We start from the raw sequence: 57671 nt of genomic DNA on the forward strand, positions 1-57671 counted from the left end.
CCTCGACAGCGCATCCCACTCGACATCAGACAACTCGTAGCGACGACCCACGCGCTACATCATCCGACATCAAGATCCTTTGAAGACACGGCCTAGGCCGGAGCCCGACCGGCGTCGATCATGGAGTTGTGGTGCCCTACAAAAGCCGCTAGTCAGCCAATATCCCCCACCACTACTCCATGATCGACGCAGACGGGGGTGGGGCGCGGGGGTGGGGGGTTAGTCGCAGGCTGTGCCGTCGCCGTCGCGGTCCAGGTCGTAGATATCGGAGCCGATCACCCTGATCGGGCCACTGACGTAGGCGGGGCCGTTGCCGCTGCCGCCCGCGCAGTCGACGTCACTGGCGATCGGGACGCAGCCGCTGTAGTTCGGGTCGCACGTCGAGGACTGCGGCTTCCTGGTGCCGACGGCGGCGACCTGGGTCACCGGCTGCTTCGTCACCGTGGACTTGACGAGCTTCCTGGACGTCCGTACCCCGTTCGTGGTGGTCACCTCGTACGTCAGGGTTCGTACTCCGTTGACGCCCCTGGTCCGGACGACCCGCTTCCCCTCGGCCAGCGACGAGTCCTTGACTGTCCGCTCCCCGTACCGGACGGTGGCCTGCACCGTCTCGGTCGTCACCTTGACGACCGGCGGCGGCGCGGCAGCCGACGGGGTCGGCGAGGCTGGCGTCGAGGACCCGGCCGCGTCGGGCGTGGCAGGTGAAGTGGCGACCGGGGTGGAAGTGACCTCGGTCGGCTCGGCGGGCGCTGCCACGATGGGCTGCTCCGCCTGCTCGGCGGCCGTGCCGGTAGTGGTCGGCTCCGGCTCGCCGGCCAGCGCGCCGATGATGGCGGTGCCGGTGCAGCAGAGCAGCAGGATCGACAGGGTCACCGAGCCGAGGATCACGGCGGTCCGCCGGGCCGGACTGGCCCGCCGGAACCAACTCGGGCGGGGCACCTGCCCAACCGAGGGCGGGTACGGCGGGCCCGGATTCTGTGGTGGTTGCATCGTCACGGCGATGAGTGTCGTCGCAAACACCGTGCGCAATATCCTCCGTCGTGCTCGTCACCTGCGCCGATCGCTTCGCAGCGGTGATCTGTTGGCGCTTCCTCGGGCAACGGACGACACCCGCGGCCACCCTCCAGGCCGGCCGACCAGGGCCGATCATGCGGCTGCTTTTACCAACAAGAGCCGCAAATCGGCACACCACGCGCCTGAACGCTGGCGCTCGTCGAGAGAGGACAGGTGAGGTGTCGAGATGCCGTCAGCGAGGCGGGTTCAGCGCCCGGCCCGCGTCGAACCGACTCGTGGCGCGGACCGACGGGCCCGTCGACCGCGCAGCGAGCTGAGCCCGACCAGCAACAGCGCGATCCCGAACATCGCGGTACCGACGACGTTCACCTGCGGTGGGATGCCCCGCTGGGCGGCGCCCCAGACATACATCGGGAACGTGACAGTGGTGCCGGCGTTGAAGTTCGTCACGATGAAGTCGTCGAAGCTGAGCGAGAAGGCGAGCAGCGCGGCGGCCACGATGCCGGGCAGCAGCAACGGCAGGGTGACCCTCCGGAAGGTCTGCCACTCGTTGGCGTAGAGATCCATGGCGGCCTCCTCCAGCCGCCGGTCCATCCCGGCCAGCCGCGCCTGCACGGTGACCACCACGAACGACACGCAGAACGTCACGTGCGCGATCACGATGGTCCAGAAGCCCTGCGGCACCCCGGCGGACACGAAGAGCGCCAACAGCGACGTGCCCATCACCAGCTCCGGGGTGGCCATCGCCAGGAAGATCAGCATGTTGATGCCGGTCCGACCGCGCAGGCGGTACCGGACCAGCGCGAACGCCAGCAGGGTGCCGAGCACGGTCGCGACCACCGTGGCGACGAACCCGATCTGCGCACTCCGCAGCACCGCCGCACACATGTCCGACGTGGCGCACGGCCGCCGCCAGTTGTCAGATGTGAACTCGTTGAAGTCGTACGACAGCCGACTCGACGGGCGGTTGACCGAGAGCGCCGCCACCACCAGGTTCGGCAGCGCGAGGTAGCCGAGCACCAGCAGCGCCACGATCAGCACCCAGTGGTCGGTCAGCCGGCGCCAGCGTCTCACCACCGCACCCCCTCGGGGCCGGCCCACCGCAGGTAGCCGAAGACCACCGCGAGGATCGCCGCCATCAGCAGGAACGACAGCGCGGCGCCCTGCGGGTAGTCCAACCGGACCAGGAACGCCGAGTCGACCACGTTTCCGATCATGTACTCGTTCGGGGTGCCGAGCAGCTCCGCGTTGATGTAGTCGCCGCTGGCCGGGATGAAGAACAGCAGCGTGCCGGCGACCAGGCCGGGCCTCGACAGCGGCAGGGTCACCCGGCGGAACACCTGCGCGCCGCTCGCGTACAGGTCGCCGGCCGCCTCCAGCAACCTGCGATCCAGCCGCTCCAGGCTCGCGTAGAGCGGCAGCACCAGGAACGGCATGAAGTTGTACGTCAGGCCGAGCACCACCGCGAACGGCGTGGCCAACAGTCGGCCCTCCGGTGCGAGCAGGTGCACGTCACGCAGCAGACCGACGAGCGGCCCGCTGTCCGACAGGATGGTCTTCCAGGCGAGCGTCCGGACCAGGAAGCTTGTGAACATCGGGGCGACCACACACACCAGCAGCACGTTCTTCCACCGCCCGGCCTTCTGCGCTATCGCGTACGCCAGCGGGTAGCCCAGCAGCAGCGCCAGCACCAGGGCCACCCCGGCGTAGCCGAACGAGCGCAGAAGCTGCGGCCAGTACGCCCGCACCACGTCCGGGTAGTTGCCGAACGCCCAGGTCATCGCGTACCCGGTGGTGAGCGAACCGTCGGGGTCGTACAGGCTGGCCGCCGCGAGCTGCACCAGCGGCACCCCGAAGAACACCAGCAGCCAGGCCACCCCGGGCAACACCAGGAGGTACGGCCGGAGTCGCCGCCGCGTCACCCGGGTCACGACGACGCGGCCAGCAGGAACGCGTGCCGGGGATCCCAGTGCGCCACTGCCGTCTCGCCGACCGCCACCCGCGTCGACGCCCCACTGTTGGCAGCGAACACCGACAACTCGGCGCCCCAGCCGGTCCGCAGCAGGTACTGCGTGCTGACCCCCACGTAGGCGGCGTCGGTGACCACCCCGGCGACGTGTTGATGGCCCACGGGCACCTGGGCGGCGGAGCCGACCAGCTGCAGTTTCTCCGGGCGTACCCCCAGGTGGACCGGGCCGTGGTCGGCCCGTGAGCGGCCGGCGGGCACCGAGAAGCGCGCGCCGTGCGCGGTCACCGCGACGTCGCCGCCGCTGACGCCGGTGGCCTCGCCGCTGAGCAGATTGGACTGACCGAGGAAGTTCGCGACGAACGCGGTGGCGGGGAACTCGTAGAGGTCGGCGGGCGCGCCGAGTTGCTCGATCCGGCCGCCGTTCAGCACCGCGACCGTGTCGGCCATGGTCATGGCCTCCTCCTGGTCGTGGGTGACGTGCACGAAGGTGATGCCGACCTCGGTCTGTGCGCGCTTCAGCTCGATCTGCATCTGCCGCCGCAGCTTCAGGTCCAGCGCGCCGAGCGGCTCGTCCAGGAGCAGCACCTGCGGCCGGTTGACGAGCGCGCGGACCAGTGCGACCCGTTGCTGCTGGCCGCCGGAGAGTTCGGCGGGCCGGCGGGTGCCGTAGCCGTCGAGCTGCACCAGCGACAGCATGCGGTTGACCTCGTCGTCCACCGAGCGGATGCCGCGCCGACGCAGCCCGAAGGCCACGTTCTCGAAGACGTCGAGGTGCGGGAAGAGCGCGTAGCTCTGGAAGACGGTGTTCACCGGTCGCTGGTGTGGGCGCAGCCCGGTGATGTCCCGGTCGCCGAGCAGCACCCGGCCGCTTGTCGGTTCCTCCAGACCGGCGATCATCCGCAGGGTGGTGGTCTTGCCGCTGCCCGACGCGCCGAGCAGAGCGAAGAACGAGCCCTGCCCGATGGTCAGGCTGAGGTCGTCGACCGCGGGGACCGCGCCGAACCGCTTGGTGAGGCCGGCAAGCCGCAGGTCGCCGGCGGGTGTCTCGCTAGCCACTCTCGTCACGCCCCGATGACCTGCTGGAACTTGCCCTCGTACTCCCGCTCCTGCTGCTCGTTCAGGGCCATGAACGTGGTGGCCTTCGACAGCAGCGCGTCGTCGGGGAAGATCAGCGGGTTGGCCGCCAGCTGGGGGTCGATCTTTTCCATCTCGGCCTGGGCGCCCCGCACCGGGCAGATGTAGTTGACGTGCGCGGCGACTTTCGCGGCGACCGCCGGCTCGTAGTAGTAGTTGACGAGCTGCTCGGCGTTCGCCCGGTGGGTGGCCCTGTTCGGCACCAGCATGTCGTCGCTGTAGAGCAGCACCCCGGAGTCGGGCGCGACGAAGCGCACCTTGGCGTCCTCACCGGACAGTTGGATGACGTCGCCGGACCAGCCGATGCACGCGGCTATGTCGCCCTTGGCCAGGTCGGGCGCGTAGTCGTTGCCGGTGAACCTGCGGATCCGCCCGGAGTCGACTGCCCTCCTGAGTTTGGCGAGTGCGTCGTCGAACTGGGCGGACGTGAAGTTGGCGGGGTCGTGTCCGTTGGAGCCGAGCAGCAGACCCATTGTGTCGCGCATCTCGCTGAGCGCTGTCACCCGGCCCTTCAGGTCGGGGCGGGTGAGCAGCTCGTCGACGGTCCGCAGCTCCCGTGTGACGTTGCCGTTGTACGCCAACCCGGCGAGGCCGCACTGCCACGGAACCGACATCCGGTTCTCGGTGTCGTAGGAGCGGTTGAGCAGCGACGGCAACAGGTTCGCCCGCACGTTGGGGATCTTCGCCGGGTCGAGCTGCTGGACCCAACCGAGGCGGATCATCCGGGCCGCCATCCAGTCGCTCAGCACGATGATGTCCCGGTCGGTGCTCTGGCAGGCCGCGAGCTGGCCCTGCACCTTGGCGAAGAACTCGTTGTTGTCGTTGATGTCCTCGGTGTAGCTGACCTGGATGCCGGTCCTGCTGACGAACTCGTCAAGGCTCGGTCGCCGGGACTCGTCCCGCTCGTCCACGTCCAGGTACTGCGGCCAGTTGGAGAAGGCGAGCTTCTTCTCGGTGCCGGACAGGTCGGCGCTGACGCAGCCGGCCTCGGTCTGCTGGGCGCCCTTGGTGCCGCACGCGGCGAGGCCGCCCATGGTGAGCAGTGCCGCCGAGCCGAGAGAGCCGGTGAGCAGTGCACGTCGGGAGAGGGGGCGCAGGGGCGCGCGCATGACGATTCCTCAGGGTCGGTGCCGTGGACGCCTGACACGATGACAAACCGGCGGCGCCAGAAGAGCATCGGGGCCGACGCGTCACGTCCCGTGCAGCCGTCCGTCACGCTCAGCGTGATCCACGCGACGTCGGAAGGCTTGATCCACTCGCCTTCCGGGAAACCGGGCCATCCTCGCGCCGTGACACCACGTTTTCCGTGGACCCGAGGGGATCAGCGGCCGGGGGTCAGCGCCTTCGGCTCAGCGGCCGGATCGGCGCACACCGTCGACGAAGGACGCCCAGGCGGCCGGGGCGAAGGCCAGGGTGCCACCGTCGCGGTCCTTGCTGTCGCGCACCAGCACCCGACCGGGCAGGTTGTCGGCCACCTCGACGCAGTCGCCCCCGTTGTTGCTGCTGCGGGTCGCGGTGCGCCAGCGGGCTTCGGTCATGTCCATGTCGTGGCCACTTCCCTGATCAGCTCGATCGACCGGCGTTGGGGTAGCGCCTCACCGGTGACGCTCTCCCACCTGCGTCCCAGGCTAGCGATGTCGACGGGATCGGTCACGATCTGACCGCGGAGCTGGTTGTCGAGATACGCCAATTCCGTCCCGTCGGGCAGGCGACCCAGCACGAAGGGGCCAGCCAGGCCGGTGTGCCACGGACCGTCGGCCGGGATGACCCGGATCTTGGGGTGGACGCGAACCTTCTCTGCCAGCGATTCGACCGTCTCCCCCGCCTCGGCCATCGCCACCCGCAACGCCTCATTCGCCACCGGAGCCTCCCGCCCGCCAGGCGCACACCGCGACCTCGCTCGGTGCACGCTGCGGCGGATGGTAACCACGCTGCGTAGCGATGTCTGCGGTCTACCGGCGTGTGGCGGTCAGACATGTCGGCGCGCTTCTGGAACGCCCACCAAACGCCCCGAAGGTGTCCCACCAACGTCCCCAGCCAGGTCGGCACACTCCTGCGACTGATCCACTACACGTCGCCGCCGCCCGTGGCGCCTGATCCACTCCACGTCGCCGATCAGGCGTATCAACCGGACCCCACACCGCCACATCGCCGACCAGGTGTGGATCATCCCGCGCCCACCTCGCCCATACCTGTTGATCAAGAAGTCGGCGCCTTCTTGACGCAAGCCTCTTGATCAACGCCGAAAGGGGGCGGGGACCGAAGGGGCGCGCGGTCAGTGGTTGGGGGGGATGACGCGGAGGTGACCTCGGCGGCCGGTGGAGTGGGACTGGTCGCTGTGGGACCGGTCCTTCGGGTCCTCCGGCGGGCGGGGGGCCGGGCGGGCGGCTTCGCGGACCGCCTCGGCGAGCGCGACCAGGTCGTCGGTGGTGGGCGGCGGCGGCTCGAACTCGCCCTCGTGCCGGACCACGTCCCAGCCCCGCGGTGCGGTCAGGCTGCGGGCGTGCGGCTCACACAGGTCGTACGTGTGCGGCTCGGCGAACGCCGCCAGCGGCCCCACCACCGCTGTCGACTCGTTGTAGACATAGGTCAATGTGGCGACCGCTTGCCGGGGGCAGCCGTTACGGGAGCAGCGCCGTGGTGACCTCACGTGCGGCAGGGTATCTCCATTACCGGGTCCGGCGCATCGCTTCGCGTTGCGACACGCCCGTCGTGGTGATCACAGTTCGCCGTTCCGGACGCGCCGCGCCACGGGAATGGCGGTGCCGCTGGCCAGCCCGGCGCGGGCGCTACCCTTTGCCTCATGACGAGCCCGGAACACCGCCGCCCCGGCCCCGGCCGGCGGGTGCACCGTGACCGGCACGGTCGCGGCCTGCGCGGGCGGTTGGTGCCGGCCACCGTGCCACTGGCGCGGACCAAGGCCGAGGTCTTCGACGACCTGGTCCTGGACACCGTGGAGACGCTTGAGCGTCGGTTCGCCAAAGAGTTGGCCGGTGTCGAGTTCGCGGTCGAGGACGTCCCGCCGGATCTGAACGTCTACGACTCCGACGTGCTGGAGGATGGCGAGGTCCCGCTGGCCCGGCTCCTGCCCGGCCGGCCGGGCCGACAGGAGGTGCCGCCCCGGATCGTGCTGTACCGGCGGCCCCTGGAGTTCCGGGCGATGGACCGCGAGGACCTCGCCGACCTCGTCCATGACGTGATCATCGAACAGGTGGCGAACCTGCTCGGGGTCGACCCCGACGAGCTGGCCTGACCCGGGCACCGCACGGCTGAGTCGGGCGGCCCCCACCGCCCCGACCTCGCACCGCTCAGGCGGCCCGCCGCTTCAACTTGCGCCGCTCCCGCTCGGAGAGCCCACCCCAGATGCCGAATCGCTCGTCGTGACCGAGAGCGTATTCGAGGCATTCGGTCTTGACCTCGCACCGCGAGCAGATCCTCTTCGCCTCGCGGGTTGAGCCGCCCTTCTCGGGGAAGAACGCTTCGGGGTCGGTCTGCGAGCACAACGCCCGCTCCTGCCACTCCGGCGCGTTTCCGAGCAGGTCGGCCACCTCAAGCTGGCCGTCCATCAAATGCCTCCTTGTCGCGCACCGGCGTCATCGCCGCTGCAACCCCCCACGCGAAAGGCGTGCTTGTCCGTCCGGTCCCGTTTTGTTGCGTTCCGTGCGAACAACCCCATTCAAATTACACGCGTGTAATGCGTGCGCCGTCAAGCCAAACTTGATAATGGAGTCGCCCTCCCGACACCCCTGGACGACCACTCGGGCCGTCCAGCCTCGCAACCTGCCCTATCGATTCAGACCCCGGCCGAGTAACGCCCTCTCCGGCGAGTTGCCCGACTTTTCTGCCGTGGCGCCTCCCCGACGAGTCGCCACCGGCCCGGCGTCAGGCACCCGCACCGCAAAGCTGATCTTGGTGGGGGACAGGTTAACGCGGTACGGCGCAGACCGCCCGTCGAGCCGGGAACAGCACGTGCGCCCCGCCCACAATGTGGACGGGGCGCGGCGTGAAACCGGTGCGAAAGAGGTCAGCTGGCGGCCCCGAATCCGCTGGTGGGCCAGACGAATTCGGCTATCCCTCCACCATGGACAGAAACCGTTCCGACCGACGTACTCTCGTCCCACCAGACGGTATAAATCCCGCCGGGAAGATCCGGATAGACCGCACTGTGGCAGGAGCCGTCCCGCACCCGACGCTCCCGCACGGCGGAGTGCACCCGCCGATCGTCGTCGCGGCTGATCTCGATCTCCCGGCCGTGCAACTCCCGGCCGGTGTAGACGATCAGGGCACCTGTGTCGCCGCCCAGATCGAGGACGACGCTCCCCGTCTCCGACGGCCCGTACGTGTGCTCGTGCATCCCCTCCCCCGCCCGGTCAGGACGCCGCCGGCGGGTTGTTGAACCCGTCGTACGGCGTACCCAGATAGGGGAAGTTCGCGAGGAACGGCGCTGTCACGTCGGCGGCGCTCAGGCCGGGAGTGACAGCGGCAGCCGCCGCGTCGGGACGGAACGTCTTGTCCACCAGCGGCACGGTCACCCCGGCGATCGCCCGCAGCGCGATACTCACCACGTCGTCACCGACCCGCCGCCCGTTCGGGAAACCGGCAAGGTCACCACCGAGCACCCCGAACCGGTCCGGCTGCCGGGTCGGCGGGATCGCGGTGTTCAGCCGCAGCATGTCGGCCTGCACGTCACCTGTGGCGTTCGTGAAACCGTCGATCAGACCGGCGGGTACGCCGGTGAGCAGGATCGCCACCAGGTCCGCGCGGGCCTTCTTCGACCTGGTGAGTCGGTCCAGGTTCGGAAAGACGTCCGGGTAGAGCGCCGGCAGCAGGGCCGCCAACTCCGGCTGCTCGACGAACCTGGCGAACCGCTTGTCCTCGGTGGGCGGCAGCGAGTTCCACAGGTCCTTCTTGGACATCGGCACGATGACCTCGTTGAACAACGGATTGCCCAGCCGGGAGACCTGCGTGAACGGCCCGGTGCTGGTGTCCGCGGCACCCTGGTCGCCGAGCACCCGCACCTGCCGGCGCGACGCCGACGTCCACACCCCGATCACCGACGCGGGGTCACCGGCGCCGTAGCGGTTGGCGCGGCGGCGCACCTGCTTCAGCGGCACCTGCACAGCGATGCTGTGCACGTTCATCCGGTCCGTCGCGTTCACCGGCTCACCCTCGGCCTTGAAGATCTTCTTTCCGGCGACGTGCAGCTGCTGGAACGGCCGCAACGTGCCGAGGTCGAAGATCGCCCCCAGGTCGACGAAGAAGCCGTCCGCACGCTGCCCGGCGAAGACCCGTTCCCCGGTGGAGAGCGAGTAGGTGGCCTGCCGCACCAGCTCGGCGTACTTCGGGGTGGACAGCGGGCCGACGTTGCACGGCGGGCACTGCAACTTGTGCGCCAACCGGTGCTCCCGGCCGTCGGTCACCCGGGTCAGGCTGTAGAACTGCCGCCGGTTCCAGGTCTCGCTGTCAAGCGAGTCGATCCTGCCGGTGTTGTAGAGAAAGCTGTTCGGATTCGTGATCTCGGTGGTGAATTCGAACCGGTAGGTGACGTCCGGGCGGCCGTCGCCGTCGTTGTCGATATGGATCTCGTAGCGCACGTCGTCGCCGAACTCGAAGAAGTTCGGCCCCCCGGACGGCAGCTGCAACGGCACGTAGTTGGCGATCAACGTCACGGTGTCGGGCTTGTCGGGGCTGACGAACGCGTACAGGTCGGAGCTGTCGGCGACCGGATCCTTGGCTATCTCCGGGGCCTCGCGGTGGGAAGACATGGCGGACCAACCTCACTGGGCGGGGACAGGATGGCGGTGCGAAATGCCGGTTCAGCGCCGGGCGGCGCGCCGCAGCCGGTCCGCCAGGCCGCGGTCGCGTACCTCGATCCGCGTGTCGCCGACGAAGACGTCCATCCGTCCGGATCTGGCATCGCGCAGGTGCACGACTATCGGTTCGTCGGCACGTCCGGCCGCGCCGGGGGCGTTCTGCGCGGCCGACAGGCCCGGCACTGTGAGCGCGGCGGCGCCCAGGGTGGCGCTGGCCGCGGCGGTCAGTGTCTGCCGGCGGGTCAGTCGCGGCCACTGCCGCTTCCGCTGATCACTGGTCATGGGCAACCTTTCCGGCGGCGCGAACGCGCCCGCAGGGACGGACGGGTCCGGCACCGTCCATCGACGCCGCCGAGGCCCTGGGGGTACCGGCGGTGGTCGTGGCCGCGACCGCCGCCGGCATCGCGTGGTACGGCCGGCGGCGGGGAAAGGTTCGACCTCAGGGCCGGGCGTGACCGTACGCAGTCGACCGCTTGCGCGCCGGCCGCCCGGCCGCCGTCGCGATGGCCCGCAACTGCTCCTCGGTACGCGCCGACCCGTTGCCGGAACCGGCCATCCGGGAGATGGTCTCCTCCATCAGCGTGCCACCCAGGTCGTTGCAGCCACCCTGGAGCATCGCCACGGTGCCCTCGTCGCCGAGCTTCACCCAGGAGCACTGGATGTTGTCGATCCGGCCGTGCAGCAGCAGCCGGGACATCGCGTGCACGACCCGGTTCTCCCGCCAGGTCGGCCCGGGCCGGGCGATGCCGGCCAGGTAGATCGGGGCGTTGGTGTGCACGAACGGCAGCGCCACGAACTCGGTGAACCCGCCGGTCCGGTCCTGCACGCCGGCCAGCACCCGGAAGTGCGCAAGCCACTGCCCGGGGTGGTCGACGTGGCCGTACATCATCGTGGAGCTGGACCGGATGCCCAGCTCGTGTGCCGTGCTGACGACGTCGACCCAGGCGGCGGCCGGCAGTTTGCCCTTGGTCAGCACCCAGCGCACGTCGTCGTCGAGGATCTCGGCGGCGGTGCCGGGGATGGTGTCCAGCCCGGCCTCGCGCAGCTGCGTCAACCACTCGCGGACCGGCACGCCCGCCTTCGCGGCGGCGGTGACGATCTCCATGGGTGAGAACGCGTGCACGTGCATCTCGGGCACCCGGGCCTTGATCGCGCGCACGATGTCGGCGTACCCGGTGACCGGCATCTTCGGGTCGATGCCGCCCTGGAGGCACACCTCGCTGGCACCGGCCGCCCAGGCCTCCTCGGCCCGGTCGGCGACCTGGTCGACGGAGAGCCGGTACGCGTCGGCGTCCCGCTCCCGCTGGGCGAACGCGCAGAACCGGCAACCCACGTAGCAGACGTTGCTGAAGTTGATGTTGCGGTTGACCACGTAGGTGACGTCGTCGCCGACCACGTCGCGGCGTACGTCGTCGGCGAGCCGGCACAGCTCGTCCAGCGCCGGCCCGTCCGCCCCGAACAACGCAAGCGCCGCGTCGGTGTGCCGCGGGTCGAGCAGCGCCGCCGGGTCGTCGGCCGCCAGCCGCAACCCGGCCGCCACGTCCCGGTCCGCGCCACTGCCGGCCGGCACCGGGGGTACGCCCGCACGCCGCGCCGCCGCCTCGGGAGTGACCTTGCCGGCGACCTCGGACCAGTCGCCGTAGACGCTGTCGAAGTCACCGCGCCGGTCGTCGGTGCGGCCGGTGGTGTCGATGGTGGAGTGCAGGTCGGTACGCCCGCCGAACACCTCCTCCGGCTCCTGCCAGGGACGCCCCTGTGGGAGGGCCGACTCGACGGCCAGGCCGGTGGCCGGGTCGGCGAGGGCGCTGACGTGCGGCAGCAGCCTCGGGTCGAGCCACGGGTCACCCGCGCGCACGTACTCGGGGTAGATCGTCAACCGCTCCCGCAGCGTGAACCCGGCCAGCTCGGTGTGCCGGGCCAACTCGTCGATCTGCGGCCACGGACGTTCCGGGTTGACGTGGTCGGGGGTGAGCGGCGAGACGCCACCCCAGTCGTCGATGCCGGCGCGCAGCAACAGGTCGTACTCGCCGGCGATCAGGTTCGGCGGGGCCTGGATCCGGGCCTTCGGGCCGAGCAGCAGCCGGGCCACCGCCACGGTGGCGGCCAGGTCGTGCAGCTCCGCGTCGGGCATGCCGCGCATCGCCGTGTCCGGCTTGGCGCGGAAGTTCTGCACGATCACCTCCTGGAGGTGGCCGTACTCCCGGTGGGCGCGGCGGATCGCGAACAGCGCGTCCACCCGCTCGGCCGGCGTCTCCCCGATGCCGATCAGGATGCCGGTGGTGAACGGCACCCCCACCCGCCCCGCGTCGTCGAGCACCCGCAGCCGGACCGCGGGCTCCTTGTCCGGTGAGCCGTAGTGCGGGCCGCCTGGCTCGGACCACAGCCGGGTCGCTGTGGTCTCCAGCATCATCCCCATGCTCGGGGCCACCGGCTTGAGCCGTTGCAGCTCCGACCAGGACAGCACGCCAGGGTTGAGGTGCGGCAGCAGCCCGGTCTCCTCAAGCACGGCCACCGCGCAGGCCCGCAGGTAGTCCAGTGTGGAGTCGTAGCCGCGCTCGTCGAGCCAACTCCGGGCCGCCGGCCAGCGCTCCTCGGGACGGTCACCGAGCGTGAAGAGGGCCTCCTTGCAGCCCTGCTCGGCACCGGCCCGCGCGATGGCCAGCACCTCGTCGCGGTCCAGGAACGGCGCCGGCAGCCGGTGCGGCACCGTGGCGAAGGTGCAGTAGTGGCAGCGGTCCCGGCACAGCCGGGTCAACGGGATGAAAACCTTCTTCGAGTACGTGACCACGCCCGGCCGCCCGGCGTCCCGCAGCCCGGCATCGCGGATCCCACCGGCCACCTGGAGCAGCTCGTCGAGCGCGTCACCGCGAGCGGACAGCAGCGCGGCTGCCTCGTCGACATCAAGTGCCCGCCCGGTAGCGGCCCGGCCCAGCGCCCGCCGCACACTAGCGTCACTCGGGCCAGTTTGGGTGCGATCAACCATCCGCTCAGCCTATGCGCAGCGCGAGCCCACCTGACCAGACCCGGGGCCGCACAGTGAAAAATGGCCCACCTGGCTCGCACCGAAGCTGGTGCCCGCCCCGGCGACCTCGCGCCCGGCGCCCCGCTCGTGCGGCCGCACGGTGATCACATCATGATGAGTAGTTGCCAGGTGCGCTGGGGAACTACTCATCATGATGTGATCATGGAGTCACCTCGCCGGGCCGACTCAGCGGGGCTGGTCGGGGTGTTCGCCGGGCTTGATGTGCTGGGTGCGGTCGTCGTCTGGGTCGGCGGGGCGAGGGATCGCCTGCGTCGGATCGGCAGCGGCCCGGTCGGCGGGGCGAGGGATCGCCTGCGTCGGATCGGCAGCGGCCCGGTCGACGGGGCGGGGAATCGCCTGCGTCGGATCGGCCGAAGACGGCTGCCCGAACGGTGGCGCGGCCGGGGACGGCGGCGCGGAGTTCACCGGCGGCGCGGACTGCGGGAACGGCGGCGCGGACTGCGGGGCGGACTGGAACGGCGGCGCGGACTGCGGGTGCGGTGGGGCCGACTGCGGGGCCTGGAACGGCGGCGACGGCTGGGCGTACTGGCCGGCGAACTGATCGGGCTGGCCGGGAGCGGCCCACCCGCCCTGCGGCTGACCACCGGGCTGCCCCGGGGTCGGCCAGCCACCCTGCTGTTGCGGCCAGCCTGGCTGCGGCTGACCGTAGACACCGGGCTGAGGCTTGGGTCGTGGCACGTAGTAGTGCGCACGCCAGATGGTGTAGACGACCCAGGCGGCCACCGCGAAGATGACCATCCAGGCGAACCGGGTGAGCACACCGAGGAGCGCGTCGAGCACCTCGCCGTCGGCCAACCTGCCGACCGTCCAGATCAGCAGGGTGAGCGTGCCGAACAGCGCGCTGACCCCGTACTCACCGACGGCCACCTGCGTGATCAGCTTGGCCTTCGGCAGCACCGGCGAGATGTGCGTGGCCAGCAGCACGGCCAGCAGCGGCAGGACCACCGCCGTCACCCCGACGAACGTGTCGAAGGCGGCACCGGCCCGACCGGTGACGGAGTCGTCCGGGCCGATCAGCCGGAGCAGTCCCACGAAGAGAAACACGGCGTTGGCGCCGAGCAACGCGAGCGCGGCGAGTTCGCGTAGTGGCTTGGTCAGCTGGCGGGCCTGCGCCGCGTCGGCGGACGCGGGCTCGGCGGGGCTGGTCACGAGCTCCCCCTCGGGGCTGAACGGACAGGGCGCACGTGAGCCTAGTCTCCAGGGCCACAGGCGGACCGCAGGCGTCACGTGCGCGAGGATGGTCGTCATGCACATCGTGGTTCTGGCCGGCGGCATCGGCGGCGCCCGGTTCCTGCTCGGCGTCCGGGCGTACGCCCGCGAAGTCGGCGCGGAGGTGACCGCCGTGGTCAACGTCGGCGACGACCTGTGGTTGCACGGGTTGAAGATCTGTCCCGACCTGGACAGCGTGATGTACACGCTCGGCGGGGGCGCGGACCCGGAGCGGGGCTGGGGTCGGGTCGGTGAGAGCTGGACGGTCAAGGGCGAGCTGGCCGCGTACGGGGCGCAGCCGGACTGGTTCGGCCTCGGCGACAAGGACATCGCCACCCACCTGGTGCGCACCACCATGCTCAACGGCGGTTACCCGTTGAGCGCGGTCACCGAGGCGCTGTCCACCCGCTGGCAGCCGGGGGTGCGTTTGCTGCCGGCGACCGACGACCGCCTGGAGACCCATGCGGTGGTGGAGGACGAGCAGGGGCAGCGGGCGATCCACTTCCAGGAGTGGTGGGTCCGGCACCGGGCCGACATCCCCACCCACCGCTTCGTCTTCGTCGGTGCGGAGACGGCGAAGCCGGCACCCGGGGTGCTGGACGCGATCGGCTCGGCCGACCTGGTGCTCGTCGCCCCCAGCAACCCGGTGGTGAGCGTCGCGCCGGTGCTGGCCGTACCGGGGCTGAGGGAGGCGGTGGCGGACGGCCCGGCGCCGGTGGTGGGCGTCGCGCCGATCATCGGCGGCGCTCCGGTGCGGGGGATGGCCGACCGCTGTCTCGCCGTGCTGGATGTCGAGTGCAGCGCCGCCGGGGTGGGCCGTCTCTACGGGGGCCGGTCGGATGGTGGCCTGCTGGACGGCTGGTTGGTGGCCGACGAGGACGCTGGCACTGTGGTGCCGGGAGTGACCGTCCGCGCGATGCCGCTGCGGATGACCGACGAGGCGGCGACGGTGGCCATGGTCCGCGCCGCAGTGGAGTTGACGTGAGGCTGGAGATCCTGCCGGTGCTGGGCATCGGCCACGTGACCGAGGGTGACGACCTGGCGGCGATGATCGCCACCGCGGCGCCGTGGCTGCGGAACGGGGACGTGCTCGTGGTGACCAGCAAGATCGTCTCCAAGTCGGAGGGGCGACTTGTCGACGTGCCGGCGGACGGGCCCGAGCGGCTGGCCGCACGGGACGAGGTCCTGGCCGGTGAGACGGCACGGGTGGTCGCCAGCCGGGGGCCGACCCGGATCGTGCAGACCCACCACGGCTTCGTGATGGCCTCCGCCGGTATCGACGCGTCGAACGTGGACAAGACCCAGCTGGTGTTGCTGCCGGTCGACCCGGACGCCTCGGCACGGGCGCTCCGCGACGCGCTGCGCGAACGCTACGAGCTGGACGTGGCCGTGATCGTCAGCGACACCATGGGCCGGCCCTGGCGCAACGGGCTCACCGACGTGGCGCTGGGCGTGGCCGGCATGCCGGCGATCCGCGACCACCGGGGCGAGGTCGACCCGTACGGCAACGAGCTTCAGCTGACCCAGATGGCGGTGGTGGACGAGCTGGCCGCCGCCGGTGAGCTGATCAAGGGCAAGTGTGATCAGGTCCCCGTCGCGGTCGTGCGGGGTTACCTGTCCGCCACCACCCCGGACGACGCCGGTGGCGCGCGGGCGCTGATCCGCGACGGGGCACAGGACCTCTTCGCGCTCGGCACCGCCGAAGCCCGAGCCGCGGGGCTGGCCGACGCCGCCACCCTGGCCGACGGTCCCGGTCCCACGCCGGCCGACCTGACCGCGGTGCGACGGGCGATCGACGCGGTTGCCGAGGTGGTCACCCCCGGCACGGTCTTCACCCTGGTCGACGAGGCCGAGGTACGCGCCGGACTGGTCGCCGAGATGCCCGGCTGGCCGGAGGGGGCAACCCTGCTGCTCGGCTCGCCCCCGACCCCGGTCGACCCGATCGGCCTGGTTCGCTTCGGTGCCGACCTGCACCGACTGCGCGTCGCCCTGGCCGCCCAGGGCGTCGGGTCGACGCTGTTGCCACCGCCGCCCGGCAGCCCGGCCAGCGCCGCGCTCGCGCTCTGAGAGACGGCCGGGCCGTCCGTCCAACCGGCCCGGCCAGCGCCGCGCTTACCGCGGTGAGACACGGCCGAGCGATCCGTCCCACCGGCCGGGCGAGCACGGCGAGAGACGGCCAGGCGATCCGCCCAACCGGCCGGGGCCAGCGCCGCGCTCGCGTGGTGGGAGACGGCCGGGCGATCCGTCCCAGCGGCCCGGCGGACGCCGCGCTCACGCGGTAGGAGACGGCCGGCCCGGTCAGCGCCAACGCTCGCGCGGTGGCCGGGTCAGGCGTCCAGCATGGCCCGGCCGAGCGGGGTCAACGTGTGCAGCACGCTGTTGCGGTCCCGGTGGCTGACCAGCAGACCGGCGTTGCGCAGCACCGTGGCGTGTTGGCTCGCCGCCGCCGGTGAGATGTTGAGCCGGCGGGCGACCTCGCCGGTGGTGCAGCCCTCGTCGCTGGCCTGCAACACCGCCGCCCTGGTGCGGCCGAGCAGCGCGGCAAGTGAGTCGCGTCCGGCAGCGGACCGGGCTGCGCCGGTGCCGTCGGCCGACGCCAGCCCGCCCAGCCGGTCCACCCGGTAGACAAGCACCGGCGGCAGGGCCGGGTCCAGCAGGGCGACAGGCGTGTCCGCACAGAAGAACGACGGGACCAGCAGCAGCCCTCGACCGTCCAGGTGCAGCTCCCGGCTGTGTGGGTAGTTGCGGACCTCAAGCACCCCACCGCCCCAGCGCATGGCCGGCCGGAGGCTGGTGAGCAACCCCTCGACACCACCGTCGAGCAGCGCCCTGGCCCGGTGCGCCCGGTCCGCCGCGACCGCCGACTGAATCCGGCTCCAGTACGGGTTGATCGCCAACGACCGGTACTGGACCATCGAATCGGCGAGGTGGTGCAGCACCGCCACCTCTCCCCGGGCCAGCGCGGCGGCCGAGGGCGGCAACTGGTTCTCGGCCGCGAGCACGCTCAGGTCTCGCTGCAGCATTCCGGTCGGGGTGCTGCGGAGCGCCTCCAGCCCGGCCTCGAAGCCGTCGACGCTTGCGTACGGGGTGAGGAAGTCCGGGAAGTAGCCGCGCGGCGGGCTCAACGCGAAGAGCAACCGGAGTTGTTCGGAGCCGACGTCCTGGCGCAGCCCTTGGGACACGGTGCGCCGCCAGTTCGCCGTCAACGGATCGCGGTTGCGGCTTCGCAGTGCGTGCAGGCTGAGGACCAACTCCCAGACCGGGTCCGCCGCCGGCGCCACCCGGGTCCGGAGGATGTCCTCCCCGGAAAAGTGGATCTTCAGCATGGAGTGCTCCAGTGTCGCCGGCAGGGGGATGCCGGGCGACCGTTCGACTCTACCTGGACGGCACTAATCTCCATCTTTAAGCCTGGGCTGAAAAAGCTCGACGGCGCCGGAGGGGTTCGAGATGCTTCCAGTGCCCGAACACCGTGCCGGTGCGTCCTCGACGCTCCGGGACCAGGGCACCGGGTCTGGGGAGGCCCCGGTGATCGGGCGGCACCACGAGGGTCTGCGGCCCTTGCTCCGCAGAGGTGCCGTCCGGTCATCCAGCCTCACCCCGTCACCCACTCGACTCAACCAACCCAGAGTGCGACCCGGTGATCCTCGTCCGTGACGTAGAACGGTCGCCCGTCCAGCTCGGCCAGTCCCTCCACGTGGTGAAACGGTGCCAGGTCCCGCACCGGCTCCCCGACGAGCCGACACACCTCGGCCGACCCGTCGGCCGGGAGTCGGAAGCGGACGTGCCGGGACGTGACCTCACCGCCGCGCGGATGGTCGTCCAACAGCACCGACCCCTTGCCCAGCGCGTCGATCGAGCCGATCACGGCCGCGTACCCGCCGTCCGGGGTCGGGGTGATCGCCCGGAAGCCGGTCAGCTTCCCCGGCGGGGTCACCCCGGTCACCACGTACGCGCGCAACACCTCGGGCCACGCCGGCTCCGCCGCGAACATGCCCGGCACACCGGCGACCTCCACCAGGATCGGCTCACCGGCAGCCGTGACCGGGAACCGCAGCCCGAGCAGCACCGTCCCGGCCGGAGTGAAGGCCGCCGCCTCCACGTTCAACGGCAGGTCGTCCGGGGCCAGCCGGCTCACCCAGCGCTTCTCCCGGGCGGTCCCCCGCGCCAGCGTCTCCACGATGAACCGGGCCCGCACCCGTGCTCCGGGTGACAGCAGGGTCAACGGCGACCCGGCGAGGGCATCGTTCACCGCCCGGTGCAGCCGGAACGAATTGCGCACCACCTGCACCGGCACCGGCCCGGCCGCCGCGTCGTCCTCCCGGAAACGGGCCACGAAGGCACGCCGGGGCCGCAGCGGACCAGCCTTCGAACCGAAGTGGGAGCCGAAGACGTACACCCAGCCGTCGTGCTGGGCGAGCGCCTCGCCATCCTCGGTCCGCCCGTTCTGCACACCGGCGTCCGCCAGCACGTGCCGGGCCGTCCACTCGCCGTCATCCCGCTCCAGCAGCAATGCCAGGCAGCGCTCCACCGGCCCCTCGTCCAGCACCGTCCAGAAGCCCCGCCGGGCCCCGTACGCACGCAGCAACGCCGCCGAGCGCACCGGCAGCAGATCGCTCGCCTCGTTGCCGGCCACCACGAATTCGACGAGTCGCAGGGTCACCGAGTCAGCGTACGGAGGGGCCGCTCGTACAGTGACGGGGTGCCCGACACCCCGATCACCGCCCAGCCGACCGACCCCCAGGTGTACGCGCCGCTGCACGCCGACGCGACCGCGCTGCTCGAAGGCTGGCAGCCGACCAGCCCGGCCGCCGCCACCGCGCGGGACCGGACCCTCGCCCTGCTCGGGGCTGGGCCGATCGCGATGAGCCGGCAGCACCGCCCCGGGCACATCACCGCGAGCGCGCTGGTGCTGGACGCCACCGCCACGCGGGTGCTGCTCTGCCTGCACGTGAAGTTCGGTAGGTGGGTGCAGCTCGGCGGGCACTGTGAGCCGGTCGACCAGACCCTGGTGGCCGCCGCGCTGCGCGAGGCCACCGAGGAGTCCGGGATCGCCGGCCTGCGCATCGACCCGGTGCCGATCGACGTCGACGTGCACGAGGTGCTCTGTCAGGGCGGCTCCCGCCACCACGACGTCCGGTTCGCGGTGGTCGCCCCGCCCGGCGCGGTGGAGCAGATCAGCGACGAGGCCGAGGAGTTGGGCTGGTTTCCGCCGGACCAACTACCCGAGCCGCTGGCCGGCGGGACCGTACAACTGATCGCGCCCGCCCTGGCAGCTTTCAGACGTAGCCCTCTTCGCCGCGCGCCTTGAGCTCGTCGACCAGGGCCTTGACGCCCTGGGCCTGGTCACGCGGGCAGACCAGCACCGCGTCCGGGGTGTCCACCACGATCAGGTCGCGCAGCCCGAGCACCGCCACCAACCGGCCGGACTGCGGCACCACCACCAGGTTGGCGCTGTCCCGCAGGAGCACCCCGGGCTTGGCGTCGGTGCCGAGTACCACGTTGCCCGCGTCGTCGGCCGGCAGCACCTCACCCAGGGTGTGGAAGTCGCCGACGTCGTTCCAACCGAAGTCGCCCGGTACCGTCGCGACCCGTCCCGCGGTGGCCGCGCCCTCCATCACCGCGTAGTCGACGGAGATCTTCGGCAGGGTCGGCCAGATCGCGCCGAGCACCTCGTCCTGCTCGGGGGTGCCCCAGGCGGCGGCGATCGCGGTGACACCAGCGTGCAACGCCGGCTGCTGGCGGGCCAGTTCGGCGAGGAAGACATCCACCCGCCACACGAACATGCTCGCGTTCCACAGGTGCCGGCCGGAACGGACGTACGCCTCGGCGACCTCCGCGCCCGGCTTCTCCTTGAACTCGGCCACCGGCCGCCACGGAACGCCGTCGGTCTCCTCGCCGGTCTCCAGGTAGCCGTAGCCGGTCTCCGGGCGGGTCGGGGTGATCCCGACCGTCATCAGCATCCCCTGCTCGGCCCCCCGGACCGCCTCCTGGACCGTGCGTACCCAACTGCCCGGGTCGCCGATCAGGTGGTCGGCAGCGAAGCTGCCCATCACCGCCTCCGGGTCGCGCACCGCGATCACCGCGGCGGCCAGCGCGATCGCCGCGCACGAATCCCGCGGGGAGGGCTCGACCAGGATGTTCTCCTCCGGCAGACCGGTCAGCTGCCGAGCCACCGCCGCGACGTGCGCGGCGCCGGTGACCACCAGGGTCCGCTCCGGTGTGGTCAGCGGCGCGAGCCGCTCCACCGTCGCCTGGAGCAGCGAGGAACTGGTGCCGGTCAACGGATGGAGGAACTTGGGGTGGCCGGCGCGGGACAACGGCCACAACCTCGTGCCGCTGCCACCTGCCGGAATAACCGCATAAAGCATCCGCACATCATGCCCGACGCAGCCGCCGGCAGTGGCACGGGTCACCACCAGGGCCCCCGGGGATCAGGAACGGGCGCGACTCCAGGCGGCGATGTGCACCTCGGCGCTGGACTCCCAGGTGAACTCCTTGGCCCGGTCGAAGCCCGCCTTCGCCAGCGACAACCGCCGCTGCTCGTCGTCGAGCAGCGCGGCCAGGTCGGTGCCGATCTGCTCCGGGTCCTCGGAGGTGTACGCGACAGCGTCCCCACCCACCTCGGGCAGCGATAGCCGGGGCGTGGTCAGCACCGGGGCGGCGCACGCCATGGCCTCCAGGATCGGCAGCCCGAACCCCTCGCCGTAGGACGGATAGGCGGCCACGAGTGCCCCACCGAGGAAACCGGGCAGGTCGGCGTAGCGCAGGTAGCCCGGGCGCAGCAGGCGTAGGTGCGACGGGACCTCGGCCACCGCCCGGTCGATGTCGTCGTCGTGCCCCTGCCCACCGGCGATCACCAGGGCCGGTGGCTCGGCCCGGTCGGACACCGCACGCGCCCAACCACGGATCAGGTTCGGCACGTTCTTCCGCGGCTCCTTGGCGCCGAGGAAGGCCACGTAGCTGCTGTTGCCCAGCCCCAGCCGGGCGCGGACCCGAGCCTTCTCCTCCTCGGTCGGGGCGTGGAAGGCCGCCTGGTCGACGCCGTGGTAGGCCACGTCGATCCGGGTGGGGTCGGCGTCGAGCAGCCGGATCAGCTCGTCGCGGGTGGCCTTGCTGGGCACGATCACCCGGTTGGCACGCCGCATCGAGGTCTTGATGGCACTGCGGAAGAACGTGCGGCGGGACTTGTCGTAGTGCTCCGGCTCGGTGAAGAACGTCGCGTCGTGCACGGTGACCGTGACCGGGCAACCGGCCCGCAGCGGGCAGGTGTAGAACGGCGAGTGCAGCACGTCGGCGCTCACCTGCTGGGCGAGCAGCGGCAGGCCGGTCTGCTCCCAGGCGAGCCGGGCCGGGCGGTGCGCCACGGCCGCCGGCGCTGGGATGATCTCCGCGCCGGGCAGCATCCGGGTGTAACGCTCCAGGTCGGTGCGGAGGCTGACCACCGCCAACTCCACCCCCGACCCGCACACCTTGCCGAGGGCACCGAGCAGGCCGTCGACGTATCGACCGACGCCACCACGGTCGGCGGGGACACTCGTGGCGTCGATGAGCACGCGGGGCGGGCGACCGGCGGTCACGTGGCGACTCCTTGCACTGGCGGGTCTGTGGGGAAGAACACTCCGGGGGTCAAGCCTACGCCGGAGCGCGGGGCCGACGCTGACTGCGACCCGACGGTACGCCGACTTGTCATCGTCATCGAGTACGGGCGGGAGAGGCGTATCGTTCGCCCCGATGGCCGACAACATTGCCCGGGTGTTCGCCGACGCGATCGCGACCGACCCGACCCGACCGCTGCTCACCTGGTACGACGACTCCACCGGCGACCGCACCGAACTCTCCGGCGCGACAGTGGCGAACTGGGTGGCGAAGACCGCCAACCTTCTCGTCGACGAGGTCGGCCTCGCCCCGGGCACCCCGGCCGGCGTGCTGCTCCCCCCGCACTGGCAGACCGCCGCCGTCCTGCTGGGCTGCTGGTCGGCCAAGGTGACCGTCATCGACACACCGGGCGAGGTCGACGTGCTCTTCGCCGCCGCCGACCGGCTCGACGAGGCACAGTCCTGGTCCGCCGACGAGCGGTACGCCCTGGGCCTCGCCCCGCTCGCCGCCCCGCTGCGGCAGGTGCCGCCCGGCTTCGTCGACTACGTGGTCGAGGTACGCGGGCACGGCGACCACTTCACCCCGCAGCCCGGCCCTGGCCAGGCGGACGCGCATCTGCTGGCCCGCGCCGAGGCGCGCGCCGCGGAGCTGGGCATCGAGCAAGGCGCAAGGGTCCTCGTCGACGCCGACCGCTACCCCGACCCGGTCGACTGGCTGCTGGCGCCGCTGACCCGGGCCGCGACTGTGGTCCTGTGCGCCAACCCGGACCCGACCCGCCTGGCCACCCGGCTGACCAGCGAAAAAGTCACCCACCCCCTCCCCTAACCCCACCCCTAATCCCGGCCCTCCCGCCCCCGCCCGCGTCGATCATGGAGTCATGGTGGGCGAATGGCGGCGAAATGCGCCTTTTATGGGGCACCACCACTCCATGATCGACGCCAGGGAGGGTGGGGGGCGGGGGGTTGGGGTTGGGGTTAGGGGCGGGGGCGGGACTGGGCCAGGGCGGCGAACGCGTTGAGCGAATCCGGGTTCACCAGCGCGCCCTTGGCCGCTGCCTGGTCGACCGGGGTGCCGGTGAGGATCTTCTTGACCGGCACCTCGAGCTTCTTCGCCGAGAGGGTGCGGGGCACGGCGCGTACCTGGTGGATCTCGTCGGGCACGTGCCGGGGTGAGAGCGCGGTGCGCAGCTCGCGGCAGATCTTCTTGCGCAGCCCGTCGTCAAGAGTCAGGCCGTCGGCCAGGACCACGAAGAGCAGCAGTTCACCCGCGCCGCCCTCGTCGTCCTCCAGGTGCACCACCACCGAGTCGACGACCTCGTCGAGGCCCTCGACCACCGAGTAGAACTCTGCGGTGCCGAGCCGGACCCCGCCACGGTTGAGGGTGGCGTCGGAGCGCCCGGTGATCACGCAGCCGCCCCGGGAGTTGATGGTGATCCAGTCACCGTGCCGCCAGACGCCCGGGTAGACGGAGAAGTACGCCTCGGCGTAACGGGTGCCGTCCGGGTCGTTCCAGAAGCCCACCGGCATGCTCGGCATCGGCTCGGTGATCACCAGCTCGCCCAGCTCGCCGAGCACCGGGGTGCCGTCTGCCGAGCGGGCCTCCACCTTGGCGCCCAACGCGCGGCAGGCGATCTCGCCGGCGTACACCGGCAGCAGCGGCACCCCGCCGACGAAGCCCGTGCACACGTCGGTGCCGCCCGAGAGCGACTGGAGCTGCACCTGGTCGCTGACGGTCTCGTACACCCATCCGAAGCCCTCGGCGGGCAGCGGCGCACCTGTGGAACCGACGCCGCGCAGCGCAGACAGGTCGGCGACCTCGCGGGGCACCACGCCGGCCTTGCGGCAGGCCAGCAGGAACGGGGCGGAGGTGCCGAAGTACGTGGTGCCGGTCTCGGCCGCCAGCCGCCACAGCGCGCCGAGGTCGGGCTCGGCCGGCCGGCCGGGCTCCGCCCGGACCCCCGGGTTTCCGTCGAAGAGCACGATGGCCGCGCCCACCGCCGGCCCGGAGACCAGGAAGTTCCACATCATCCAGCCGGTGGTGGTGAACCAGAAGAACCGGTCGGCCGGGCCGAGGTCGTGGTGCAGGGCGAGCATCTTCAGGTGTTCCAGCAGGATGCCGCCGTGGCCGTGCACGATCGGCTTCGGCAGGCCTGTGGTGCCCGAGGAGTAGAGCACGTACAGCGGATGGTCGAACGGCACCGGCGTGAACGTCGACGGCTCGTCGGTGGGCGCGGCCAGCTCCGCCCAGCCCAGCGCGCCCTCGGGCGCGCGGCCCGCCGGGTCGAGGTAGCCGATGCTCACCGTGTGGCGCAACGACGGCAGGGCCGCCCGGATCGCGGCGACCTCGGCGCGGCGGTCCACCGGCTTGTCGCCGTAGCGGTAGCCGTCCACGGCGACCAGCACTGTCGGTTCGATCTGCTGCCACCGGTCGGTGACGCTGCGGGTGCCGAACTCGGGCGCGCAGGACGAGAAGATGGCCCCCAGGCTGGCGGTGGCCAGCAGCAGGACGTACGTCTCGGGAATGTTGGGCGCGTACGCCGCCACCCGGTCCCCGGCGGTGACGCCGAGCCGGCGCAGACCGGCCGACACCCGGCGGACCTGCTCGCGCAACTCCCCGGCGGTGAGGGTGACCGGCTCCCGGGTCTGACCGTGCGCGATGACCACGGGGTCCTCGTCGGCGCGGCCCGGCATCCGCAGCACGTTCTCGGCGTAGTTGAGGGTGGCGCCCGGGAACCAGCGCGCCCCGGGCATCCCCCGCTCGGTCAGGGTGACGGTCGGCGGGGTGTGCGCGATCACCTCGAAGTGGTCCCAGATCGAGCGCCAGAACGCGTCCAGGTCGGTGACCGACCACCGCCACAGCGCGTCGTAGTCGGCGAAGTCCAGCCCGCGGTGCTCTCGCAGCCAGCGCAGGTAGTCGCCGATCCGGGACCGCTCCAGCACGTCCGCCGGCGGCGTCCACAGCACGTCACCCACTGCTCCACCCTCCCCTGGCCCCGCACGACACTGTGAATGGGCCGTGGCGCCATCTTGCCCTACCCCAAAGCGCCATTCTGCGCACCGGGTACGCCTGTCGACGCGTGCCCGGCCCACACTCCAGCCCACCCAGCCATGTGGTTCAGCCCGCCCGGTGCGCCTGGATGGCCCGCCGACGGGCCAGTCGGTGCGCACGGCGGATCTCCGCCTCCTTGAACCGACGCTCGTCCTCCGGCGTCTCCGGCAGCACCGGACGCACAGTGCGCGGCGCACCGCCGACGTCCACCCCGACGAAGACCAGGTACGCCGTGGCCACCCGTACCGGCGCGTCCTCGGCCGAGTCCCACCGCTCGGCGACCACCCGCACGCCCACCTCCATCGACGTCTGCCCGGTCCAGTTCACCTGGGCGTGCGCGTGCACCAGGTCACCGACCCGGACGGCCTCGGAGAAGACGATCTCGTCGATCGCCGCGGTTACCGCCGTGCCGCCGCTGTGCCGGGCGGCGGCGGCGCCCGCCACGTCGTCGACGAACTTCATCAGGACCCCGCCGTGGACGGTTCCGTAGAGGTTCACGTCCACCGCAGTCATGATCTTGCTGAGGGTGACGCGGGAGTACGACGTCGGCTTGCCGGTCGGAGCGGCGGAGAGGTGCTCGGTCATGCCGGAAACGGTACGGTGCGCGGATGCGACATCTCTGGAGCTTCCTCGCCGGGTTGGTGGTGGCACCCATCACGTGGGCGCTTGTCACACTCGGGCAGGACGGGTCGAGCCGGACGGTCGACCGCTGGGTGGAGATCGGCACCTTCAACACCGCCAACCTGATCGAACCGGCCGTGTACCTCGGCGTCGGCGGTGTCCTGCTCGGGCTTCTCGGCACACTGCGCTTCTCACCGGCCGGCCCGGTGGTGGCCGGGTTACTGCTTGTCACACCGTACGTCGGGATGTTCGTGGCGCCGTTCGAGGTGCGCGACGCGATCCCGCACGACTGGAAGGTGTTCGGTGACCCACTGCCGCTGCGGCTGCCGGTGGAGAACGGCACGCTCTTCCTGATCGGCCTGCTGCTGCTCATGGCGACGTTCAGCGGTCAACGCTGGCGGCAGTGGCCGCAGGCCGCGACCGCGCCGGCCGTGACACCGGCGTCGGCGGACGGCCCGCGCGGCGACGACTTCACCCTCACCGACTGGCCGTCCCCCGCGCCGGCGGAGCGCGACACCGCACCGCTCACTCTCGGTTACCCGGCCGAGCCGACACCTACCGATCCGTTGCCGCGCCGGGTGGGCGGCGAGTCGCCGTGGTCCGCCCCGCCGCGCGGCCAGTCCCGCCCCGAGGACACCACCGAAATCCGTTGATCGTCGGGCGGGCCGGGCAACCGGCCCGCCCGACCAGACCCACTGCGCGAGTCGCGCTGGTCACGGTGGCGGCTCAGGAACCGCCAACGAGGAGCAGCGCCCGCCCGTCCACGTTCGCCACCTGCCCGGCTCCGAGCCGGGACAGGGGCTGGTTCCAGTGCACATGGCCACAGACCGTCAGGGCCGGTGGGCGCCGTTCCAGCAGGCGCCGCACCGCAGCGTTCCCCAACTGTCCGGGCTCGTCGCCGGATGGCCCCTCGTGCAGGACGAGGACGTCCACGGGCGGCGTCCCGGTCAACTCGGCGATCGCGGCGAGGAATGCCCGCTCGCTCCGTCGCCCCGGCCGGTCCGGCCCGCCGGTCACCCCGCCGACCCCGCCGAACAGCACTCCGCCCGCGGTGAACCGGTCGCCGTCCAGCAGTCGGACCGCAGGCCCCATGCCGGCCACCTCGGCGGCGTCGATCTCGTCGTGGTTGCCCGCCACCCCGACGACAAAGGGGCACCCGGCGGCGGCGAAGGCGAGCCAGACGTCGGTGACGTCCCCGGAGACCCCCCGGCGGTCCGCGCCCGGCGCCGAGTAGAGGTCACCGGCCAGCAGCACACCGACCTCGGTCGGCGGCGGCAGCAGGCCCACCTCCGCCCACACCGTCAGATAGTCGGCCAGGGCCACCCCGAGCAGCACCGGGTCACCCCCGAAGGGCGGACTGGCGACCCCCTGGAGGTCGCCGGCCACCAGCACCGCACGACAGCCGGCGGGCAGCCGGTCGACGGTGATCCGGTCGACAGGCAGTTGGGCAGCCTCGATCCCCCCGCCCGCCCTGGCCTGGCGGTACGCCACCGAGGTGAGGCGTTCCGGCCGGCTGCTCAGTCCATACACGTCGTACACGCCTGCCATGATGGCCTCCTCCCACTGTGCCGCGTCGGCCAGAACCACACTCGAATGCAGTGCGCCGGCGCATCTCGGAGCGGTGGCGGCAGTGGCCGCGCCCGGGGCCACCGAGCTGGCCACGGCACCGGCGTCCGGGCCGGGCAACCGGCCCGCCCGCCACTTTTCTAGTGCAGGGCGACCGCCAGGTCCGGGTCTACCGCGAGGCCGGCGCGGGGCACGACGAGGAGCATGACGATCAGCGCGGCGGCCATGCCACCCGCGATGACGATCGCCATCGGTACGCTCCCGGTGCCGAACAGGCCCGCCAGTGGTGCCGAGAGCGCGCCGACCCCGAACTGCACTGCGCCGAGCAGCGCCGCGGCGGTGCCAGCGGCCGCACTGTGCCGGCTCATGGCCAGCGCCGGAGCGTTCGGCAGGGCCAGGCCCGCCGCGGCCAGGACCAGCCACAGTGACGCGAGCAGGGTGCCCAGGCCACCGAAGCTGGTCGCCGCGAACATGACAAGCAGCAGCCCGGCCGCCGTTCCCGCGATGAGCGCGCTGACCAGGATCTGCTGCGGGGTGTAGCGGCGCAACAGCCGGACGTTGAACTGGGTGGCCCCGATCAGGCCGACGGCACCGGCCCCGAAGGCCAGACCGAACTGCTGCTCGTCGAGGCCGTACTCCCGTTGCAGCACGAACGACGACCCCGCGACGTACGCGAACAGGGCCGCCATCGCCAGCCCGGCAACCAGCACCAGCCCGACGAACGCCCGGTCGTTGAGCAGCCCCCGGTAGTCGCGCACTGTGGCACCGACCCCGCCGTGCCGCCGACGCGCGACCGGGAGGGTCTCCGGGAGCCGGAGCGCGGCCACGACGATCAGCAACGCGCCCAACACCGCAAGCGCCGCGAAGACGCCCCGCCAGTCGGTCCAGCTCAGCAGGGCGCTGCCCAGGGTGGGCGCGAGAATGGGCGCCAGGCCCATGACGAGCATCAACCGAGAGAAGATCCGGGCGAACGAGGCGCCACTGAACAGGTCGCGCACGACGGCGGTGGCGACCACTGTGGCGGCCGCGACACCCAGCCCCTGGAGGACCCGCAGCACACCGAGCACTTCGATGTTCGGCGCGAAGACGCACAGCACGGATGCCACGATGTGCGCGGCCAGCCCGGCCAGCAGCGGCACCCGCCGTCCGACCACATCGGAGAGCGGGCCGATGAGCAACTGGCCCAGCGCGAGGCCGACGAGGGTGCCGGTCAGTGTCAACTGCACCGCGGTTTCGGTGGTCTGCATCCCTGCCGTGATGGCGGGCAGCGCCGGCAGGTACATGTCGATGGTCAACGGCCCGATGGCGATCAGCGCACCCAGCACGAGGACGAGTTGCACCCGCTGACGGTTGGTCATCAGGTCACCGGGCAGCACCTCCCCGGACGGGCCCGGGCCTGCCGTGCGGGTGCCCGGTCCGGTCTGGTCCACCAACTGCTTCATCATCTCGATCTCTCTGCGGAAGCTCGTGCGTCGTCACGGGGTCGGCGGGGCGTGCCCGGTGCCCGACGTGGGGCAACCAGAGCGTGACGAGGCAGGGGTCGTGGTGAGGGCTGGTCGGGGCGATCACCCGATGGTGATCCTGTCGCTCGCCAACACCCGGAACCCGTAAGTCGTTCCCGCTGTGGGAGGCGTCACGCCGCGCCGGCTCGCTCCGGACGTGGCGGGCGGCCGGCAGCCCGCCCGCCCACGCCCGACGGGCGTACGGCAATGCCGGTGTGCGGGGTGAGCCCCGCCCACGTCTGCTGGGACGAGCACCTGTGACCGGGTCAGCCGGCCCGCTGGTTCTCCAACTCGAGGACGGCGTGCAGGTGACTGCGGCCGGGCACACCGAGCTTGCGGTACGCCTGGGTGAGGTGCTGCTCGACAGTGCTTATCGTCACGAAGAGCTCGTTGGCGATGAGCCGGTTGGTGCGACCGAGTGCCGCGAGCCGCACGACCCGACGCTCGGCGTCGCTGAGCCGCCCGATCGGGTACAGCATGTCGCAGTCCGGGTGCGACTCCGCGGTGCGTTGCTGCGGGATGAGGCCGGCCAGGTTCTCGCCGCCGGGCGCCGCCGGCCCTCGGGCGTCGCCCAGGTCCAGTGCGGCGGCCAGTTCATGGGCCGCCTGGAAGTCGGAGAGCGCCTCCTGCCGGCGCCCGGTGGCCAGGCAGAACCGGCCGCGGGCGGAAAGGTAGCGCCAGCCGAGGGTCGACCGGAGCATCGCCGTCGGCACCGGGATGCCGACGAACTCGGCGGCGTCCTCGGGCCAGCGCGACTCGAGCGCGACGTTGATGAGCGTGGTGAGCGGTGCCCCGATCGCCACGCCCCAGGCGCGCGGTGGCATCAGCACGAGCGCGTTCTGCGCGTGCAGCCGCGCCTCGGCCGGAGCGCCCATCCGGAACGCGACCTCGGCCCGGATCGCGGCGGCCACCGCCCGCCAGGTTGGTGCCTGGATGAGCCAGTCTCCCTTCTCGATCACCTCGTGCACGGCGTCGAGCGGGCCGCTGGAGATGAACAACGCGCCGAGCGCGCCCAGCGTCCGGCCCATCAGGTGGTTGTCGAGGCGTTGGGCGAGCAGGAATTCGCGCAGGCCCGAGATCGTCTCCTCGCCGGCGGGCGAGGAGACCGGGACCGGGTCGATCGTTCCCGAGCCCAGCCGCGCGGCCAGGCTGGGGAAGACGCGCTGAACCGAGCCGGAGAGGTTCTGCAGCGCACGGGCCAGTTGCTCGTCGGAGTTGTCGGCGAGCTGCAGCCCCTCCATCAGGGTGATCGTGTCGTCGGTGCGGCCCTGCCAGAGCAGATGGTCGGCGACCTTGACGCCCTCGCGCCAGCCCAACTGCCCGGCACGGGCGGCGGCCAGCACCTCGTCGAGGTGGCGGGCGGCGACCGCCGGGTTGATCCACCACTCGGTGGACATCAGCGCGAACTGGGTGGTGGCCCGTTGGCCGACGTCGTCGCAGCGGTCGAACGCGAGGTGCAGGTAGTTCTGTGCGAGTTCGAGATCCTCGTCGGCCAGCGCCTGCTCGGCTGCCTCGTGCATGAGTGGGATGGCCCAGGAGTCGTACATCTGGTCGGCCGAGGCGAGGTGGGGTGCGACGACGGCGGCAGCCGCGGAGTGCTGGTGCAGCAGGGTGGCTGCCCTGCTGTGCAGCTCGCAGCGAACCTCCCGGCTCAGGCTGCTGAGCACCGCGGTGCGCGCCTGCGGGTGGCGGAACCGGAGCCGGTGCACGACGCCGGCGTTCTCCAGTGTGCCGAGGGCCCGGCCGACGACGTCGTTGGGGCAGCCGAGCAGTCGGGGCAGGATCGCCTCGCTGTCGGGATTGTCGAGCAGCGCGACCGCGTGGGCCACCTGGATGGTTTCGGCGTCGAGGCGACACAGGCAGCCGAGCACCGCCCGGGCGAACTCGTCGGCGGCGTACAACTCGTACGGCCGGGAGGGGCCGGAACGGCAGTCCTCGATGAGGGCGTTGACCAGCAGCGGGTTGCCTCCGGTAGCGGCCCGCACCGCGCAGGCGAGGCTGGGCGCGACCGGGCCGTCGAGCCGCTCGGCCAACAGTTCGCCCACCTCCAGCAGGGAGAGCATCTGAATGACGATCCGCTCGCCACTGCCGCGAAGCACGTCGGCATGGATGAGCGGGTGCAGGGGCTGCAGGCCGCGACAGTTGGTCATCACCAGCAGGATCTGGGCGGCGGTGAGCCGGCGTGTGAGGTAGGCCAGGCAGCGCAGCGAGGCGAAGTCCGCATGGTGGACATCGTCGATGAGGATGACGACCGGCTTGCTCTCGGCGGTCCGGAACAGGACGCGGCCGACGCCTTCGATGGCGGCGCCCACCCGGGCGTCGGAGACGAGCCGGTCGTCCGGCCCGTCGGGCCGGGCAGCGCCGGCCAGACCGGCCTCATCAAGCAGACGCGCGAACTCGGCCCGCCGCCGTGGCACCCGCAGAACGTCCGCGAGCTGGCGGAACACTCCCAGTGGCACACCCCCCTGGGCCCGGGAGGCGACCGCTCGCAGCACTGTCGCGCCACGGTCGCGGGCATGCGCAGCGAGAGCGTCGAGGAGTGCCGTCTTACCGCTGCCGACGTCCCCCTCGACGACGACCGCCGCTCCGGCCTCCCTGGTGCCGTCATACACCGCGATCAGCTTTTCCAGACACGCAACATTGACTTTCACATCACTCAACTGTTCGCCCCCGTACGGACTGATGTGGGTCTTCTGTTATACGAGTTTATGGAGTTGTGTCTCCATTCAATTCAAGCAATGCTGATAGTCGCGACGTAATTACTCTCCGCATTAACGGCACCACCATACCACGGGGGCAGATCCAAGACAAGCCGCTTGCCACAGCTGCGCGAACGAGTGAAATGCCTGGTGAGGAAAGGCCAACTAACGTACTAAATTCGCCCCAATCAATTCCGAAATTTGTGGTTAGTTCCCGCTACGGGCCGGGCCGGGGACGGATATCAGACAAGTTTTCTTCCAGAATGTGGAAGTCCCTGCGGTACCAGACCAGCGGCTTCCCAGGACCGGACATACGCACCTCGGTCGGCGTACCGACCAGCAGGTCGTGGTCACCCACCGGCACCAGATGGGTGGGCCGGCAGCGCAGCAGAAGGTGGGCGTCGGCCAGGCACGGCAGCATCGAGCCGGGCCAGCGGACGAAGCCGCCCTCGGCGAACCGGTCCAGGCCCCGGGCGGCGAAACGGGTGGCCACCGCCCGGTGCCGATCGGAGAGCACGTTGACGACGAACTCCGGCGCCACCGCGAGGGCGCGGTAGCAACTGGAGGCGTGCGCGACACCGACCGTGATCAATGGGGGATCGAGAGAGACGGACGTCACAGAACTGGCGGTGAAGCCCCAGCGGCGGCCGGTGTGGTCGCTGAAGGTAACGACCGTGATCGGGGCGGCCAGCAGGGCCATCGCGTCGCGGAACGTCTGGCCGTCCACAGACGGTGCGACCAACTGCTCCGCGACGCCCTCGGCTGACATGAGTGCTCCCTTCAGCTGACCGGCGCGGCCTTGGCGGCCTCGCGCCCCTGGGCGGAAAAGTCGTCCCGGTTGGTGGCCAACCACTGCTGGGAGGCCTGCAGACCGCTCAGCGCACCGGTGAAGTGCGGCGCCACGTAGCGGGCGAACAGGTCGAAGCTGTGCAGCACCTGCTCCCGTGACGCCCAGTCGTGGGTGTTGATCAACAGCGTGCCGAAGCCACCGGTCTCCGCGTAGAGATGGTGGATGCCCTCGATGACGTCGTCGACCGAGCCGATGATGACGGTCTTCTGATCCTGACACTCGTCGACCTCGCAGCCCATGGTGAGCACGGCCGGAGCGCCGATCGTCTCCCGCACGTACTCCTGGTACCAGCGGGTCATGCCCGGACGAACCTGGTTCAGCGCCTCCTCCCGGGTCTCCGCGACGTGCACGCAGATGGCAACCCGCCAGTTGGCGCGGTCCACTGTCTTGTTGTACTTGGTCGCCTCGTCCTCGGTGGCCAGCCAGAGGCCGTCGAGCGGGGCGTCCGGCACCCCGGGGCGGCCGGCGAAGGTGAGCGCGCCGACGCCGTAGCGACCGGCCAGCCGCATCCCCCGCTCTGAACCCGGGCTGGCCACGGCGATGTCCAGAGCCGGCCGGCGGTACGGGCGGAGCTGGATGGCCGCGTCGCGCAGCTCGAACCAGTCGGTCTTGCAGTTGACCGGCTCGGTGCCCTCGAGCAGTTGGACGACGGCCTGCAACGACTCGGCCATCATCCGCCGCTGGTCCCCCGCGGCGATGCCCATCATGTACGCGTCGGCCGGGTTGATGCCGGCGCCCACCCCGAGCATCGCCCGACCCCGGCTCAGGTGGTCCAGCAGCATGATCCGCTCGGCCACCATCAGCGGGTGGTGGTAGGGCAGGCTCACCACGCCGGTGCCGAGCTTGATCTGGCGGGTCCGGGCCGCCGCGTTGGCCAGGAAGAGCTCGGGCGACGAGATCGGCGACCAGCCCCCGGAGTGGTGCTCGCCCACCCAGATCTCTTCGTAGCCCAGGGTGTCGAGCCACTCCACGAGTTCCATGTCGCGGCTCAGTGCGCCGGTCGGGTCCTCACCGAGCCGGTGGAAGGGTGCCATGAACGCGCCGAACTTGAGTTGCATGAGAGTTCCTCTCGTTGTGGCGGTTGACGGACTGGTCAACCGCGCGTCAGGGCCGGGCACAGGTGGGTAGCGAGAACCTCAAGGTGAGGTGTCTGCATCACGGAGTAGTGGTCGCCCGGGAGATCCGTGAGCGTGGAACCGGGCGAACAGAGGTCGAGCCACCGGCCGGCGGTCTCGACCGTCGCGCCGCCGGCCGCCCGCAGGAACAACACCGGGCCGTCGTACGGACGGGGTGAGTGCTCGATCAGCGCCCGCGAGTTGCGCCGGAACCGATCGGCGATCTGGCCGAGCGCGTCGCGGTCGACGTCGTCCTCCAGCACGCCCGCCGCCCGTCCGGCGGTGAGCAGCGTGCCCAGCGGGTCGGCGGTTTCGAAGAGGTCGGCGTCGGGCGTCCAGTCGGTGCCGGCGAGCCCGGCCAGATCGCGGGCGAGCCAGGCGTACAGGTCGGCCTCGGCCACCGTCTCGGCGGCGGGACCGGGCGGCTCGATCAGGTCGATGACCGCGACCAGGCCGACCGTACGTCCGGCCTCCCGCAGCAGGGCCGCCACCTCGAGCGCGAGCACGCCGCCCATCGACCACCCTCCGATATGGACGGGACCCTCGGGAACCGCCTGCCGGACCACGTCGGCGTAGTGCGCGGCAAGCGCGGGCACCGACGACAGCGGTGACGGCACATCCGGGACCTGCAGCCCGAACAACGGCTGGTCGTCCGGGAGCAGCCGGGCCAGGTCGGCGTAGCAGAGCACGTCGCCGCCCACCGGGTGGATCAGGAACAGGGGTGTACGCGCCCCGCCCTGCCGGATCGGCACCAACGCGATCCGCTCCGCGTCCCCCTCCGTCTCGCGCAGCACCCGGGCCAGGTCACGGATCGTCGGGTGCGCGAACAGGGCCGAAAGCGGCAACCGCCGGCCGAGTCGGCTGCGCACCTGCGCCATCATCCGGACCGCGAGCAGCGAGTTGCCGCCCAGGTCGAAGAAGCCGGCCAGGACGCTGATCTCGGGCACGTCGAAGAACCCGCGCCAGATCTCCGCCAGGCACGCCTCCAGGTCGTCGGCCGGCGCCACGACCTGGCCGTCGACCCCGGCCTCGTCCGGTGCCGGCAACGCCGACCGGTCGACCTTGCCGTTGGCGCTCAACGGCAGGTCGTCCAGGACGAGGATGCGTGGCGGCACCATGTACCCGGGCAGGCTCTCCCGCAGCACCGCTTGCAGATGCTCCTCGTCGAGCCCGGCACCGGCTGGCACCACGTACCCGATCAGTCGCTTGTTCTCCCGCTCGCCGGCGGCGGTGACCGCCGCCGCGGCGACCTCCGGCAGCCGCAGCAACGCCGCCTCGATCTCGCCGAGCTCGATCCGGTAGCCCTGCACCTTTACCTGGAAGTCCTCCCGGCCGAGGAATTCGATGTCGCCGCTCGGCAGGTAGCGGCCCAGGTCACCGGTGCGGTACAGCCGCTCGCCGGTGGCCGGGTGCCGGCGGAAGCTCGCCCGGGTCTTCGACTCGTCGTTCAGGTAGCCGCGGGCCAGGCCGGCGCCGGCGATGTAGAGCTGCCCGGCGACAAGTGTCGGGCACGGCTGCATCGCCTCGTTCAGCACGTGGAAGCGCTGGTTGCGCATCGGCTTGCCGTACGGGACCGACGTCCAGGACGGGTCGACCTCGCCGATCGGATAGAGGATCGACCAGATCGCCGCCTCGGTCGCCCCTCCGAGGCTCCACACCTGCGCCTCGGGCAGCAGCTCGCGGATCCGCTCCGGCAGGGTCACCGGGATCCAGTCACCACTCATCATCACCACCCGCAGCGGCCAGTCGGCCCCGCTGCCGGCGGCGAACTCGGTGAACATCTGCATGAGGGTGGGCACGCTGTTCCAGATGGTCACCCGGTGCGTGGTCACCAACTCGGCCCACCGCGCCGGCTCCCGGTGCGCCGACGGCTCCGGCAGCACTATCGCGCCACCGACCGCCAGCAGGCCGAAGATGTCGTAGACGGAGAGGTCGAAGTTGAGCGCGGACAACGCGAGAACCCGGTCGTCGCCGGTCACCGCATACCGCTCGTTGATGTCCGCGATGGTGTTCAGCGCGGCGGCGTGCTCGATCATCACGCCCTTGGGCAGGCCGGTCGAGCCCGAGGTGAAGATGACGTAGGCGAGATCGTCGGGAGCGGTCGCCGGCGACGGTGCCTCGGCCGGGAAGTCGGCCACCCGGGCACCGTCCACCGCCAACACCGTGACCCCGTCCGGCCACCGCGCCTCGGCCTCGACCCAGGACTGGGTCAGCACGCAGTCGATGCCGGCCGACTCGATGAGCAGCCGCAGCCGCTCCGCCGGGACACCCGCGTCGATCGGCACGTAGGCGGCCCCCGCCTGCAACGTGCCGAGCACCGCCGCGACCTGTTCCCAGCCCTTCTCCATGACGACGCCGACCAGGCGACCCGCGCCGGCGCCCTGCGCACGCAGCCAGTTCGCCAGACGGTTCGCCAGCTCACCCAGCTCGCCGTAGGTGAACTCACGTCCGGCGGTGATGACCGCGGTGCGTCCGGGCGCGGTGCGCACCTGCTCGAGGAAACCGTCCTGGAGGAGACCGACCGGCCGCGGTCCGGCGGTGTCGTTCGCCAGCCGCTGCACCTCCAGGTCCGTCTCCGGCGTCAGCACGGCCGCCGGGCGACGCCAGGCGACGTCGTCCGCAGCCAGCTCGCGCACCAGTCCGAGGTACGCGGCGAACATCGCGTCGATCAGGCCGGGTGGGAAGAGCGCGTCGACCGAGTCCCAGTTGAGGACCACACCGCCGGCTTCCTCGATGACCTGGTGGTCGAGCCAGACCTGTGGGGTACGCACCGACGTCCAGCGCTCGACGCCGTCCTCGCCCATCTGCATGATCGGGTGGGTGAGGCCGGTGGCCGCCCCCGGATTCTCCCGCGCACCGAAGTTGACGGTGCTGGCGAAGACGACAGGGAAGGTCACCGGGTGTGCGCCACCACGGGCGCGGTGGAGTTCCCGCAGGACCCGGACGCCGCTCACGTGGCTGTGCTCGAGGTCGCTCCAGAGCTGCTTCTGCAACCTGTCGACCCGCGCCTCGAAACTGTCGGTCGCTGTCGCGTCGACTTCGAGCAGCGTCGTCGAGGTGAAGTTGCCGACCACCTTGGACACGTCCGGGTGCAACGGAACCCGGTTGAAGAAGAGCACGTTGAGGGTGAACCGGCTGGACTTGCTCCACCCGGCGAGGACCTGGGCGTACGCGTTGCACAGGGCGGCGGAGGGGGTGACGCCCGCCGCTGCGGCGTACTCCTTGAAACGCGCCCATTCCGCGGCGGTGAGGCCACCGGAGCGGTGGGTGAACTCGGGCCGTTCGATGGCGTCGGGTGCGACGGCGAGCGGCAGCTCCGGAGCCGGTGGCAGGGTCGGCACCCGGTCCAGCCAGTAGTCGAGCGAGTCACGGAACTGCGGGCCGTCCTCCAGGGCCCGTGCCGCCAGGACGTAGTCGCGGAATCGCACGCCGATCGGCGGCAGCGCCTCGACCCCGTCCCGGTACGCGGTCGCCCACTCGGAGAACACCACCGAGGTGCTCCAGGCGTCCGCGATCAGTGCGTCCATCCCCAGGTGCAGGCGGATCCGGTCGGGGGCGAGCACTGTCGCCCGGATGTCGAACATGGGCCAGGTCCCGGCGTCGAGCACCTGGTACTTCATCGCGTCGTGCACCTCGGCCAGGTGGGCCGTGCGCGTCCGCTCGTCGGCGCCGGCCAGGTCGGTGATCGCGATCCGGTAGGTCGGGACATCGGCCAGCACCCGCTGCCAGCCCTCCGGCGTGACGACCGCGCGGAGCATGTCGTGCCGCGCGATCATCGCGTTCCAGGCGTCCTCGATCCGGGCCAGGTCGGTGCCGGTCAGGTCGACCTCCAGGTAGAAGTACGTGGAGATCCGCCCCAGCGCGAAGGCGTCGGAGCGACCGACCAGGTACGCCTGTTGCAGGTCGGTGAGCGGAAACGCGTCGTACCGGGCCTCGTCGTCGGCGACCAGCGCGGGCAGTTGGGCCGACGGCGCGGGCTGGTCCGTGGTCGTGACCGGCTCGCCGAGCATGGGCAGCACGAGGTCGCCCAGCTTGGCGATGCTGCTGCCGTCGAGGAACGCGACGAGCGGAAGGGCGAGGCCCAGCTCCGCCGAGAGCGACTCCTTGACCTCCAGCGCCATCAGCGAGTCGAGGCCCAGCTGGGACAGCGGCTCGTGGACGTCGAGATCGTCGGGGACGGCGCGCAGGGCACCGGCCACGGACCGGCGCAGGATCGACAGCAGCACGGCCGGCCGGTCCGCCGGGGCGGCGGTCGCGAACTCGGCGGCGCCGGTGCGGGCCGGCACGGGAGCCGCGCGGTGCGGCTCGGCCGCCGGACGATGAGCCCCCTCGCGCAGCATGGCACCACGCCCGGCTCGCTTGGCCAGTACGCCGCTCGCGTCGACAACTATCCGCCCGGCCGCGTCCTCCAGTCGGACCCGGGCCACCAGTGTCGACTCGGGGTCCGTCTCCGGCAGCAGGGTGGCGCGACAGTAGAGCGGCCCGGCGGCCCCGCCGTGGAATTCGAACCGGTCGATGCCGACCAGGGCGTACGCCGCGTCGGCCGGCGCCTCCGCCGGCAGGCAGGCGAACAGCACCTGGAACATGGCGTCGACCAGACCCGGGTGCAGCAGGTAGGCATCCGCCTCGCCGTCCCGGGGGGCGCGCATCTGGGCGATGGCCTCGGATCCGCCGTGCCAGATCCGCTCGATCCAGCGGGCGGACGGGCCGAGGTAGAGCTTGCGTCGCCACAGCCGCTGGTAGAAGTCGTCGCCGGACAGTTCGCCGCCGAGCCCCGACCGTACGTCCTCCCGGTACGCCTCGCCGTCGGCCGGGCTCGCCAGGGTCTCGTCGGCACGGACCCGCCCCTGCGCGTGCAGCACCCACGACGAGCCGTCAGCGGCGTAGTAGCGGTACCCGCCGTCGCGCTCCAGCAGCAGTTGGGTGGCGGTCGGGGTGTCGTGATCGAGGACGAGGCCCTGCAGGACGAGCGTTCCCTCCGCGACAAGCGCCCCGGCACCCCCGCCGGTCTGCCGGACGGCGGCGAAGGCGCTCTCCAGGTAGACGCCGATGTTGACCACCGGGAGGCCGTCCATCACGCAGTCGCCGAGGCAGCTGTGGTCGGCGATGGCGAGCCGCCCGGCGAACTGGGCGACGTCCAGCGGCGACGGCACGCGCGGCCCCAGCAGCCCGGTGCCGGGCTGACCGCTGCCCAGCGGTGGAGTCCCGGCGGGTGTCGCACTGCGCGAGAACCAGTAGCGGGTCCGCTGGAACGGATAGGTCGGCAGGGTGACCTTGCGGCGCCCCCGCCCGGCGTCGAAGGACGCCCAGTCGATGTCGCAACCCGCGACGAAGAGGCCGGCCAGGCTCTCGGTAAGCACCGCCCAGTCGTCGTGGCGCGGACGCAGTGACGGCAGCAGCCGGACCTGTCGATCCATCGTCATCCGGCGGGTGAGCCCGAGCAGCGTCGGTGCCGGGCCGATCTCGACGAAGGTGTCGTAGCCGTCGTCGAGCAGTGCGGTGATCCCCGCGGCGAACTCCACCGGGCGACGGATGTGGTCACGCCAGTAGGCCGCGTCGATCTGCTCCACCGGCCGACCGGTCACGTTGGAGACCAGTGTCAACCGGGGGTGGGCGTACCCGACAGTGGCCGCCTCCTCCTCGAACCGGTCGAGGACCGGGTCCATCAGCGGCGAGTGGAAGGCCCGACCGGTGTTCAGCGGCCGGGTCCGTACGCCCTGCTCGGCGAGCGCGGTGAGCAGCTCAGCAAGCGCCGGCCCACTGCCGGAGACCACGAAGTTCTCCGGACCGTTCACCGCTGCCACGCAGAGTCGGTCGGCGTACGGCGCGAGGGCGGCGTCGACGACCTCGCGCGCGGCGAAGACCGCGGCCATCGCGCCGGGCTCGGTCAGCTCCGCCATGAAGGCACCCCGACGCACCGCCAGCCGCAGGCCGTCGGCAAGCGGCAGAACCCCTGCCACACAGGCCGCTACCAGCTCACCCAGGCTGTGCCCGAGCACCGCCGAGGGACGTACACCCCAGGACGTCCAGAGCTGGGCGAGGCCGTACTCGACGGCGAACAGCAGCGGCTGGGCGTACTCGGTCTGGTGCACCAACTCCTCGTCGGCAAGCAGTTCGTCGAGCGGCCGGCCGAGCAGCGGACGCAGAATCTCGTCGCACTCGTCGAGGCTGGCCCGGAAGACCGGCTCGGTGCGGGACAGCTCAGCGGCCATCGCCGCGTACTGGGAGCCCTGGCCGGTGAAGAGGAACGCGACACGTGGGCGGGTGCCGGACGGGACGTGCCCGTCGACGCGGCGGGGGTCGCGCAGCCGCCGGCTGATCTCGCCCGGCGTGCTGCCGCTGACCGCGGCCCGGTACGGCAGCCGGGCACGTCCGTTCGCCGCCGTGTGGCAGAGGTCGGCCAGTTCCTGCGGTGCGGCGTCGGCCAGCCGGGCGGTGTACGCCTCGGTCAGCTCGGCCAGGGCCGCCGGCGTCTTGGCCGAGAGCACGAGCACGTGCGAGCCGCGGTCCGGCCCGGCCGGCTCGACTGTCACCGGTGGCGCCTCCTCGATGACGACGTGCGCGTTGGTGCCGCTGGCGCCGAAGGAACTGACACCGCCGACCCGGGGACGCGGCCCGGCCGGCCACGCGGTCACCTCGGTCGGGATGGTCACGCCCAGCTCGTCGAGGTCGATCTCCGGGTTGACCTCGGACAGGTTCAGGTGCGGCGGGATCTCGGCGTGGCGCAGCGCGAGCACCACCTTCATCAGGCCGGCGATGCCCGCGGCCGGCTCCAGGTGACCGATGTTGGTCTTGAGGGAGCCGACCTGCAGCGGACCGGCCGCGCCCCGATCGCCGAGCACTGCGGAGAGCGCGCGCAGCTCGATCGGGTCGCCGAGCGGAGTGCCGGTGCCGTGCGCCTCGACATAGCCGATCTGGCTCGGCTCGACACCGGCCGACCGCACGGCCCGCCGGATGACGTCCTGCTGCGCCTTCGGGTTGGGCACCGTCGGGCCGCTGCTACGGCCGTCCTGGTTGACCGCTGAGCCACGGATCACAGCCTTGATCGGGTCGCCGGCGGCGAGCGCGTCGCTCAGCCGCTTCAGCACGATGACGCCGCAGCCCTCGCCGCGCGCGTACCCGTTGGCCTTCTTGTCGAAGGTCTTGCACACCCCGTCCGGCGCGAGCGCGCCGGTCTTGCTGAGCACCACGAAAACCTCTGGTGACAGCAGCACGTTGACGCCGCCGGCCAGCGCCATCGAGCACTCCCCCGACCGCAGCGCCTGCACGGCCAGGTGCACGCCGACGAGCGAGGAGGAGCACGAGGTGTCGACCGACAGGCTCGGCCCGTTCAACCCGAGCCAGTACGAGATCCGCCCGGCCGCGAACGTCGAGGCGTTGCTCGTCGCGTAGTGCGCCTCCAGCTCGGCCGGCGCGACCTGCTGCATCTCGACCTGACAGTAGTCGTAGTTGGTGATGCCCAGGTAGACGCCGGTCTCCGTGCCGGCGAGCCGGTCCGGAGCCTGGCCGGCGTCCTCGAAAGCGGACCAGCTGACCTCCAGGAGCAGGCGCTGCTGCGGGTCGAGCCACGGCGCCTCGCGCGGGGAGACCCCGAAGAACGCGGCGTCGAAGGACGCGACGTCGTCCAGGAAGGCGCCGCGCCGGGTGTAGCTGGTCCCCGGGCGCCGACCGGTCGGGTCGTGGAAGGCGTCGACGTCCCACCGGTCGTCCGGCACGTCTCTGACGCCGTCGCCGCCGCTGCGCAGGAACTGCCAGAACTGCTCCGGATCGCGCACGTCGGACGGCATCCGGCAGGCCATCCCGATGATGGCGATCGGCTCGGTGGCGGCCTGCCGGGCGGACTCCAGCTCGGCCCGCAGTCGGCGGATCTCCCGTACCGAGCGGCCCAGAACCTGGTGCCGTTCGTCGGTCACATCGGTCATCACTCGCTCCCTCTGGCCTGCTGCGCGGTGCGGATCTCGTCACCGAGGAGCTCGATGAGCTCACGCTCGGTCATCTCGTCGATGGCCTGCTCGCTGGCGTCGTCCGGCGGCGACACGTGCACGGGGGCGCCGACGGTCGGTTCGCCGAGCAGGCCGGTGAGGTGGTCGGTGAGGGCATCGACTGTGGGGTGCTCGAACATCACCGGGGTCCCGAGGCGCAGCCGGAAGCGCGCCTCCAACTGCCGTCGCACCTTGATCGCCATCAGCGAGTCCATGCCGAGCTGGAAGAACCCGGCCTCGCCGTCGATGCGCCCCGGGTCGAACGCCAGGACCTCGGCGACCGCCTCGACCACCGCCCGCCGGACGACCTCGTGGCGCTCGAACGGATCGGTGGGCAGGTCCGCCGCCGGCTGGTGGTCCGGCTCCGGCTTCGACGGCCCCGCTTCGACAACGGCGGCGCCGTCCTCGACGGGACCGGTGAAGAACATCGCTGTCACGTCGCGCAGTGGGAACCGTTCACGCTGCCAGGCGTACGCCGGCAGCGGCACCGACCGCGCGTCGGGTGCGACAGGCAGCGCGATCGACGAACCCCGGGCGAACATCGTGGCCAGGCCGAGCGGCACGGACTCCGCCTCGGGCACCTCGCGGTGCATCGAGGCGATGCCGGACCCCACCCGCCCGGCCTCCTCGAATGCCTGCTCGACAGCGTTCAGCAGCATCGGGTGCGGGCTGATCTCGACGACCGTGTCGTGCCCGGCGGCGACCAGACCGTTCAGGGCGTCCCAGAAGAGCACCGGCTCGCGCAGGTTGCGGTACCAGTAGTCGACGTCGAGGTCGGTGCCGTCGCCGACCTTGCCGGTGACAGTGGAGTAGATCGGGATCCGGGCCGCCCGGGGCCGCACCCCGGCGAGCCGCTCCAGGAATTCGGCACGCAGCGGCTCGACCCGGGGGCCGTGACCGGCGACCGAGTTGGGCATCGCCCGGCAGAAGACGTTGCGGGCGCGCAGCTCGTCGGCGATCTGCTCGAGCACCGGCGTCTCGCCGGACAGCACCGTCGAGCGCGGACTGTTGCTGACGGCCACGCCGACCCGGTCGCGGCGCCCGTCCAGCAGTGCGTCCGCCTCGTCGATCGACAGGCCGACGACAAGCAGCGAACCAGCCCCGCGCAGCCGGTCGAGCAGTTCGGCCCGGACGCAGATGATCCGGGCCGCGTCGGTGAGCGACAGGGCACCGGCGACGTACGCCGCGGTGATCTCCCCGGTGCTGTGTCCGAGCATCACCCCCGGTTCGACGCCGTGGGCCCTCCACCGCGCGGCCAGGGCGACGCCGAGGGCGAACAACGCCGGCTGGATCACTGTGACGTCGTCGGGCAGCTCCCGGAGGTCGGGGCGGTGGACCTCGGCGAGCACCGACCTGCCGAGCATCGACGCGAGCACCTCGTCGCACTCGGTGGCGGCGGCCCGGAAGTCCGGGCAGTCGCGCATCAGGTCGCGACCCATGCCGGGCCGCTGCGTGCCGTGACCGGCGAACGCGAACACCGGTCCGAGTGGAGCCTGGGCACTGGCCCGGCCGGTCACCACACCCGGGGCCTGCCCGGCGTCGAGCCACTCCGTCAGCCGGTCGGCGGCCTGCTCACGGCTCCCCGCCACCACCGCGAGCCGGTGCGGGTGCCGGGTCCGCCGGGTGGCCGCGGTGTACGCCACGTCACCGAACCGCCGGTCATCCGTCCACGGCGCGGTCAGCGCGTCCCGGTAGGCGGTGGTGAGCGCGGTGAGCGCCTCGGGGGTGTGCGCGGAGATCGGCAGCACCATCGGCCGTTCCTCGGGTGCCCGCGCCGGCCGGGACTCGGCGGGCGGCACCGGCCCGAGGATGACGTGGGCGTTGGTGCCACCCGCGCCGAACGCGCTGACCGCGGCGTACCTGTGGTCGTCGGCGACCTCCCAAGGCTGCGGCTCGGTCGGGATGAAGAACCGACTGCCGTTCAGGTCGATGTGGGGATTGAGGACCTGCAGGTGCAGGTTCGGCGCGACTGCCCGGCCGTGGATGCTCAGCACCGCCTTGAGCACACCGGCCAGGCCGGCCCCGGCCTCCACGTGGCCGATGTTCGACTTGATCGAGCCCAGTGCGCACGGCGGCCCGTCCCGGTCGCCGTACACCTCGCGCAGCGCCTCGGTCTCGATCGGGTCGCCGAGCGCCGTGCCGGTGCCGTGCGCCTCGATCAACGTCACCCGGGCCGGGTCGAGCCGGGCGTTACGCAACGCCTGCGTGATGACCTCACGCTGACTCTTACCGTTCGGCGCGGTGATCCCGTTGGTGAGGCCGTCCTGGTTGACAGCGCTGCCCCGCAGCACCGCCCAGATCCGGTCGCCCGCCGCGAGCGCGTCGGACACCCGCTTGACCACCAGGACTGTCACGCCCTCGCTGCGCACGTACCCGTCGGCGCGGGAGTCGAAGGTCTTGCACCGGCCGTCCTGGGCGAGCGCGCCGAGTTTGGCGAAGCCGAGCGTGGTGGTCGGCGAGAACATCAGGTTCAGACCGCCGACCACTGCGGAGTCACACTCCCCGGCCCGCAGCGACTGGGCCGCCAGATGCAACGCGACCAGGGCCGACGAGCAGGCGGTGTCCACCGTCATGCTGGGTCCGCGCAGGTCGTACAGGTAGGAGAGCCGGTTCGGGATGAGCGAGTTGGCGCCGCCGGCCGAGGTGTAGGTGCTGATCTGCGCCGGGTCCCGCAGCTGGAGCTGGAGGAAGTCGCCGGCGTTGGCCCCGACGAACACGCCGGTCGGGCTGCCCCGGAGCTGGTCGCGGGTGATGCCGGCGTCTTCGATTGCCTCCCAGGCGACCTCGAGGAAGAGCCGCTGCTGCGGATCCATGTCCTGCACCTCGCGGGGCGAGATGCCGAAGAAGTACGGGTCGAACTCGTCCACCCGGGACAGGAAGCCGCCGTGTCGTGCGGTCATCCGCCCCGGCGTCTTCGGGTCCGGGTCGTAGAACGCGTCGGTGCTCCAGCGCGAGGCGGGCACCTCGGTGACCGCGTCCACCTTCGAGTTGAGCAGGTGCCAGAGGGCTTCCGGCGAGTCGACGTCCCCGGGCAGCCGGCAGGACATGCCGACAATGGCGATCTCCTCACGCCGGGACCGCTCCAGGTCGTCGATCTTCCGGCGCAGGTCGCGCAACGTGGTCAGGGCGGCCTTGAGTTGCTCGTCGGAGCTCATCTCAGATGTTCTCCATTCGCTCGGTCAGCTCGGCGATCTCGCGAGCGAGCTGCCCAGCCGGGTCGTCGTCGACGTCGACGTACAGCTCGTCGAGGGTCACGGTGGGCGCGACGGGCGGTTCCGGCTCGGCGGACAGCCCGAGCTTGGACGCCAGGAACGGCGCCATCTCGCGGATCGTCGGGTGGTTCCAGATCAACGTGGCGGACAGTTGGATGCCGAACTCCCGCTCAAGGCGGGTGCGTAGCTCCAGGGACATCACCGAGTCGATGCCGAGGCTGCGAAGCGGCTGATCGTTCTCGATCCGCTCGGTGGTCAGCTTGACGACCCGGGCCACGTTCTCCCGGATGATCCCCTCGATCGCGGCGATCTGGGCGTCCGGTCCGTCCAGAGCACGCAGCCGGGCGGACACCCCGTCGGACTCGGGGGCCGCAGCGGCCACGGCGTTCGGGAGCCGGACCACTGCCATGTCCCGTATCTCGATGAGCACCGTGCCGTCCGGCGAGACCACAGTGATGTCGGCGAGGAAACGGTCGGCGACAGCGCCGGCCGGCCGCACCACGGCGTGGGACCAGCACTCCGTACCGAGCCGGCCGGCGATGCGGACCGACCCGATCGCGGCGGTCAGGAAGGCGTGCGACGCGACGCGTCCCCAGTCCGGGCCGAGCAGCGGCACCACCGCCGCCTGCAACGCGGCGTCGAGCTGTGCGGGATCGACGCGGTGAGCCGGGCGGGCGGCCGGCAGACGCAGCCGGGCCAACGCCTCGTCGCCCCTTCGCCAGACCCGCTCGACACCCTGGTAGGCGGGGCCGTAGCCGATGCCGACCGCCGCCAGACGCTGGTAGAAGTCACCGCCGGCCAGTTCCTCGGCCATCCGGTCGCGCACCGCGTCCAGGTCGAACGGCGCGGACGGCCCGGCTGCCGGGACCGGGCGTACGACGCCCTCGGCCACCAACGTCGGTGCCTGGCCGTCCGGCGCGTACACCCGCATCCGGTACCCGTCACCGGCCCGCGACACCTCGGTCTGCACCGACCGCGACTCGTCGTCCGGGATCCGCAGCGCCTCGGGGAAGGTGAGGTCGAGCAGCTCGTGGTCCGGGTCGGCGCCCAGCTCGTCGGCGACGGTTCGCGCCATGTCGACGTAGGCGGCGGCCGGCACGAGCGCGTGGCCGCCGATCCGGTGCTCGCGGACGGTGGCGGTCGCACCGTCGAAATCGCGCTGCCAGTAGTGCGTACCCGGCGCGGAGACCGGGTCGAACCGGTTGCCGAGCAACGTCGCCCCCGCCGTACGGACCGGCCGGCCGTCGGTCGACGGCCAGAACCGTTCGCGCTGCCACGGGTAGTGCGGCAGTTTCAGGGTGCCGCGCGGACCGGCCAGGGCGGGGCTCTGCGCCACCGGCACGCCGAGGGTGAAGAGACGGCCGAGGGACCGCAGCAGCGCGGCGCGCTCGGGCTCGTGGCGGCGCAGCGAGGGCAGCGCCTCCGCCGGCGTGCCGTCCGGCCCGGTGATCTGCTCGACCGCGGGCAGCAGCACGGGGTGCGGGCTCATCTCGACGAAGACCCGCACGCCGTCGGCGAGCAGCCGCGCCACCTGGTCGGCGAAGAGCACCGGACGGCGCAGGTTGTCCACCCAGTACGCCGCGGTCAGCTCGGGTCCTTCGAGCGTCGTCTCGGTGACCGTCGACCAGAACGCGACATTTGCCGGGCCGGGCGTGACGCCGTCGAGGGCGGCGAGGAGGTCGTCGCGCAGCGGGTCCACCTGCGGGCTGTGCGAGGCCACGTCCACCTTGACCCAGCGGCAGAACACCCCGTCGCCGTCGAGCTGGTCCCGGAGCCCGGCCAGGACGTCCTTGTCGCCGGAGAGCACGGTTGAGCGTGGGCTGTTGCTGACCGCCACCGACACCGCGTCCTCGTGCCCGACGATCAGGCGCTCGGCGTCGGCCAACGACAACTCGACGTTGAGCATCGCGCCCTGGCCGCTGACGCGGCGCAGCAGCACGCTGCGACGGCAGATTGTCCGCATCGCGTCGCGCAGCGGCAGTGCGCCGGCGACGTACGCGGCGGCGATCTCCCCCATGCTGTGCCCGATCACGGCGTCCGGGTGTACGCCCCACGAGCGCCAGAGCGCCGCGAGCGCGATCTCGACGGTGCAGAGGACGGGTTGCACGACGTCGATCCGGTCCAGCCGCGAGTCCTCCGCGCCGGCCGCCAGCTCGTCGGCGACCGACCAGTCCTTGAATTCGGCGGCAGCCGCGTCGCAGGCCCGCACGGCCTCGGCGAAGACCGGCTCGGTCGCCATCAGCTCCTGGGCCATGCCGAGCCACTGGGAGCCCTGGCCGGGGAAGACGAAGGCGATCCTCGGAGCGGCCTCGGCGTACCCCCGGGCGGCGTCGCCGTCGTCGTCGGCGAGGGCGGCGCGGAGCTGCTCCATCGAGTCACCGGTGACGGCCAGGCGGTGGTTGAACTCGCCCCGGCGCACGGCCGCGGCGACCAGATCGGCGGGCGTGAGCGAGTCGCCGGCCTCGTCGATCTGTCGGACCACCCGGGCGGCCGTGTCGCGAAGCGCACCCGCGCTCTTCGCGGAGAGCGTGAGCAGGTACGCGGGCTTCGCGGCGGGGACCGGGCGTGGCACCGGCGGGGGGCCTTCGAGGACCAGATGCACGTTGGTGCCGCCCCAGCCGAACGCGCTGACGCCGGCCAGCAGGGGCCGGTCGGCCGGCCAGGACTCACGCTCACGCGGCACCCGCAGCCGGAGCCCGTCGAAGTCGATGTGCGGGCTCGGCACGTCGAAGTGCAGGCTGGCCGGGATCTCCTTGTCGCGCAGCACCAGCACCGTCTTGAGCAGGCCGGCGATGCCGGCCGCGGCTTCGAGATGACCGATGTTGGACTTGACCGACCCGATGACCAACGGACTCGCGTCGGCTGCCCGTCCCCTGGTCAGGACCGCGCCGAGGGAGGACGCCTCGATCGGGTCGCCCAGTGCGGTGCCAGTGCCGTGCGCCTCGACGTAGTGCACGTCACCGGGGTCGACCCCGGCCCGCCGGTACGCCTCCCGCAGCACGTCCTCCTGGGCCTCCGAACTCGGGGCGGTCAACCCGTTGCTGAGCCCGTCGTTGTTCGCCGCCGAACCGCGGATGACGCACCAGACGTCGTCCCCGTCGGCGAGCGCCCGGGAGAGCGGCTTGAGCACCACCACCCCGCAGCCCTCACCGCGCCCGAATCCATCGGCCCGAGCGTCGAAGGACTTGCAGCGGCCGTCCGGTGCCAGGCCGCCGAACTTGGTGAGAGCGACCATGCTCTCCGGGTTGAGCAGCAGGTTCACTCCGCCGGCGATCGCCACCTCGGACTCCCCCGACCAGAGGCTCTGACAGGCGAGGTGCACGGCGAGCAGGGACGACGAGCAGGCGCTGTCGACCACCATGCTCGGACCGCGCAGGCCAAGCACGTACGAGAGCCGGTTGGCAACCATGTTGAGGGCGCCGCCGGTCGCCGAGTGTGCCGTCTGCGGGCCGGTCCGTCCGGTGGTGAGTTCGGCGAAGTCGTGCCAGATGGCGCTGGCGAAGACCCCGGTCCGGCTCCCGGCCAGCCGGTCGTTGGCGAGCCCGGAGTCCTCCAGCGCCTCCCAGGCGACCTCGAGGAACAGCCGCTGCTGCGGATCCATCTCGATCGCCTCACGCGGCGAGATACCGAAGAACAGCGGGTCGAACTCGTCGATCGCGCCGGTCAGGAAGCCGGCCTCGACCGGGACGGTCAGCTCCGGGTCGGCGTACGCCGCCGCGTCCCAGCGTGACGCCGGCACCGGCCGGACCCCGTCCTGGCCCTCGCGCAGCAGGCGACGTAGTCCGTCCACGTCGTCGGCCGAGGGCAGCCGGCAGGCGATGCCGATGACGGCAAGTGGCTCGCGCGCCGCCGCCGAGGCAATCGGCACCGGTGCGACGCGCGCCGTGCTGGCATCGTCGGTCTGTCCGACCTCGCCGGTCTCACTGGCTCCGTTGGTCGCGCTGGTCTCGCTGGTCTCGCCGACCAGCAGGGTACGGAGTTTGCGGGCCAGCGCGTTCGGTGTCGGGTCGTCGAAGAGCAGCGTGATGGGCAGGCGCAGGCCGGTCGCCGCGCCGAGCCGGTTACGCAACTCCACAGTGGCCAGTGAGTCGAATCCGAGGTCCTTGAACGCCTGCGTGGCACCGATGGCTTGCGCGTCTCCCTGGCGGAGGACCACGCCCGCGTGTGAGCGGATCAGCTCCAGCAGCGTCCGCAGTTGCTCGGCGCCGGAGAGGCGGCTGAGCTGCTCGGCAAGCGACTCGGATGCGGCCGGTCCGGTGTCGGCCGCGGTGACCGGCACCCGGACCAGGTGGCGCAGCATCGGTGGCGTGGACTGGGACGGGCTGAGGTCGAGGCGGGCCGGTACGAGCACCGCGCGCGGCCGGTCCAGCGCCGCGCTGAAGAGCGCGAGCGCCTCGTCGGTCTCCAGCGGAAGGCTGCCGCCCCGGGCGAAGCGGGCGATGTCCGCCTTACTCAGATGCGCGGTCATCGCGCTGCGCGCGGCCCAGATGCCCCAGGCGAGGCTTGTCGCGGGGCGCCCGGTCGCCTGCCGGTGCTGGGCCAGCGCGTCGAGGAAGGCGTTCGCCGCTGCGTAGTTCGCCTGCCCCTGCGTGCCGAGTACGCCGACCACCGAGGAGAACATCACGAACGCGCTGAGGTCGTGCCCCTCGGTGAGCTGGTGCAGGTGCCACGCCGCGTCGGCCTTGGGGCGCAAAACCCGTTCGAGGTGGCGCGGGGTCAGCGAGGTGACGGTGGCGTCGTCGAGCGTGCCCGCCAGGTGCATGACCGCGGTGAGGGGGTGCCCGGCCGGGATCCCGGCCAGCAGGTCGGCCAGCTCGTCCCGGTCGGCGGCGTCACAGGCGGCGACGGTCACCTCGGCTCCCGCGGCGACCAGCTCGTCGCGCAGCGACCCGGCGTCGGGCGAGGCCGGGCCCTGGCGGCTGGTGAGCAGCAGGTGCCGCACACCGTGCACGGCGACGAGGTGACGGGCCAGGGCCGCGCCGAGCACACCGGTGCCGCCCGTGATCAGCACTGTGCCCTCGGGGTCCAGCGGCGTCGGGACGGTCAGCACCACCTTGCCGATCTGCTGGGCCTGGCTGACGAAGCGCAGCGCCTGCGGGGCGGTGCGCACGTCCCAGGTGCGTACCGGCAGCGGCCGCAACGCACACTGCTCGAACAGGACGAGCAGCTCGGCGAACATCGCCGCGATCCGCTCCGGGCCCAGGGTCAGCAGATCGAAGCTCCGGTACGTGACGCCGGGGTGGTCGGCGCCGACGAGTTGGGGGTCGCGGATGTCGGTCTTGCCCATGTCGACGAACCGGCCGCCCTCGCCGAGCAGCCGCAGCGACGCGTCGGTGAACTCACGGGCGAGCGAATGGAGCACCACGTCCAGATCGGCCCCACCGGTGGTCGTCCGGAACGCGGCCTCGAAGCCGAGGTCGCGGGAGGACGCGATGTGGTCGGCCGGGATGCCCTGCGCGGCCAGGACCGGCCACTTCCCGGCGCTCGCCGTCGCGAAGACCTCGGCGCCGCGGTGTCGGGCGAGTTGAAGTGCGGCCAGACCGACGCCACCGGTGGCGGTGTGCACCAGCAGCCGCTCGCCGGCTCGCAGGCCGGCCAGCTCGACCAGCCCGTGGTACGCGGTCAGGAACACCACAGGCACTCCCGCGGCCTGGGCGAACGACCAGCTCTGCGGGATCCGGGAAAGGTAGCGACCGTCGGTCGTGGCAACGGATCCGATGCCGTCGATGAACAGGCCCATCACCCGGTCGCCGGCCGTGAGCCCGGTGACCTCCGGACCCACCTCGAGCACCACGCCGGCGCCCTCGGCACCGAGGTTGGCCGCGCCGGGATACATCTTGAGCGCGACCATCACGTCGCGGAAGTTCACGCCGATGGCGCGGATCGCCACGCGGACCTGGTGACCGGTCAGCGGCTGCCGGTCGGGTGCCTCGGCGAGGACGAGATTGTCGATGCTGCCGCGTTCGGTCAGCTCCAGACGCCAGTCCCGCCCACCGGCCGGCGTGCTCAGCTCACCGGCACCGCGGTAGCGCTCGAGCCGGGCCGCCAGCAGCTGGTCACCGCGCACCGCGACCTGCGGCTCCCCGGCCGCCAGTGCCGCAGTGAGTCGGGCTGCCCCCTGGTCGCCGAGGTCGACCAGCCCGATCCGGTCGGGCACCTCGGACTGGGCGCTGCGCAGCAGACCCCACAGCGCCGCCCCGGGCAGGTCGGTCACGTCTTCGCCGGGCAGGCAGGACACCGCACCTCGGGTCACCAGGACGAGCCGGCAGGCCGAGAGCACCTCGTCGGCGAGCCAGTCCTGCACGGTCTCGAGCAACTCGGCGGTGACGTCGTGGATCACCTCGCTGACGTCCGAGCCGGCGCGGCGGGTGGAGTGGTGCAGCACCACGGCGTCCGGGGTGGCCGCCCCCTTGGCGATCGCCACCCGCAGCGCGGCGAGGGTGCGGTAGGACGTCAGCCCGAGGGAGCCGGACGGACCGACGACCACCGCGCCGGGGCTCCCGTCCTGCGTTGCCGGCTCCGGCACGGGCTCCCAGTCCACCTCGAACAGCCGATCGCGGCGGGTCGACGACGCGGCGGCCAGGCCGTCCCGCCGTTCCCGCAGAGTCAGCGCGGTGATCGAGGCGATCGGCGTACCGGCCGGATCGGCCAGCTCGACGGCGTACGTGTCGTCGCCGGTGGCTCGGATCCGCACCCGCAGCCGGCTCGCGCCCACCGCCCGCAGCCGGATACCCGAGAAGGAGAACGGCAGCCGGATGCCGGAGCCGCTCGGGGCGTCCAGGACCACCGGGTGTAGCACCGCGTCGAACAGGGCGGGGTGCAGCACGTACCCGGTGCCGGTGAGATTCTCGTCGAGTGCGACCTCGGCGAGGATGTCGTCGCCCGCACGCCACAGCGTGCGCAGGTTGCGGAACGCCGGACCGTACTCGTAGCCGAGCGCGTACAGCCGTCCGTACGCCTCATCGATGTCCATGGCGGCCGCACCGGCCGGTGGCCAGGCCGCGGCCCAGGCGGCCGGTGCGGGGCCGGCCGAGCCGGCGGCCACAGTGCCGTTCGCGTGCTGGACCCACTCGTGGTCGTCGCCGGGCCGCGCGTGCAGTGTCACCCGCCGGCGCCCGTCCGCCCCGGCCGCGCCGAGCACGATCTGCACCTGGGTGGTGCCGTGGCCGTCGAGCACCAGTGGCGCTACGACGAGCAGTTCCTCAAGCACGTCGCAGCCGGCCGTGGCGGCCGCGTGCAGCACAAGGTCGGCGAAGCCGGTAGCGGGCAGCAGCGTCGTGCCCCGCACGACGTGGTCGGCGAGCCAGGGATGGATACGCGTGGAGAGCCGGCCGGTGAGCACCCGGCCGCCGTCGGCCAGCTCGACCACCGCGCCGAGCAGCGGGTGCCCGGCATCCGCCAGACCCGCCTCGGCCAGACCTGTGGAACGCTCGTCGGGCCGGGTCCAGTAGCGCCCGTGCTGGAACGGGTAGGTGGGCAGGTCGAGGACCCGCGGGGTCGGCGGGACCGGCCAGTCGACAGTGCCGCCGCGTACGTGCAGCTCGGCCACCGAGGTCAGGAAGCGGGCCGGCCCGGGCACGTTACGGCGAAGCGTGCCGACCGCTACCTCGTCGGTGAGCATCTCCTCGATGCCCTGTAGCAGCACCGGGTGCGGGCTCACCTCGACGAAGGTGTCGTGCCCGTCAGCCTTCAGGGCCTCGACGGCGTCCGCGAAGCGGACGGTCTCACGCAGGCTGCGGAACCAGTACTCGGCGGTCAGCTCGGCGGTGTCGGCGAGCAGGGCGCCGTGGAGAGTGGAGTAGAACGGCAGTGAGTCGGACGACGGTGCCGTGTCGGCGAGCAGGTCCAGCAGTTCGTCTCGCAGTGACTCCACATACTCCGAGTGCGAGGCGTAGTCCACAGGTATCTGCTTGGCGCGGACACCCTCGCGTTCGCAGACGGCGAGCAGCTCGGCCACCGCGTCGGGGTCACCGGACACCACGGTGATCATCGGGCCGTTGACAGTGGCGACGCTGATCCGGCCCCCGATGTCGGCGAGTCGCGCACGGACCTTGTCCTCGGGCTCCGACACCGAGGCCATGGCGCCGGTGCCAGCCAGCCGGATCAGGCTGCGGCTGCGCAGCGCGACCACCCGGGCGCCGTCGAGCAGCGAGAGCGCCCCGGACACCGTCGCCGCGGCGATCTCGCCCTGACTGTGCCCGACCACCGCGTCCGGCCGTACGCCGCGAGCCCGCCAGGACTCGGCGAGCGAGACCATTACCGCCCAGAGCGCGGGCTGCACCACGTCGACCCGGTCCAGCGCGGGCGCGCCCTCCACCTGGCGCAGCACGTCCAGCAGCGACCAGTCGACGAAGGATGAGAGGGCCTCGGCGCACTCACCGAGCCGGGTGGCGAACGCCGGGTCGTGGGCGATCAGGTCGACCGCCATGCTGGCCCACTGCGAGCCCTGTCCGGGGAAGACGAAGACGGTACGGCCGCGAGGAGCGGCCACGCCTGTGACGACAGTCGCCGACTCCTCGCCGGTGGCCAGGGCTGCCAGGTCGCTGAGCAGCCCTTGGCGGTCCTCGGCCACCACGACGGCACGGTCCGGGTGCGCGGTGCGGCCGGTGAGCAGCGCCTGACTGAGTTCGGCCGGCGTCAGGTCGGGCCGGGTGGCGAGGTGGCCGCGCAACCTGTCGGCGGCGGCGCGCAGCGCCGGTAGGCCGCGGGCAGACAGCAGGATCGGGTACGGACCTTCGGTGGCGGGGACCGCTGCCGGTTCGGTCTCCTCCGGGGCCTGTTCGAGGATCACGTGGGCGTTGGTGCCGCTGATGCCGAACGACGAGACCGCCGCCCGGCGCGGGCGGTCCACGGTGGGCCAGGGCCGGGGCTCGGTCAGCAGGGCCACCGCGCCGGCCGACCAGTCCACGACAGTGGACGGCGTGTCGACGTGCAGCGTGCGGGGCAGCGCGCCCGCCCGCATCGCCATCACCATCTTGATCACGCCGCCGACTCCGGCGGCGGCCTGGCTGTGCCCGATGTTCGACTTCAACGAACCCAGCCAGAGTGGCGTCGACCGGTCCTGGCCGTACGTGGCCAGCAAGGCCTGGGCCTCGATCGGGTCACCCAGTCGGGTGCCGGTGCCGTGGGCCTCGACCACGTCGACGTCCACGGCGGACAGTCGCGCGTCGGCGAGCGCCTCGCGGATCACCCGCTGCTGGGCGAGGCCGCTCGGCGCGGTCAGCCCGTTGGAAGCGCCGTCCTGGTTCACCGCGGAGCCGCGCAGCACGGCCAGCACCCGGCGCCCGTCGCGGACCGCGTCAGCGAGTCGCTGCACCACGAGCACACCCACGCCCTCGGCCCAGGCCGTGCCGTCGGCGGCCTCGGCGAAGGCCTTGCAGCGGCCGTCCGGGGCCAGCCCACGCTGCCGGCTGAACTCCACGAACATGCCCGGGTTGGCCATCACCGTGACGCCGCCGGCCAACGCGATCGAACAGCGGCTGTCGCGCAGTGCCTCGGCGGCCAGGTGCAGCGCCACAAGCGAGGAGGAACAGGCCGTGTCCACTGTCAGCGCCGCCCCCTCCAGCCCGAGCGTGTAGGCGATGCGGCCGGAGGCGACACTTGTCGTGGTGCCGGTGAGCGCGTACCCGTCGCCGTCACCGGTCGGCTCGTGCAGCCGGGGGCCGTAGTCCTGGGCCATGGCGCCGACGAAGACGCCGGTCCGGCTACCGCGCAGCGTGGCCGGGTCGATGCCGGCCCGTTCAAGCGCCTCCCAGGAGACCTCCAGGAGTTGCCGCTGTTGCGGATCCATCGCCTGCGCCTCGCGCGGCGAGATGCCGAAGAAGGCCGGGTCGAACATCGGCGCGTCGTGCAGGAAGCCACCCGCACCGACGTATGAGGTCCCGGCCCGCTCGCCGGCCGGGTCGACCACGTCGTCCACCGGCCAGCCCCGGTCGAGGGGGAACTCCGTGATGGCGTCCACCCCGTCGTCGACAAGCCGCCACAGGTCCTCCGGTGAGGCGACACCACCCGGGTAGCGACAGGCCATCCCGATGATCGCGATCGGCTCGGTGTCCCGCACCCCGGCGGGCGCCGGATCGGCCACCGACTGCGCGGTCACCCCGTCGGTGTCGGATCCATCGAGGTACGCGGTGAGCGCCGCCACTGTCGGGTGGTCGTAGAGCACCGTGGTGGGCCACGAGACGCCGGTCGCCATGGTGAGCCGGTTGCGCAGCTCGACGAGCATTACCGAGTCGAAGCCGAGATCCTTGAACGTGTGCCGGTGCTGTTCGGCGGTGAGCGCGGCACGCCCCGACACGGCGGCGACGTACCCGCTTACCAACTCCCGATGATCGGCACCGGTGGCCGGCTCGTCGACCGGCACGGGCACCGGCGTCGGAGTCAGAGTCGACGTCGGGGCGGGCCCGGCGCCCGGGGCGATCTCCGGCAACCAGTAGGACTGCCGCTGGAACGAGTACGTCGGCAGGACGACCCGGTGCCGCACGACGCCGGAGACGGGCGCGGTCCAGTCCACCGACACACCGCGCACGTACGCCTCGGCCAGCGCCGTGGCGAATCGGATCGGGCCGCCCTGGTCGCGGCGCAGCGTCGCCAACGCCACCGCGTCGACGCCCTCCTGCTCGAACGTCCCCTGCGCGCCGACGGTGAGGACGGGGTGCGGCCCGATCTCGAGGAAGATCCGATATCCGTCGGCCGCCATCGTCCGCACCGCGCCGGCGAAGTCGACAGGCTCCCGCGCGTTGCCGTACCAGTAGTCGAGGTCGAGCCCGGCTCCGTCGGCCGGCCGGCCGGTCACCGTCGAGTAGAACGGCACGTCGGTGGCTGCCGGCAACGGCGGGTCGACCCGCTCGTAGAAGGCGTCGCGGATGTCGTCGACGTCGGGGCAGTGCAGCGCGACCGTCGACGGCACGACCCGGGCGGCGATGCCGTCGGCCACCAGCGAGTCGATGAACTCGGCCAAGGCGTCCGCCGCCCCGGCCACTGTTGTCGCCTGCGGACCGTTGCATCCGGCGACCGCCAGCCGGTCGCGCCACCGGCCCAGGCGCTCTTCCACCTGCTCGCGGGGCAGCGCCACCGAGGCGATGTGCCCCCTGCCCGCCATCTGCTCGCCGAGTAGCGCGCTGCGCTGCACGACCAGCCGGCATGCTTCGGCCAGGGACAGCGCTCCACTCACGTAGGCCGCCGCGAACTCACCCTGGGAGGCGCCGACGACGGCGGCCGGCTCGACCCCGCAGGCCCGCCACAGCCGGGCCAGGGACACCATCACCGCGAAGAGCACCGGCTGGAGGACCTCGATCCGGGCGAGGAACTCGGCACCGTCCGGGTTCCGGGAGGCACGCAGCACGTCGGCGGTGGTCCAGCCGGCCAACTCGACGATGTGCTCGTCACACTCGGCGAGCGCGGCCGCGAAGACCGGCGAGGCGTCCAGCAGGTCCACAGCCATTCCGGCCCACTGGGTGCCCTGGCCGGGGAAGACGAAGACGACCCGGTCGGCGCCGGCCGTCACGCTGCCCGCCACGACAGTGGCCGCCGGTGCCCCGTCGGCCACCGCCGACGTGCCGGCCAGCAGTGACGCGCGGTCGGTGCCGAGGATCACGGCGCGACGGGCGAAGGTTTCGCGGGTACGGGTGAGGGCCGCACCGATCTCGGCGGGTGACGCCACCGTCTCGGTCTCGGCGAACTCCGCGAGCCGGCGGGCCTGCCCCCGCAGGGCCGCCTCGGAGCGACCGGACACCGGCCAGGCGACGATGCCGTCGCCGAGCACCGCGGGCCCGGGTGACGGGTCGGGCTCCGCGCCGCGGTGGGCCGCGAGGACCACGTGACAGTTGGTGCCACCGACGCCGAACGAGCTGACCCCGGCCACCACACCGGCCTCGCCCGCCGGCAGCGACCGGGCGGTGGTGTTCACGCGCAGCCGCCACCCGTCGAGGTCGATCTCCGGGTTCGGGGTGGCGTAGTTGAGACTCGGCGGCAGCACGCCTCGGTGGATCGCGAGGACCGTCTTGATCACACCCGCGATGCCGGCCGCGCCCTCGAGGTGGCCGATGTTGGTCTTGACCGAGCCGACGAGCAGCGGATCGTCGTCGGCACGTCCGGCGGCGAAGACAGCGCCCAACGCCGCCGCCTCGATCGGGTCGCCCACCCGGGTGCCGGTGCCGTGCAACTCCACGTATCCCACCCGGGTCGGCTCGACGCCCGCCGTCGCGTACGCCTCCCGCAGCACGGCCTCCTGGGCCTCCCGGTGCGGCACGCTCAGCGCTCGGCCGCCGCCGTCGTTGTTGAGCGCGCTGCCCCGCAGCACGCAGTAGACGACGTCGCCGTCGGCCAACGCCGCGCGCAACGGCTTGAGCACGACGACGCCGCCGCCCTCGCCCCGGACGTAGCCGTTGGCCCGGGCGTCGAAGGTGTGACAGCGACCGTCGGGTGAGAGCCCGCCGAACTCCTGGGACACCGAGAGCGGGCCCCCCGCGAGGTTGAGCTGCACGCCGGAGACGATCGCCAGGTCGGACTCACCGGCCAGCAGGCTCAGCCGGGCCAGGTGCAGCGCCGCCAGCGAGGACGACTGTCCGGTGTCGACTGTCATGCTCGGGCCGCGCAGACCCAGGGTGTAGGACAACCGGTTCGCGATCAGGCTGCGGTGCAGGCCGGTGAGGGAGTGCGGGGTGGCGGTGCCGGCGGCGGTCACCAGCTCGGCGTAGTCGCCGGCAATCGCGCCGACGAACACGCCGGTGCGGCTTCCGCGCAGCGCAGAGGCACGGATCCCGGCGTGCTCGAGCGCCTCCCAGCCAAGCTCGAGCATCAGGCGCTGCTGCGGGTCCATCGCCGCGGCCTCGCGGGGCGAGATGCCGAAGAACTCGGGATCGAACAGATCCACCCCGTCCACGAAGCCACCGCGGGTCATCCCGGCGCCACGCCCCTGCGGCGCGGTGTCCGAGATCGCCGAACGTCCACCGGCCAGCAGGTCCCAGAATTCGTCCAGGCCGGCTGCGGCAGGAAATCGACAGGACATCCCGACGATCGCTATCGCACTGTCTTGAGTGGATGCGTCAATGTCGTCGGGGGATAACGGCGGAACGTGCGTGGAAGCAGAAGAACGCATCGGATTCCCTTCGGTCATCGAAAACGACGATACGAATGGGAAGACAACCCGATAACCCCTATCACGATCCGGCATTGTCGGACGCGCGACGGGCCACCCCTACGAGACCCCTATCTTGCCCGGCTCCCGGTGTCGCGGCCCGAACGCGCCGTGCAACGCTCGGCTCACTGTCTGAGCCCAACGGCCCGCGAACCGACGT

At 71.9% G+C, this 57671-nt stretch carries 34 protein-coding genes; 6 read left to right on the plus strand and 28 right to left on the minus strand.

The window, feature by feature from the left end:
- Positions 1-219: 219 nt before the first annotated feature.
- The 8 genes from AB0B85_RS04080 to AB0B85_RS04115 all read right to left on the minus strand — a co-directional run bounded on the left by AB0B85_RS04080 (position 220) and on the right by AB0B85_RS04115 (position 6767).
- On the minus strand, positions 220-990 hold the full coding sequence (locus AB0B85_RS04080; protein WP_357403741.1) for a G5 domain-containing protein: 771 nt from the start codon (positions 988-990) through the stop codon (positions 220-222).
- A 270-nt stretch (positions 991-1260) separates the two neighbouring features.
- On the minus strand, positions 1261-2088 hold the full coding sequence (locus AB0B85_RS04085) for an ABC transporter permease (RefSeq protein ID WP_357403345.1): 828 nt from the start codon (positions 2086-2088) through the stop codon (positions 1261-1263).
- Positions 2085-2984 carry an ABC transporter permease gene (locus AB0B85_RS04090; RefSeq protein ID WP_357403743.1) on the minus strand — a complete coding sequence of 300 codons (900 nt, stop codon included), beginning with the start codon at positions 2982-2984 and terminating at the stop codon, positions 2085-2087. The genes AB0B85_RS04085 and AB0B85_RS04090 overlap by 4 nt, the downstream gene beginning before the upstream one ends.
- Complete coding sequence (locus AB0B85_RS04095) at positions 2942-4048, minus strand: ABC transporter ATP-binding protein (protein WP_357403347.1); 1107 nt, start codon at positions 4046-4048, stop codon at positions 2942-2944. The genes AB0B85_RS04090 and AB0B85_RS04095 overlap by 43 nt, the downstream gene beginning before the upstream one ends.
- Positions 4045-5226: a spermidine/putrescine ABC transporter substrate-binding protein gene (locus tag AB0B85_RS04100; RefSeq protein WP_357403349.1), complete on the minus strand. Its 1182-nt coding sequence runs from the start codon at positions 5224-5226 to the stop codon at positions 4045-4047. The genes AB0B85_RS04095 and AB0B85_RS04100 overlap by 4 nt, the downstream gene beginning before the upstream one ends.
- A gap of 240 nt (positions 5227-5466) precedes the next feature.
- On the minus strand, positions 5467-5661 hold the full coding sequence (locus AB0B85_RS04105; RefSeq protein WP_357403351.1) for a DUF397 domain-containing protein: 195 nt from the start codon (positions 5659-5661) through the stop codon (positions 5467-5469).
- Entirely contained in the window at positions 5652-5951 is a 300-nt protein-coding gene (locus tag AB0B85_RS04110) for a Scr1 family TA system antitoxin-like transcriptional regulator (RefSeq protein ID WP_357403745.1), read from the minus strand. Before AB0B85_RS04110 ends, AB0B85_RS04105 begins: the two co-directional genes overlap by 10 nt.
- Positions 5952-6392: 441 nt before the next feature.
- Positions 6393-6767: a DUF3499 domain-containing protein gene (locus AB0B85_RS04115; RefSeq protein WP_357403353.1), complete on the minus strand. Its 375-nt coding sequence runs from the start codon at positions 6765-6767 to the stop codon at positions 6393-6395.
- Positions 6768-6920: 153 nt separating this feature from the next.
- Between AB0B85_RS04115 and AB0B85_RS04120 the strand changes: the two genes are divergently transcribed.
- Complete coding sequence (locus AB0B85_RS04120) at positions 6921-7370, plus strand: metallopeptidase family protein (protein ID WP_110562108.1); 450 nt, start codon at positions 6921-6923, stop codon at positions 7368-7370.
- Between the two features lie 55 nt (positions 7371-7425).
- On the opposite strand, the gene AB0B85_RS04125 is transcribed toward AB0B85_RS04120, so the two are convergent.
- The 6 genes from AB0B85_RS04125 to AB0B85_RS04150 form a co-directional block, all read right to left on the minus strand.
- Positions 7426-7683 (minus strand): WhiB family transcriptional regulator, encoded by a 258-nt coding sequence (locus tag AB0B85_RS04125; RefSeq protein WP_007455784.1) that lies wholly within the window; start codon positions 7681-7683, stop codon positions 7426-7428.
- A 458-nt stretch (positions 7684-8141) separates the two neighbouring features.
- On the minus strand, positions 8142-8471 hold the full coding sequence (locus AB0B85_RS04130; RefSeq protein ID WP_357403355.1) for a phospholipase: 330 nt from the start codon (positions 8469-8471) through the stop codon (positions 8142-8144).
- Positions 8472-8487: 16 nt separating this feature from the next.
- Positions 8488-9882 carry a DUF4331 domain-containing protein gene (locus AB0B85_RS04135; protein ID WP_357403357.1) on the minus strand — a complete coding sequence of 465 codons (1395 nt, stop codon included), beginning with the start codon at positions 9880-9882 and terminating at the stop codon, positions 8488-8490.
- 51 nt (positions 9883-9933) lie between these two features.
- Positions 9934-10212, minus strand: coding sequence for a hypothetical protein (locus AB0B85_RS04140; protein ID WP_357403359.1), 279 nt, complete (start codon positions 10210-10212; stop codon positions 9934-9936).
- Positions 10213-10369: 157 nt separating this feature from the next.
- Positions 10370-12913 (minus strand): bifunctional FO biosynthesis protein CofGH, encoded by a 2544-nt coding sequence (locus AB0B85_RS04145; protein WP_357403361.1) that lies wholly within the window; start codon positions 12911-12913, stop codon positions 10370-10372.
- A 225-nt stretch (positions 12914-13138) separates the two neighbouring features.
- A complete protein-coding gene (locus AB0B85_RS04150) occupies positions 13139-14122 on the minus strand; it encodes a hypothetical protein (RefSeq protein ID WP_357403363.1) in 984 nt (327 codons plus the stop codon).
- 97 nt (positions 14123-14219) lie between these two features.
- Here AB0B85_RS04150 and cofD point away from each other — a divergent pair, with 97 nt between their 5' ends.
- Positions 14220-15167: a 2-phospho-L-lactate transferase gene (gene cofD / locus AB0B85_RS04155; protein ID WP_357403365.1), complete on the plus strand. Its 948-nt coding sequence runs from the start codon at positions 14220-14222 to the stop codon at positions 15165-15167.
- Positions 15164-16249, plus strand: a complete 1086-nt coding sequence (locus tag AB0B85_RS04160) for a coenzyme F420-0:L-glutamate ligase (protein WP_357403367.1) — start codon at positions 15164-15166, stop codon at positions 16247-16249. The genes cofD and AB0B85_RS04160 overlap by 4 nt, the downstream gene beginning before the upstream one ends.
- A 260-nt stretch (positions 16250-16509) precedes the next feature.
- On the opposite strand, the gene AB0B85_RS04165 is transcribed toward AB0B85_RS04160, so the two are convergent.
- Both AB0B85_RS04165 and AB0B85_RS04170 read right to left on the minus strand, forming a co-directional pair.
- Positions 16510-17508: a winged helix-turn-helix domain-containing protein gene (locus tag AB0B85_RS04165; protein ID WP_357403369.1), complete on the minus strand. Its 999-nt coding sequence runs from the start codon at positions 17506-17508 to the stop codon at positions 16510-16512.
- A gap of 287 nt (positions 17509-17795) precedes the next feature.
- Positions 17796-18842, minus strand: a complete 1047-nt coding sequence (locus AB0B85_RS04170) for a hypothetical protein (RefSeq protein ID WP_357403371.1) — start codon at positions 18840-18842, stop codon at positions 17796-17798.
- Between the two features lie 39 nt (positions 18843-18881).
- Here AB0B85_RS04170 and AB0B85_RS04175 point away from each other — a divergent pair, with 39 nt between their 5' ends.
- On the plus strand, positions 18882-19490 hold the full coding sequence (locus tag AB0B85_RS04175) for an NUDIX hydrolase (protein WP_357403373.1): 609 nt from the start codon (positions 18882-18884) through the stop codon (positions 19488-19490).
- On the opposite strand, the gene AB0B85_RS04180 is transcribed toward AB0B85_RS04175, so the two are convergent.
- Complete coding sequence (locus tag AB0B85_RS04180) at positions 19459-20550, minus strand: sugar phosphate nucleotidyltransferase (RefSeq protein ID WP_357403375.1); 1092 nt, start codon at positions 20548-20550, stop codon at positions 19459-19461. The two genes, AB0B85_RS04175 and AB0B85_RS04180, sit on opposite strands and share 32 nt — an antisense overlap.
- 63 nt (positions 20551-20613) lie before the next feature.
- Positions 20614-21759, minus strand: coding sequence for a glycosyltransferase family 1 protein (locus AB0B85_RS04185; protein ID WP_357403377.1), 1146 nt, complete (start codon positions 21757-21759; stop codon positions 20614-20616).
- Positions 21760-21913: 154 nt separating this feature from the next.
- Here AB0B85_RS04185 and AB0B85_RS04190 point away from each other — a divergent pair, with 154 nt between their 5' ends.
- The gene (locus tag AB0B85_RS04190) at positions 21914-22603 is read left to right on the plus strand and encodes a TIGR03089 family protein (protein ID WP_357403379.1); all 690 of its coding nucleotides are present in this window, start codon (positions 21914-21916) and stop codon (positions 22601-22603) included.
- A gap of 149 nt (positions 22604-22752) precedes the next feature.
- Here AB0B85_RS04190 and AB0B85_RS04195 read toward each other — a convergent pair whose 3' ends face one another.
- Both AB0B85_RS04195 and AB0B85_RS04200 read right to left on the minus strand, forming a co-directional pair.
- Positions 22753-24750, minus strand: coding sequence for an acetoacetate--CoA ligase (locus tag AB0B85_RS04195; protein ID WP_357403381.1), 1998 nt, complete (start codon positions 24748-24750; stop codon positions 22753-22755).
- Positions 24751-24892: 142 nt separating this feature from the next.
- The gene (locus tag AB0B85_RS04200) at positions 24893-25411 is read right to left on the minus strand and encodes a hotdog domain-containing protein (RefSeq protein WP_234584049.1); all 519 of its coding nucleotides are present in this window, start codon (positions 25409-25411) and stop codon (positions 24893-24895) included.
- A gap of 23 nt (positions 25412-25434) precedes the next feature.
- Here AB0B85_RS04200 and AB0B85_RS04205 point away from each other — a divergent pair, with 23 nt between their 5' ends.
- Positions 25435-26100: a hypothetical protein gene (locus tag AB0B85_RS04205; RefSeq protein WP_357403383.1), complete on the plus strand. Its 666-nt coding sequence runs from the start codon at positions 25435-25437 to the stop codon at positions 26098-26100.
- 73 nt (positions 26101-26173) lie between these two features.
- On the opposite strand, the gene AB0B85_RS04210 is transcribed toward AB0B85_RS04205, so the two are convergent.
- The 8 genes from AB0B85_RS04210 to AB0B85_RS04245 all read right to left on the minus strand — a co-directional run bounded on the left by AB0B85_RS04210 (position 26174) and on the right by AB0B85_RS04245 (position 57547).
- Positions 26174-26995 carry a metallophosphoesterase gene (locus AB0B85_RS04210; protein ID WP_357403385.1) on the minus strand — a complete coding sequence of 274 codons (822 nt, stop codon included), beginning with the start codon at positions 26993-26995 and terminating at the stop codon, positions 26174-26176.
- A gap of 158 nt (positions 26996-27153) precedes the next feature.
- Positions 27154-28371 carry a multidrug effflux MFS transporter gene (locus AB0B85_RS04215; protein ID WP_357403747.1) on the minus strand — a complete coding sequence of 406 codons (1218 nt, stop codon included), beginning with the start codon at positions 28369-28371 and terminating at the stop codon, positions 27154-27156.
- A gap of 410 nt (positions 28372-28781) precedes the next feature.
- A complete protein-coding gene (locus tag AB0B85_RS04220; RefSeq protein ID WP_357403387.1) occupies positions 28782-31166 on the minus strand; it encodes an AAA family ATPase in 2385 nt (794 codons plus the stop codon).
- Between the two features lie 265 nt (positions 31167-31431).
- Positions 31432-31983, minus strand: coding sequence for a flavin reductase family protein (locus tag AB0B85_RS04225; protein ID WP_357403388.1), 552 nt, complete (start codon positions 31981-31983; stop codon positions 31432-31434).
- 11 nt (positions 31984-31994) lie between these two features.
- On the minus strand, positions 31995-33122 hold the full coding sequence (locus AB0B85_RS04230; RefSeq protein WP_357403390.1) for an LLM class flavin-dependent oxidoreductase: 1128 nt from the start codon (positions 33120-33122) through the stop codon (positions 31995-31997).
- Positions 33123-33157: 35 nt separating this feature from the next.
- Complete coding sequence (locus AB0B85_RS04235; RefSeq protein ID WP_357403392.1) at positions 33158-41101, minus strand: amino acid adenylation domain-containing protein; 7944 nt, start codon at positions 41099-41101, stop codon at positions 33158-33160.
- Complete coding sequence (locus tag AB0B85_RS04240) at positions 41101-44316, minus strand: beta-ketoacyl synthase N-terminal-like domain-containing protein (protein WP_357403395.1); 3216 nt, start codon at positions 44314-44316, stop codon at positions 41101-41103. Before AB0B85_RS04240 ends, AB0B85_RS04235 begins: the two co-directional genes overlap by 1 nt.
- Position 44317: 1 nt before the next feature.
- On the minus strand, positions 44318-57547 hold the full coding sequence (locus tag AB0B85_RS04245; protein ID WP_357403397.1) for an SDR family NAD(P)-dependent oxidoreductase: 13230 nt from the start codon (positions 57545-57547) through the stop codon (positions 44318-44320).
- Positions 57548-57671: the final 124 nt, after the last annotated feature.

The organism is Micromonospora sp. NPDC049044, assembly GCF_040649215.1.
GTDB lineage: Bacteria > Actinomycetota > Actinomycetes > Mycobacteriales > Micromonosporaceae > Micromonospora.

Bases quoted from the DNA above. Each gene is read 5' to 3' on its own strand.
- AB0B85_RS04080 (WP_357403741.1), bottom strand. From the start codon at position 990: ATGCAACCACCACAGAATCCGGGCCCGCCGTACCCGCCCTCGGTTGGG.
- AB0B85_RS04100 (WP_357403349.1), bottom strand. From the start codon at position 5,226: ATGCGCGCGCCCCTGCGCCCCCTCTCCCGACGTGCACTGCTCACCGGC.
- AB0B85_RS04105 (WP_357403351.1), bottom strand. From the start codon at position 5,661: ATGGACATGACCGAAGCCCGCTGGCGCACCGCGACCCGCAGCAGCAAC.
- AB0B85_RS04110 (WP_357403745.1), bottom strand. From the start codon at position 5,951: ATGGCCGAGGCGGGGGAGACGGTCGAATCGCTGGCAGAGAAGGTTCGC.
- AB0B85_RS04120 (WP_110562108.1), top strand. From the start codon at position 6,921: ATGACGAGCCCGGAACACCGCCGCCCCGGCCCCGGCCGGCGGGTGCAC.
- AB0B85_RS04125 (WP_007455784.1), bottom strand. From the start codon at position 7,683: ATGGACGGCCAGCTTGAGGTGGCCGACCTGCTCGGAAACGCGCCGGAG.
- AB0B85_RS04130 (WP_357403355.1), bottom strand. From the start codon at position 8,471: ATGCACGAGCACACGTACGGGCCGTCGGAGACGGGGAGCGTCGTCCTC.
- AB0B85_RS04135 (WP_357403357.1), bottom strand. From the start codon at position 9,882: ATGTCTTCCCACCGCGAGGCCCCGGAGATAGCCAAGGATCCGGTCGCC.
- AB0B85_RS04140 (WP_357403359.1), bottom strand. From the start codon at position 10,212: ATGACCAGTGATCAGCGGAAGCGGCAGTGGCCGCGACTGACCCGCCGG.
- AB0B85_RS04145 (WP_357403361.1), bottom strand. From the start codon at position 12,913: ATGGTTGATCGCACCCAAACTGGCCCGAGTGACGCTAGTGTGCGGCGG.
- cofD (WP_357403365.1), top strand. From the start codon at position 14,220: ATGCACATCGTGGTTCTGGCCGGCGGCATCGGCGGCGCCCGGTTCCTG.
- AB0B85_RS04165 (WP_357403369.1), bottom strand. From the start codon at position 17,508: ATGCTGAAGATCCACTTTTCCGGGGAGGACATCCTCCGGACCCGGGTG.
- AB0B85_RS04180 (WP_357403375.1), bottom strand. From the start codon at position 20,550: ATGCTTTATGCGGTTATTCCGGCAGGTGGCAGCGGCACGAGGTTGTGG.
- AB0B85_RS04190 (WP_357403379.1), top strand. From the start codon at position 21,914: ATGGCCGACAACATTGCCCGGGTGTTCGCCGACGCGATCGCGACCGAC.
- AB0B85_RS04200 (WP_234584049.1), bottom strand. From the start codon at position 25,411: ATGACCGAGCACCTCTCCGCCGCTCCGACCGGCAAGCCGACGTCGTAC.
- AB0B85_RS04205 (WP_357403383.1), top strand. From the start codon at position 25,435: ATGCGACATCTCTGGAGCTTCCTCGCCGGGTTGGTGGTGGCACCCATC.
- AB0B85_RS04210 (WP_357403385.1), bottom strand. From the start codon at position 26,995: ATGGCAGGCGTGTACGACGTGTATGGACTGAGCAGCCGGCCGGAACGC.
- AB0B85_RS04215 (WP_357403747.1), bottom strand. From the start codon at position 28,371: ATGACCAACCGTCAGCGGGTGCAACTCGTCCTCGTGCTGGGTGCGCTG.
- AB0B85_RS04225 (WP_357403388.1), bottom strand. From the start codon at position 31,983: ATGTCAGCCGAGGGCGTCGCGGAGCAGTTGGTCGCACCGTCTGTGGAC.
- AB0B85_RS04230 (WP_357403390.1), bottom strand. From the start codon at position 33,122: ATGCAACTCAAGTTCGGCGCGTTCATGGCACCCTTCCACCGGCTCGGT.
- AB0B85_RS04235 (WP_357403392.1), bottom strand. From the start codon at position 41,101: ATGACCGATGTGACCGACGAACGGCACCAGGTTCTGGGCCGCTCGGTA.
- AB0B85_RS04240 (WP_357403395.1), bottom strand. From the start codon at position 44,316: ATGAGCTCCGACGAGCAACTCAAGGCCGCCCTGACCACGTTGCGCGAC.
- AB0B85_RS04245 (WP_357403397.1), bottom strand. From the start codon at position 57,547: ATGCCGGATCGTGATAGGGGTTATCGGGTTGTCTTCCCATTCGTATCG.